At 41.9% G+C, this 57,671-nt stretch carries 43 protein-coding genes and 3 pseudogenes (2 of these 46 running past the window's edge); 37 read left to right on the top strand and 9 right to left on the bottom strand.

Translation table 11 applies throughout. The features are described from left to right. From NXX38_RS13015 to NXX38_RS12970, 10 genes and pseudogenes are all read left to right on the top strand, one after another. Window positions 1-136, top strand: the 3' portion of a protein-coding gene (locus NXX38_RS13015; protein ID WP_195648444.1) for a FecR family protein. It extends 1,025 nt beyond the left edge of the window; the window shows 136 of its 1,161 coding nt (coding positions 1,026-1,161); its start codon lies off the left edge, out of view; the stop codon is at window positions 134-136. Between the two features lie 29 nt (window positions 137-165). Further along, a complete protein-coding gene (locus tag NXX38_RS13010) occupies window positions 166-3,732 on the top strand; it encodes a SusC/RagA family TonB-linked outer membrane protein (protein WP_258979645.1) in 3,567 nt (1,188 codons plus the stop codon). Between the two features lie 18 nt (window positions 3,733-3,750). Beyond that, window positions 3,751-5,292, top strand: coding sequence for a RagB/SusD family nutrient uptake outer membrane protein (locus NXX38_RS13005; protein ID WP_195648446.1), 1,542 nt, complete (start codon window positions 3,751-3,753; stop codon window positions 5,290-5,292). Window positions 5,293-5,323: 31 nt separating this feature from the next. Beyond that, the gene (locus tag NXX38_RS13000; protein WP_195648447.1) at window positions 5,324-6,334 is read left to right on the top strand and encodes a hypothetical protein; all 1,011 of its coding nucleotides are present in this window, start codon (window positions 5,324-5,326) and stop codon (window positions 6,332-6,334) included. 32 nt (window positions 6,335-6,366) lie between these two features. After that, a complete protein-coding gene (locus NXX38_RS12995; RefSeq protein WP_195648448.1) occupies window positions 6,367-7,371 on the top strand; it encodes a peroxiredoxin in 1,005 nt (334 codons plus the stop codon). A gap of 31 nt (window positions 7,372-7,402) precedes the next feature. Next, window positions 7,403-9,109, top strand: a complete 1,707-nt coding sequence (locus tag NXX38_RS12990) for a S8 family serine peptidase (protein WP_148364358.1) — start codon at window positions 7,403-7,405, stop codon at window positions 9,107-9,109. A 10-nt stretch (window positions 9,110-9,119) separates the two neighbouring features. Further along, entirely contained in the window at window positions 9,120-10,259 is a 1,140-nt protein-coding gene (locus NXX38_RS12985) for a hypothetical protein (RefSeq protein ID WP_234131898.1), read from the top strand. After that, window positions 10,246-11,422 (top strand): annotated as a pseudogene (locus NXX38_RS12980) (hypothetical protein). The gene NXX38_RS12985 and the pseudogene NXX38_RS12980 overlap by 14 nt, the downstream one beginning before the upstream one ends. A gap of 42 nt (window positions 11,423-11,464) precedes the next feature. Further along, entirely contained in the window at window positions 11,465-12,733 is a 1,269-nt protein-coding gene (locus tag NXX38_RS12975; protein WP_258979643.1) for a thioredoxin domain-containing protein, read from the top strand. Window positions 12,734-12,890: 157 nt separating this feature from the next. Further along, window positions 12,891-15,320 carry a beta-N-acetylhexosaminidase gene (locus NXX38_RS12970; RefSeq protein WP_234131897.1) on the top strand — a complete coding sequence of 810 codons (2,430 nt, stop codon included), beginning with the start codon at window positions 12,891-12,893 and terminating at the stop codon, window positions 15,318-15,320. Window positions 15,321-15,442: 122 nt separating this feature from the next. Here the strand turns inward: NXX38_RS12970 and trxB are convergent, their stop codons facing one another. The 3 genes from trxB to NXX38_RS12955 are packed head-to-tail and all read right to left on the bottom strand — an operon-like array spanning window position 15,443 to window position 19,589. Further along, complete coding sequence (trxB, locus tag NXX38_RS12965; RefSeq protein ID WP_004309849.1) at window positions 15,443-16,393, bottom strand: thioredoxin-disulfide reductase; 951 nt, start codon at window positions 16,391-16,393, stop codon at window positions 15,443-15,445. Between the two features lie 36 nt (window positions 16,394-16,429). Next, window positions 16,430-17,077: a LolA-like putative outer membrane lipoprotein chaperone gene (locus tag NXX38_RS12960; protein ID WP_258979641.1), complete on the bottom strand. Its 648-nt coding sequence runs from the start codon at window positions 17,075-17,077 to the stop codon at window positions 16,430-16,432. Window positions 17,078-17,096: 19 nt separating this feature from the next. Further along, complete coding sequence (locus tag NXX38_RS12955) at window positions 17,097-19,589, bottom strand: DNA translocase FtsK (RefSeq protein WP_234131896.1); 2,493 nt, start codon at window positions 19,587-19,589, stop codon at window positions 17,097-17,099. A gap of 125 nt (window positions 19,590-19,714) precedes the next feature. Between NXX38_RS12955 and NXX38_RS12950 the strand changes: the two genes are divergently transcribed. The 23 genes and pseudogenes from NXX38_RS12950 (at window position 19,715) to NXX38_RS12840 (ending at window position 46,772) form a co-directional block, all read left to right on the top strand. Continuing rightward, window positions 19,715-20,365, top strand: coding sequence for a DUF5063 domain-containing protein (locus tag NXX38_RS12950; protein ID WP_217721582.1), 651 nt, complete (start codon window positions 19,715-19,717; stop codon window positions 20,363-20,365). 2 nt (window positions 20,366-20,367) lie between these two features. After that, window positions 20,368-21,027, top strand: coding sequence for a 3'-5' exonuclease (locus NXX38_RS12945; RefSeq protein WP_148364351.1), 660 nt, complete (start codon window positions 20,368-20,370; stop codon window positions 21,025-21,027). Between the two features lie 67 nt (window positions 21,028-21,094). Then, window positions 21,095-22,273, top strand: a complete 1,179-nt coding sequence (locus tag NXX38_RS12940; RefSeq protein ID WP_148364350.1) for a class I SAM-dependent rRNA methyltransferase — start codon at window positions 21,095-21,097, stop codon at window positions 22,271-22,273. Between the two features lie 407 nt (window positions 22,274-22,680). Continuing rightward, window positions 22,681-23,919, top strand: coding sequence for a nucleoside permease (locus NXX38_RS12935; RefSeq protein WP_074558503.1), 1,239 nt, complete (start codon window positions 22,681-22,683; stop codon window positions 23,917-23,919). Between the two features lie 23 nt (window positions 23,920-23,942). Further along, a complete protein-coding gene (locus tag NXX38_RS12930; protein WP_074558501.1) occupies window positions 23,943-24,536 on the top strand; it encodes a bifunctional nuclease family protein in 594 nt (197 codons plus the stop codon). 8 nt (window positions 24,537-24,544) lie between these two features. Next, window positions 24,545-25,243, top strand: a complete 699-nt coding sequence (locus tag NXX38_RS12925) for a 16S rRNA (uracil(1498)-N(3))-methyltransferase (RefSeq protein WP_074558500.1) — start codon at window positions 24,545-24,547, stop codon at window positions 25,241-25,243. Between the two features lie 51 nt (window positions 25,244-25,294). After that, window positions 25,295-26,842, top strand: a complete 1,548-nt coding sequence (locus NXX38_RS12920; protein ID WP_258979638.1) for a DUF4836 family protein — start codon at window positions 25,295-25,297, stop codon at window positions 26,840-26,842. A gap of 20 nt (window positions 26,843-26,862) precedes the next feature. Further along, window positions 26,863-27,507 carry an ATP-binding cassette domain-containing protein gene (locus tag NXX38_RS12915; RefSeq protein WP_148364346.1) on the top strand — a complete coding sequence of 215 codons (645 nt, stop codon included), beginning with the start codon at window positions 26,863-26,865 and terminating at the stop codon, window positions 27,505-27,507. Window positions 27,508-27,594: 87 nt separating this feature from the next. Further along, the gene (locus NXX38_RS12910) at window positions 27,595-28,800 is read left to right on the top strand and encodes an ABC transporter permease (RefSeq protein ID WP_217721578.1); all 1,206 of its coding nucleotides are present in this window, start codon (window positions 27,595-27,597) and stop codon (window positions 28,798-28,800) included. Between the two features lie 47 nt (window positions 28,801-28,847). Beyond that, entirely contained in the window at window positions 28,848-31,499 is a 2,652-nt protein-coding gene (locus tag NXX38_RS12905) for a TonB-dependent receptor plug domain-containing protein (RefSeq protein WP_258979637.1), read from the top strand. A gap of 243 nt (window positions 31,500-31,742) precedes the next feature. Further along, a complete protein-coding gene (miaA, locus tag NXX38_RS12900; protein WP_148364343.1) occupies window positions 31,743-32,663 on the top strand; it encodes a tRNA (adenosine(37)-N6)-dimethylallyltransferase MiaA in 921 nt (306 codons plus the stop codon). Between the two features lie 58 nt (window positions 32,664-32,721). After that, entirely contained in the window at window positions 32,722-33,648 is a 927-nt protein-coding gene (locus NXX38_RS12895; RefSeq protein ID WP_004301802.1) for a diacylglycerol kinase family protein, read from the top strand. A gap of 144 nt (window positions 33,649-33,792) precedes the next feature. Then, a complete protein-coding gene (gene kdsA, locus NXX38_RS12890; protein WP_148364342.1) occupies window positions 33,793-34,593 on the top strand; it encodes a 3-deoxy-8-phosphooctulonate synthase in 801 nt (266 codons plus the stop codon). Window positions 34,594-34,674: 81 nt separating this feature from the next. Further along, window positions 34,675-37,513, top strand: a pseudogene (locus NXX38_RS12885) (M16 family metallopeptidase). Window positions 37,514-37,536: 23 nt separating this feature from the next. Next, a complete protein-coding gene (locus NXX38_RS12880) occupies window positions 37,537-39,030 on the top strand; it encodes a DUF5687 family protein (RefSeq protein ID WP_258979636.1) in 1,494 nt (497 codons plus the stop codon). Window positions 39,031-39,068: 38 nt separating this feature from the next. Beyond that, window positions 39,069-39,776 (top strand): ABC transporter ATP-binding protein, encoded by a 708-nt coding sequence (locus NXX38_RS12875; protein ID WP_004301798.1) that lies wholly within the window; start codon window positions 39,069-39,071, stop codon window positions 39,774-39,776. Between the two features lie 25 nt (window positions 39,777-39,801). Further along, the gene (locus tag NXX38_RS12870) at window positions 39,802-40,425 is read left to right on the top strand and encodes a C40 family peptidase (RefSeq protein WP_258979635.1); all 624 of its coding nucleotides are present in this window, start codon (window positions 39,802-39,804) and stop codon (window positions 40,423-40,425) included. A gap of 26 nt (window positions 40,426-40,451) precedes the next feature. Beyond that, entirely contained in the window at window positions 40,452-41,336 is an 885-nt protein-coding gene (locus NXX38_RS12865; protein ID WP_258979634.1) for a TraB/GumN family protein, read from the top strand. Between the two features lie 38 nt (window positions 41,337-41,374). Further along, complete coding sequence (locus NXX38_RS12860; RefSeq protein WP_074558486.1) at window positions 41,375-42,013, top strand: HAD-IA family hydrolase; 639 nt, start codon at window positions 41,375-41,377, stop codon at window positions 42,011-42,013. Window positions 42,014-42,207: 194 nt separating this feature from the next. Then, window positions 42,208-42,525, top strand: coding sequence for a 50S ribosomal protein L21 (gene rplU, locus NXX38_RS12855; protein WP_004316691.1), 318 nt, complete (start codon window positions 42,208-42,210; stop codon window positions 42,523-42,525). Window positions 42,526-42,546: 21 nt separating this feature from the next. Continuing rightward, window positions 42,547-42,810 (top strand): 50S ribosomal protein L27, encoded by a 264-nt coding sequence (gene rpmA / locus NXX38_RS12850; protein ID WP_004301792.1) that lies wholly within the window; start codon window positions 42,547-42,549, stop codon window positions 42,808-42,810. Between the two features lie 229 nt (window positions 42,811-43,039). Continuing rightward, window positions 43,040-44,314 (top strand): serine--tRNA ligase, encoded by a 1,275-nt coding sequence (gene serS / locus NXX38_RS12845; RefSeq protein WP_074558484.1) that lies wholly within the window; start codon window positions 43,040-43,042, stop codon window positions 44,312-44,314. A 157-nt stretch (window positions 44,315-44,471) separates the two neighbouring features. Beyond that, window positions 44,472-46,772 (top strand): bifunctional dihydroorotate dehydrogenase B NAD binding subunit/NADPH-dependent glutamate synthase, encoded by a 2,301-nt coding sequence (locus NXX38_RS12840; protein ID WP_074637927.1) that lies wholly within the window; start codon window positions 44,472-44,474, stop codon window positions 46,770-46,772. Window positions 46,773-46,982: 210 nt separating this feature from the next. Here NXX38_RS12840 and panD read toward each other — a convergent pair whose 3' ends face one another. Together panD and panC are read right to left on the bottom strand one after the other, a co-directional pair. Continuing rightward, entirely contained in the window at window positions 46,983-47,336 is a 354-nt protein-coding gene (panD, locus tag NXX38_RS12835; protein WP_004301789.1) for an aspartate 1-decarboxylase, read from the bottom strand. An 18-nt stretch (window positions 47,337-47,354) separates the two neighbouring features. Beyond that, window positions 47,355-48,200 carry a pantoate--beta-alanine ligase gene (gene panC / locus NXX38_RS12830; RefSeq protein ID WP_074558481.1) on the bottom strand — a complete coding sequence of 282 codons (846 nt, stop codon included), beginning with the start codon at window positions 48,198-48,200 and terminating at the stop codon, window positions 47,355-47,357. A 142-nt stretch (window positions 48,201-48,342) separates the two neighbouring features. On the opposite strand from panC, the gene NXX38_RS12825 reads away from it, so the two are divergent. Next, window positions 48,343-49,176, top strand: coding sequence for a glycogen/starch synthase (locus tag NXX38_RS12825; RefSeq protein ID WP_074637926.1), 834 nt, complete (start codon window positions 48,343-48,345; stop codon window positions 49,174-49,176). 20 nt (window positions 49,177-49,196) lie between these two features. Then, window positions 49,197-50,881, top strand: a pseudogene (locus tag NXX38_RS12820) (DUF4270 domain-containing protein). A gap of 298 nt (window positions 50,882-51,179) precedes the next feature. Here the strand turns inward: NXX38_RS12820 and NXX38_RS12815 are convergent. The 3 genes from NXX38_RS12815 to NXX38_RS12805 are packed head-to-tail and all read right to left on the bottom strand — an operon-like array spanning window position 51,180 to window position 55,868. After that, a complete protein-coding gene (locus NXX38_RS12815; protein ID WP_258979633.1) occupies window positions 51,180-52,631 on the bottom strand; it encodes a glycoside hydrolase family 57 protein in 1,452 nt (483 codons plus the stop codon). Window positions 52,632-52,648: 17 nt separating this feature from the next. Then, window positions 52,649-53,914, bottom strand: a complete 1,266-nt coding sequence (locus NXX38_RS12810) for a glycosyltransferase family 4 protein (RefSeq protein ID WP_164727216.1) — start codon at window positions 53,912-53,914, stop codon at window positions 52,649-52,651. A gap of 16 nt (window positions 53,915-53,930) precedes the next feature. Next, window positions 53,931-55,868 (bottom strand): glycogen debranching enzyme N-terminal domain-containing protein, encoded by a 1,938-nt coding sequence (locus NXX38_RS12805; RefSeq protein WP_148364336.1) that lies wholly within the window; start codon window positions 55,866-55,868, stop codon window positions 53,931-53,933. A 214-nt stretch (window positions 55,869-56,082) separates the two neighbouring features. On the opposite strand from NXX38_RS12805, the gene NXX38_RS12800 reads away from it, so the two are divergent. Next, entirely contained in the window at window positions 56,083-56,751 is a 669-nt protein-coding gene (locus tag NXX38_RS12800) for a rhomboid family intramembrane serine protease (RefSeq protein ID WP_258979632.1), read from the top strand. A gap of 140 nt (window positions 56,752-56,891) precedes the next feature. Here the strand turns inward: NXX38_RS12800 and NXX38_RS12795 are convergent, their stop codons facing one another. Next, a complete protein-coding gene (locus tag NXX38_RS12795) occupies window positions 56,892-57,491 on the bottom strand; it encodes a MarC family protein (RefSeq protein ID WP_004301781.1) in 600 nt (199 codons plus the stop codon). A 137-nt stretch (window positions 57,492-57,628) separates the two neighbouring features. Between NXX38_RS12795 and NXX38_RS12790 the strand changes: the two genes are divergently transcribed. Next, a protein-coding gene (locus NXX38_RS12790; RefSeq protein WP_148364334.1) for a Crp/Fnr family transcriptional regulator crosses the window boundary here: on the top strand, window positions 57,629-57,671 show its 5' end (the start). 626 nt of this gene lie beyond the right edge of the window; 43 of the gene's 669 nt are visible here — the first part of the coding sequence; it begins with the start codon at window positions 57,629-57,631; the stop codon falls past the right edge of the window.

Raw genomic sequence — 57,671 nt, 5'->3', positions numbered from 1 at the left:
AGCCAAGCAGGTAAAAATCGGAGCTTATCTCAACCGCTATGCAAACATGAACCCTATTATCGACATGATAATGGAACTGAATATGGTAGACATCAAACAAAGGGAAGGGGTACTGCACATTGCTTATAAACAATAACTATTAATACATATTATAACTAACGCATTATGAAAAAACGAGCACAGTCCTTATCAAAGGGAGTATCTTGTGTAAGCAGACATTTCATTAAATCCTGTCTTTTATGCATATTCTCCCTTTCTTCACTTATGATTCAAGCACAAGACAATCAGCGAATCTCCGTTGATTTGAGAGGCGAAAGCCTGGAATCCACGCTTTGGTATTTGCAAAACCGCACAAAGTTCATCTTTATGTATGCAACAGAAGATATCGCTAACATAACCGATATCAGCGTAAGGGCAAAAAACAAAACGATCACCGAGATTCTGGATGAATGCTTGGAGGGCACCAACCTGACTTACGAAGTGTCAGGCAATGCCATCGTTATCAAGAAAAGAAAAACGAACAAAATCACTATCAGCGGATGGATACGTGACGCTAGTGGTGAAGCCCTTCCCGGGGCCACGGTTACCGTACGGGGTTCAAAGCACGGAGCCATCGCCGGGCTGGACGGAAACTACACTTTTAACATTCCGGCACAGGAAGGACTGATATTGACTTACTCATTCATTGGAATGGAGAAAAAAACCGTAAGATATACAGGAAAGAAAACGATTAATGTCACTTTAAACAGTTCCAGCACGGAAATCGACGAAGTAGTTGTGACCGGTTACCAGAATATTCAGCGCCGTGACTTGGTAGGTTCCATTACTACAGTAAAAGCAAAAGATATTATAATGCCTTCGTATACCACTATCGACCAAATGCTGCAAGGACGTGTAGCAGGTATGATTGTCACTAATACAAGTAGCCGTGTAGGTACTGCCCCGAAAATTCAAATCCGCGGTACAAGTACCTTACTGGGTAATCAAGATCCACTTTGGGTAGTTGACGGCATTATTCAGGAAGACCCACTGGAGCTGAATGCATCTTCTTTAATGACAGAGGACTTAAAAAACATCATCGGTAATCAGATTTCCTGGTTGAATCCTGCTGATATCGAAAGCATCAGTATTCTGAAAGATGCTTCCGCAACCGCTATCTACGGTTCGAAAGCATCTAATGGTGTTATTGAAATCACAACCAAAAAGAATACGACTGACCGCCTAAGCGTCAATTACACATCTAATTTTGTAATAGGTACGCGTCCTAACTACGGACAGTTCAACTACATGAACTCCAAAGAAAGAGTACAGTTTTCACAAGAAGCTTTTAACTGGGGAACTCCTTATGGCGCAGAACCAATCAAACAAATATATACTTATGAAGGATTATTGAATATGTATCTGTCGCATGATATATCTTCTGAAGATTTTTTGGCACAACGCAATGTTTTGGAAACACAAAACACGGATTGGTTCAAACTGCTAACCCGCCGCTCTTTCAGTCATAACCATAATATAAGTGTTTCCGGTGGAACAAATAAATACAGTTATGCAGCTTCTATGGGATATTCCAATAGTGAAGGACAGGAAATTGGAAACGACAGTGAACGTATGACCGGACGCGTTGCCATCACTATACGCCCGGTACAAAAACTGACAATTAATGCAACGATTAACGGTAGCGTAACGACGAATAATGGCTTTGCCGGGGGAGTCAACCCTATGGGGTATGCTACTACTACCAATCGCTCAATAGATCCCGATGCCTACTATCAAAAGAACGCCACATATACATACAATAGCGGAGTAAAATCATTATCATACAATTTCGTAAATGAACGGAACAATAGTGGGTCAAAATCCAAATCAAGCTTTATGTCAGCTTCATTGGACTTGAAATGGAATATTCTGGACTGGTTGACTTACCAATTCACCGGAGGATATTCTGATAATAACAGTACGAACGAAGCCTGGGAAACCGAACAAACGTTCTATATTGCTGAAACATATCGCGGCTATGATTTCAACTCTGTCTCACCAAACAGTAAAGAGTTTGGAGCAGCCTTACTCCCATTTGGAGGTGAATTATTCACAAACAACGCACAGCAGTACTCTTACAACATTCAGAATAAACTGCAATTCAGTAAAGCCTTCAATAACGAGAACCGAATTAATGCCTTAGTAGGTATGGAATTACGTTCTTCCACCAATAAAGGTGTCAGCAATACTGTATGGGGATATGCCCCGGATAGAGGAGAAGTAATAACATTGCCAACCACTCCACAAGCTTTTACACCTATTACAGGTTCTAAAGACGAAGGATGGGGGCTTTTAAAAAGGATATATGACGGTGGATGGAGAAAAGTCAATACTACAGACAATTACCTTTCCGTATTCGCCACATTGGCATATTCACTCAAAAACCGATATGTCGTTAATGCAAACATACGTAATGATGCCTCCAACCGTTTCGGTCAGGATGCTAATCACCGTATTGATCCTACCTATTCATTCGGTTTCTCCTGGAGAGCTTCAGAAGAGGACTTCATGAAGAAATATGTAAAATGGATAACAACCTTAAATTTCCGCGGCACCTATGGTATTCAAGGAAATGCAGTAACGCGGATTAGTCCGGATTTGATTTTAAATCAAGGGAAAGTAGCTAATCTATACAACAGATATCAGTCTACCATCTCCCAAATCCCAAATCCGAATCTATCATGGGAACGTACCAAATCATGGAATTTCGGTGTAGACCTGGAGTTATTCAGTATGTTTTATATGAATCTGGAATATTATACACGACGTTCCAATGCGATTGTTGAGTTGGAATTACCTTATGAATATGGAATAACATCCATGAAACGCAACGGTGGTATTATCCACAACAGAGGTATCGAATATACATTAACTTTCACCCCGATACAAAAACGAGACTACGCATTAAGTGTCAGCCTGAATGCTTCCAAGAACTGGAATGAAGGAGGACATACAGACATTGATGTCAATGCAGCTTCTTTTTTAAGCGGGCGTTCAGATATTGTACTAAAAGAAGGATATCCGCTCAGCAGTTTCTGGTCATACTCTTTTGCCGGATTAGACGGGAAAACCGGTGAAGCTTTATTCAATCTTTTGGATATTCCGGAAGAAGAACGTAGCAGACAAATCGATCCGACTACTTATCTGGTATATTCTGGTCAGAAAGAGCCTTATTTCACCGGTGGATTGAGCTTAAGTTTCCGCTATAAATCATTGACTTTAAACACAAGTTTTTCACTTCTACTTGGTAACAAGAAACGTCTGCCATCGCCATATGAACAGTTCGCAAGTTCGTATTATATGCCAGATCCGTATACAAATATAAACCGTGATTTACTGAACCGTTGGAAAGAACCGGGAGACGAAGCACATACAATTATTCCTTCTTTACCCAGAGCAGGTATGGCCTATGTGGAATTGCCCAATAATGAGAATGTTTATAGAATTCCATTATGGGAACAATCTGATGCTATGGTGGTCAGCGGCTCTTTCTTACGCTGTCGCAACATCGGTTTATCCTGGCAAATGAAACGCGAGTGGTGCGAAAAGATATATATGAAAAATCTATCACTCAACTTTAACATGGATAACATCTTCGTTATCGCCAGCAAACGTTTCAACGGTTTCGACCCGGAAGTTAGTAACAGTGTACTTCCACGGAATTATTCATTAGGTATTAACATTGGTTTCTAAAAAATAAAAAGATAAACAATGAAAAGAATTATATATATACTAACAGGAATAGCCTTACTATCGCTATCCTCTTGCTCAGATTTTCTAGAGCCTAAATCTCAAAGTGAGTATGTTCCTAAAGATGCAAATGCTTTGCAGGAAATGCTGATAGGCTCCGCTTATCCCAAACAAGACAAAGGTAATAGCCTGCTAGCCTTTCTTAGTTTCTTCGACGATGATATTCAGTTTCATAAAACCGATTATGAATTTAGTATTAACTCTCTAAAAGAAGTAGAGGCCAAGCAAGCTGTTTATACATGGCAACCGGATATGTTTTTCATTATGGAAAGAAATGGTTACAATATTCAAAATGTCTGGGAGGGATACTATAACTATATTTTAGGTGCCAATGCCGCTCTCGATTATATCGGTGACGTAAGTGGTACGGAAGCTGAAAAAAATTATGTAATAGCTCAATCTCTCGGATTAAGAGCTTTCTATTATTTTATGTTGGTTAATCATTTTGGAGCACCATACAACTATAACAAACAAGCTTTAGGAGTTCCGCTCAAACTAGACAGCAACCTGCTCCCTGAAGACCAACTGTTAATGACACGAAACACCGTTGAGGAAGTATACAACCAAATTGTGGACGATCTGAATGAAGCTGAACGTTTATTCCTTACTTTGAGCAAAGATAAACAATATGAGCCCAATTATCTGGTCAACCTTCCAATGATACAATTACTGAAATCCCGTGTTTTTCTTTATATGGAAAACTGGAAAGATGCAGCTATATACGCCAATAAAGTAATAAATGACTGGTCTTTCTCTTTAATAGACTTAAACGCCCTCCCTTCTCCAACAGTGGCAGAGCCTTATTATAATTTTACATCTTTAAAATCATCTGAAGTTATTTGGTTATACGGAAGCGTTTCAGACCTTACCGTGTTCAATGATCAGTCGGTAGAGTATGAGGAAGAAGGTTACTTCGGTAATACCACCTACTACAGAGAAGCTTTTATCGCTTCTGATAACCTGATTGAAAGCTTTGAAGATGGAGATTTAAGAAAAGAAAAGTATATAGCGAAAGAGTACAATAAAGATGATTACGTTTTCTATGAAGACTCTTACACAACTTTTGGCAAGTACAAACTTTCGGCTACAGGTGAGCCTAGTGGATCGGAAAACTTTGCTTTATCCTTCAGACTAGGCGAAGCCTATTTAAATCTAGCAGAAGCAGCTGCTCATAATAATGACGAAGGTACAGCACTCTCTGCTTTAAAAACCTTACTGGCTAAACGTTATGCCCCCGACAAATTTGTTGAACCTACCGGATTAACCGGCGATGCGCTCAAAACTTTCATCAAAAGTGAAAGAAGAAAAGAACTTTGTTTTGAAGGGCAACGATGGTTTGACCTCCGACGCTACGGAATGCCACAAATTATTCATAGATGGGGAGAACAGGTATATACATTAAAACAGAATGACCCTTCCTATACTATGCCTATACCAGACGCTGTCTTGATTAAAAATAAGAAACTGGAACAGAATCCTTTAGCTCCAAAACGGGAAAGTTAATAGTATATATCTGATGAATTAAACAAAGGAAATGAATATGAGAAATATATATATTTTATGGGGATTACTTGCTTGTATGGCATTCACCTCATGTTATGAAGAAGATACACTGACTCCTACAGAAGGAGGCGTTGAATTACGCTTCAAAGTACCTCAAGGAAATAATAGCTGGGACGATGACATTGCTCAAATATACGAAGACTATAATGTATATCTGATTTATAAAGATTTGCAAAAGGAAGATTTTAACCGGAGCTGGACAGGTACAACATATGGTAGTGGCTACGAAGGCCAAGGCTGTGTAAATGATGAAATGACCAATTACTATGTCGAATTTATGAAAAAGCAAATCTTTGCATACTTGAATCCGCCGATCACTTCTAAAGTTCTGCCTATGTATTGGTATTTGGGATACAATGTCCATAGTAAAAGCGTATTAGAAATTGGAGGCGTGATCCTAGCGAGTTGGATTGTGCCCATACACGAGAATCGCGATGGGTTGGATTATTGGTGCACTTGTATGTTCGGAGAAGATAATCCCGGAGATCCTTATTTAATACCTACAGACAGGGCAGTGCTTGACAGACGCCGGAAAATGATATTGGGTCCCATATTGGAAAAAGCTGTAAAAGCCGGAAACATTGTTATACCTGAAGAATTTGAGGCAGGATTCGACCATGTCACCAATCTGGTAAGAGGTTTGGGAATGGAAGATGACCCAAACTATTATCTTACCAGAGGATATCCGGGAAGTGTCAACACATATGTATTCAATAGTATCAGCACACCGGACAATAACTCTTATCCTCCAACCAATGAAGAGACTTTTATAGGATATATGCATCTTTCCATGTTCTATAACCAAGCTCAATTAGCAGAGGAATATCCGGCTGATAAATATCCTTTTCTTGCCGAAAAGTTCGCTTTCGTACAAAAATATTTGAAAGATAAATATCAGATTGATCTGGAAGCAATAGCCAACGGACCGGAAAATTGGGATTTACCTTTACCTCCAATACCGGAAACGCCCGATGAAGAATAACAACTCTGACAATTAACTATAAACTTATAATAATGACAAAAGTAAGAAATTCATTGCTAACCATATTACTCTTATGCAGTGCCACTGTATGGGGAAATAACGGACTGAAAATATCAGGAAGAATAAAGGTATTAAAGCCAACGACTTTGCAAATAAAAGACATGAACGAAAGCGTTGTATTAAGCTGTCTCATCGGCACGAATGGCACATTCAGTACCGACGAGACAGACATCCTCCCTGATGTCTATAAACTTTATTTAGGAGAAACCGAGCAGGATATTTATCTAGAGAATACTCCGGTAACAATCAATGGTTACTTTGATGAAAAGAACCCCGAACAAAGTTCGCTTTCATTCACCGGCATCGATTCGTTTCTGACTTTACAAAACTATATGCCTACAGAAAGAGATCCGGATATAGCAACGATTTCTGCTTCTGTCAAAGGGAAACTGACTCCCGGCATGGCAGCCGCACTAGCCTATCTGGCAAATATAAATGATTACCAATCCAACAAAATGTTGTTGGATATGATACCGGAACAAGACAGAAAGTCTTTATCTGCCAAATGGCTGGTAAATCGGGTAGAGGTCCTCTCCCATCAAATTATCAGCGCGGAATGTCCCGACTTTACATTCATAGATGCCAACGGAAAAAATGTAAGTCTGAAAGATTTCCGTGGGAAAATTGTCGTACTGGATTTCTGTGCTTCCTGGTGTGGTCCCTGTCGCAAAGAAATGCGTAGCATGCTGACAATATACAATGAACTGAAAGCTGACGATCTGGAATTTATCAGCGTCTCATTAGATGACAGCGAAGCTAAATGGAGAAAAATGCTGGACGAAGAAAAACTCCCGTGGGTGATGCTGTGGGACAAGACAGGCTTCCCTAAAAACAGTAAAACTCCAAGTGCTATCCAGAATGCTTATGGCTTCTACTCTATCCCCTTCCTTGTAGTCATTGACAAAGAAGGCAAACTCGCAGCACGCAACGTCCGGGGCGAACAGGTGCGCGAAGCCATTTTAAAAATAAGAAAATAACTAAACTGTATAAATTATAACTCATCCAACAATGAAGAAACTTATATTTCCTATCGTATGCTGTTTTGTCAGCATGGCAGTATCGGCCCAGTTAGTCAAACAAAAGGTAGAAACACAAAAGAAACAATCCGAACTGGACTGGTTTAACTGTTCTTTCGACCAAGACAGTGTGTACGGGGCTGAAGTAAACAAGGCCTATGATTACCTGAAAGCCAACAAAAAGAAAGCTAAAAAAAGACCGGTCGTCGCATTGATCGGAACAGGAATGGACGTAGAACACGAAGATCTGAAACAAGCTATCTGGGTCAATCCCAAAGAAAAGCTGAACCAGAAAGACGATGACAAGAATGGTTTGATAGACGACATCAATGGATGGAATTTCATCGGCGGTAAAGATGGTCAGGTCATGGAAGCCCTGACACGTGAAGGAGAACGTGAATTCTTCCGCCTCAAAGATAAATACGCTGATTATGTCTTTGATGGAAAGAAATATTATAAAATCGTTAACGGAAAACGTCAGGAGGTTCCCGCACCGGAAAATATGGAAGAATACAATTATTATCGTTTTAAGGTTATGCCGGAATCCAGAATTGGCGGTTCATACGGTGGCTTGCAACTTTCCTATGTAATTGAGGAATATATCGAAAAGTTCGACAAGGACATGAAAAAACGTTTTCCCGGAAAAGAACTGACTGTTGAAGAATTCCAGAGTTGTTATAATCCTAAAGCGGAAAGAGACAGTCTTTCTGAAGTTGCTTTTGTTTTTACAGCTTACTCATTCAGCATCTATAATACAGACAAGTGGGAAACTGTATATCAGAGAATGGGAAAGAAAAGCGCAGAAACTGCCAAAGCATCCTACGAAGATGCATTGAAGAAATATGGTACAGACAACCGGAGAGAAATTGTAGGTGACAATCCTTTGGATATTAATGACACGCATTACGGCAATAATGTACTGTTGACATCGGATGCAGCAACCGGTGTAATGAAAGCTGGTGTCATCGCAGCCAAACGTGACAATGGTATCGGAAGTAACGGTATTGCCGATAATGCCGAAATCATGACCTTGCGCATCCATCCGGGAGAAGGGGAACCTTACCTGAAAGATATGGCATTGGCCATCCGCTATGCAGTAAATCACGGAGCAGACGTTATCTTACTGCCGGAACAAAACTCCTTATATCCTGAAGAACAGAAACAATGGGTAACAGATGCGCTGAAAGAGGCAGAAAAGAAAGGAGCATTAGTTATCGTTCCTGTTTGGGATCTGTCGATAGACATGGATAAAAGTGAATTCTTCCCGAACCGGAAGATGGGCAAGGATGGCGAGCTTACCAATTTCATGGTGGTTGCTTCATCCGACAAGAAAGGTAATCCGGTACTGAACACGAACTACGGCGCAACGACTCTTGACATCTATGCTCCGGGAACGGATATTTATTCTTCTTATATGGGCGATACTTACCAGAAAGGAACCGGTGAAGGAATGGCCTCGGCTACCGTGGCCGGTGTAGCTGCCCTTGTAAAATCTTATTTCCCCAAACTGACCGGCTCTCAAATCCGTGATATATTACTGAAAAGCGTCACCTCACGCAAAGGAGTGGAGGTAGAAAAAGGAATCCGTGTGAACGATAGTCCTTCACAAGATTTGTTTCTTTTTGACGATTTATGTATTTCCGGAGGTATCGTAAATGCTTATCAGGCAATTTTGGAAGCGGAAAAAGTCAGCAAATAAAGATTAGTCTATGAAGTATACTCGTATAACAGGAACCGTCATCGCCTTTTGCATGGCGGTCTCTTTATTCGCCCAACAATATAAAGCAACCATACCTTATCAAATGGTAGGCGGAAAAATGGTTATCGAAATGAAAGTGAACGGCACCGCACGTCCTTTTATCTTTGATACCGGGGGACGTACCGCACTCACAACCAAAGCCTGCCAAGTACTACAGATAGTGGCTACGGACTCGATGAAGGTGACGGATGTAAACAACGTGGAAAGCTATTACAAAACTGCGCGGATAGAAAATCTGACAACTCCCGATAATATTATCAACTTTAAAAATGCACCGTCGCTGGTTATCGATGAGGTAAAAGGTTGGGAATGTTTTGGAGTAGACGGTATTATCGGCAGCGATTTGTTTGCCAGTACCATTGTCAGCATAGATTCACAGACAAAAAATATCATAGTCACATCTGCAGAAAAGCCTTCTACGGTATCTTTACGGAAAATGCTGAATTTCACGAAAGATGGTGGTATGCCGATTATCAATATACAGATAGCCCCGGTGAGCAACATAACTGTATTATTTGATACAGGTAGTCCCAGTCTGTTATCTCTTATTGAAAGCGATTTTGAAAAAATCAAACCCGAAGCCTCTATGGAAGTGGTTTCCGAAGGATATGGAGAAGGGAGTATCGGAGTATCCGGTCAGGCGAACAAGGCATCTTCTTACAGGGTTCGTATTCCATTGTTATCAGTCGGAGCCACCAAATTCCGTAACGTAACAACCAGCACCAACAATCACCCATACACATTATTGGGTGTCAAGCTGTTGCAATACGGTAAAGTGACCATTGACTATCCACGCGGAAGATTCTATTTTGAAGCATTTCAACCGGACAATGAAATAAACAATCAAGGTAATAATTTTGACTTGACGGTCAAAGACGGAGACTTATATGTATCTACTGTATGGAGCAGTACGAAAGGTAAGATAGCAGTCGGAGACAAGGTGATTAAAATCAATGGCAAACCTGCTAAGAAATATGACTTCTGCGAAAGTATTCTGAACGGAATACCGGAGTTGAAAGAGAAGAAGAAAACGAAACTGACGATCAAGACAGCTTCTGGAGTAAAGGATATTATCTATGAAAAAGAATAATATGAAAAGAATAGGGAATACTGACCGGCTTATGGTTGCTGTTATTTCTAAACTGCGGACAAAGAATGGCAGCGCAAATCCGGAATAAGGTTTGCGACACCATTCCTTATGAATTTATACAAGAGAAAATCATTATCCCCGTCACCGTTAACGGTATAAAAGTGAAATATATCGTCGACACGGGAGGAAGAACCGGAACTATGTATGATGCTGCGACGGAAATGAAAGCTACTGCCGCAGGATATATGCGTATTTCCGATGTGAATGCACAAGGCTCCAATTATCAGGAAGCACATGTACAGAATGTATCTATCGGGGAAAACTATAAAATCAAGCAGTTGAAGACAATGGTACTGCCAAAGAATCCATTCTTCACCGGACTAGGGGTTGTCGGTATTCTTGGAGGAGACGCTTTCGCACAGTCGGTAGTTACATTCGATTCCCGTTCTAAAATAATGGTTATCAATTATCCGTATCGTCCTGAAGGACTAAAAGTAACGGATGGGATTCCACTGTTGGATGAGACGGAGCATCATTCCATCGTCAACGTCCGCTTAGGGGATAATGATTTCAAGGTTCTGTTCGATACGGGTGCAGATGGATTTCTGCTTTATTCTACAGAAGATTATGAGAGACTGTCTGACATTTCAAAAGTTACTAATCACGGATATGGTATCGTAGCTGCCGGAATAACAGGTCTGGGCAAGCCGGTAGATATAAAGAAGGTGACTGTTCCCCCCATCAACATCATGGGGAAAGAATTCACAAATGTGGGTAGTACGACCACGGTGATGAATGGAAGCATCATCGGAGTGGATTTACTGGAATACGGTAAAGTAATTATCGATTACATGCGCAGACGGTTCTACTTTTTTCCGTTTGAAGAAGGAAAAACCGACATGGGCGGTGCTCCAGCTCTCTGGAACGTAAGTATACTGCCACGCAATGAGAGATTTGAAATCACAACGATCTGGGACAGCATGAAAGATAAAGTAGCTTTCGGTGACCAGGTGATTAACATCAACGGTACTTCTCTGGAAGATTGTCCCATGAGCCAGATGGCTGTAGAAGATATCATGAATGCCATCCCCGGTGATACCGGTTATATTATTGTCAAGAAAGACAATCAAGAGAAAAGAATTGAAATCAGGAAAGAGAAATGAACTTTAAACAGAAAAAAGATATGGAAGCGAATAATAACAAAGATGTATCTCTGTCTACTTGCATTTTGTATTGCCGGAGGAATCAGTGCACAGACACAGAACAGTATGACAGAGGTCATTCCATTCAAAACCATTGATGGAAAGATAATCGTAGAAGCCGCCATAAATGGCGAAGTGGCAGACTTTGTCCTCGATCTGTCAGGACATAACGCCCTGCTTCCTGAGGCCATCAAGAAGTTACGCATCGACACGGGGAAGAACGGAACTTTTAGTGCTTATCAGGATTTTGTATTCAAACAAGTACCTGTTGGAAAAGTATATGAAATGGCAACTGTTGCTATTGGCAACAATACGTTTAGCAACGATCTTCCAGCTTTCGTTCTGGAAGACGAACCGTATCTACGCAAGCTGGGAGTGATGGGTGTATTAAGCGGTGCCATTTTCCGCACTTCTGTTCTGACCATTGATATGCAACGGAAAAAGCTCACAATTACGCAGCCCTATCGTCCCTCTTATATGAAATTAAACTACCGGGAGAACTTTGATCTGATTACAGGATTAGGAATCGTATGTCCGATATCCATTCAAGGGAAACCTGTTTCTCTTGTTCTGGATACGTGGAGCGAAGGACTGGTAAATCTTACCGAAAAAGATTTCAATACATGGAGCGCACAATACACCAAAGGAACCAACCAAAAAGTTTCCAATGGATATAAAGAAGCCACTCAAGAAGAGGAAAGCCTCATCTTACCGGAAACCATGTTCGTAAAAACAAAGATTGAAGATGCCATGGCAGTGAAGAACCCGTACTTGAAACGCTCTGTATTAGGCAAAAAAATACTGGACTACGGAATCATATCCATTGACTATATTCATCAGAAAATTTATTTCCAGCCATTTGACATGGTTCCCATACCGGAAGCGGAAGCTAAAGTAACGGAAACTAAAATTGAAGACGGTAAACTGAATCCGATTACCCGCCAATTCTTCCTCGAACACATCTTCGACTACAGAAAAGGGAATGATTTCGTTTATAACGGCGACAAACCGGTTGTGATTGATTTCTGGGCAACTTGGTGCGGACCTTGCATGCGCTTACTTCCGGAAATGGAAAAGCTGGCCGAAAAGTATAAAGGTAAAGTTGTATTCTACAAGGTTAATGCGGACAAAGAAAAGGATTTATGCAATCACTTCGGTGTACAGGCATTGCCTACCTTATTCTTCATACCTGCAGGCGGCAAACCGATTATTGAAGTCGGAGCCACTCCGGAGAAGTACGTACAAATCATCGAAGAACAACTACTGAAATAAAAACTCTCTCTTAATTATATAACTAAATTAATCTGAAACTTTAGCTAAAAGCCGGACATCGTTCCGGCTTTTTTATTTCCATATTATTGGAACTTATCATATAAACAAGTACATTTGCCCTGTCAAACCTATTTATAACTTAACACACATTTTGACCATGAAGAAAAGTATTTCTCTTCTTCTTTTGTCCTTATTAATGATTACCCCCAGTTGTCAGAAGACAAAAGAAGCGGTGAACGAGTACAACATCGTTCCCAACCCCAACCAGATTCTTCCACAGGAAGGACGCTTTGAACTAAACAACAAAGTCTGCCTCGTAGTTCCTTCGGATGCTCCGGAAGTAAAAAGCATTGCCGACAGCTTAGCCGGACAACTAAAACTGACAGCAGGAATTTCCTTGAAAGAAGCTGAAAGTGCAGACGGAAAAACAGCAATCTCTTTTGTTGTACAGGAAGGTATGCCGAAAGAAGGTTATAAATTGTCGGTTACTCCCAGTCTCATTACACTCACCGCTTCCCAACCGAACGGATTCTTTTATGGAGTGCAGACTCTTTATCAGTTACTCCCTCCGGCAATTTACGGAAAGCAGTTGGATAAGAAAGCTGACTGGTCGGTTCCTGCCGTAGAAATTGAAGATTCACCCCGTTTTGTTCATCGCGGACTCATGTTGGATGTTTGCCGCCATTATGTACCGATTGACTACATTTACAAGTTTATCGACTTACTGGCTATGAACAAGATGAATGTCTTCCACTGGCATTTGACAGACGATCAGGGATGGAGAATTGAGATCAAGAAATATCCCAAATTGACGGAAATCGGTTCCAAGCGTGAAAAGACATTGGTAGACTATTACTATGTGAACTATCCGCAAGTATTCGACGGAAAAGAACATGGAGGTTATTATACACAGGAGCAAATCAAAGAGGTAGTGGCTTATGCTGCAAGCAAATATATCAATGTCGTTCCCGAAATAGAAATGCCGGGACATGCATTGGCTGCACTTGCTGCCTATCCGGAATTGTCATGCGACTCGACACAGACTTACAAGGTATCTCCTACCTGGGGAGTATTCGAGCAGGTATTCTGTCCAAGTGAAACGACTTTCAAATTCTTTGAAGGAGTGATGGATGAAGTGATAGAATTATTCCCCAGCGAATACATTCACATCGGTGGCGACGAATGTCCCAAGACAGCATGGAAGAACAGTGCTTTCTGCCAGCAGTTAATCCGTCAGTTAGGATTGAAAGATGATACGACTCCCAGTAAGATAGACGGAATAAAACACAGCAAAGAAGATAAGTTGCAGAGCTATTTCGTTACCCGCATGGAGAAATACCTGAATAGTAAAGGCAAAAACATCATCGGCTGGGATGAGATTCTCGAAGGTGGTCTGGCTCCCAATGCGACTGTTATGTCATGGCGCGGTGTAGAAGGAGGTATGAATGCAGCCAAAGCTGGGCATAATGCCATCATGACTCCGAATCCTTATGTATATTTGGACTACTATCAAGAAGAGCCGGAAATTGCTCCGACTACTATCGGCGGATACAATACCTTGAAGAAAACATATAGCTACAACCCTGTTCCGGACGACGCTGACGAGCTTGCCAAGAAACATATCATCGGAATACAAGGAAATATCTGGAGAGAGTATATGCAAACTTCAGAACGTACAGACTATCAAGCTTTCCCGCGTGCAATGGCTATCGCCGAAACGGCCTGGACACAAAACGCAAACAAAGACTGGAAGAATTTCTGCGAACGGATGGTGACTGAATTTGAACGTTTGAAAGTTATGAACACCCAGCCTTGTCTCAATTTCTTTGACGTAAATATAAATACGCACGCAGATGAGAACGGTCCTTTAATGGTATTGCTGGAAAGTTTTTACCCGGATGCGGAAATCCGGTATACAACGGACGGCAGCGAACCGTCCAAAGCGTCCGCTTTATATGAAAAGCCTTTTGTTCTTGAAGGCAATATCGACCTGAAAGCTGCTGCTTTCAAAGACGGAAAGATATTGGGCAAAGTAGCCCACAAGCCACTGTATGGCAATTTATTGACAGGAAAGCCCTATACGGTTAATTATACGATGGGATGGACAGGCGATATATTCGATGAAAACGATGTATTAGGAGCCGACCAGACTACTTTCGGACTGACCAATGGTAAACGAGGTAACAACGCTTCGTATACTCCATGGTGTAGCTTCGGTATCGTTGAAGGTAAGGATTTGGAATTTATCGTTCACTTGGATAAGCCGACACAAGTCAGCAAAGTTATTTTCGGTTCTTTATTTAATCCTGCCATGAGAATTCTTCCTGCAGGAGGAGTTGCCGTAGAAGTATCAGCAGACGGTAAGCAATACACACCGATAGCCGAAAAAGCTTTGAAACACGATTATCCGGAAACAGGAAGAATTGCATTCACCGATTCCATTGAATTTGAACCGACACAGGCTACGTTCCTGAAAGTCAAAATCAAGAATGGCGGCACACTGCGTAATGGTGTCAACTTTGAAAAGAATAACGGTCCGGAAGTCATTCCTGCCGAATTATGGATAGATGAAATAGAAGCATATTGACCAAAGACAATCGGCAAATGCTGTTCAACAAAATCACCCATACTACAGATTAAACTCTAGCATGGGTGATTTTTATATTTATAAGGGTTTTAATCCCCTTCTATGATCGGATATAAACCGGATTAAATAAGTCCTTTGGCAGAAAGATAACGTTCAGCTTCCAAAGCAGCTTTGCAACCACTTCCAGCAGCCGTAATAGCCTGACGATAATGCGGATCGGCAACGTCTCCTGCTGCAAAAACTCCGGGGACTTTTGTACGGGGACTATCACCTTCCGTGATGATATAACCCACTTCGTCCGTATCAACGTATTCTTTAAATATTTCAGTATTCGGCTGATGTCCGATAGCCAGGAAGAAACCGTCGATAGGCAAGCTATAACGTTCTTCATCCGGTTCCCCCCAACGTTTCACCAGGTTTACACCTTCTACCCCATTATCGCCAAACAAACCAACCGCATTGTGTTCAAAAAGAACTTCAATCTTCTCGTGGTTCATTACTCGCTCCTGCATAATCTTCGATGCACGCAGAAAAGGTTTGCGGACAATCAGATATACTTTGGATGCAAGTCCGGCAAGATAAACAGCTTCTTCACACGCTGTATCACCGCCACCGACTACAGCTACAACTTTCTTACGATAGAAAAATCCGTCACAAGTAGCGCAAGCACTTACCCCCATTCCGGCATATTTCTTCTCATCCTCCAGTCCCAGATATTTAGCAGTAGCTCCGGTAGCAATAATCAATGATTCTGTTTCAATAACCTTATCACCGTCGATTGTTATTTTATAAGGAGCTTTGCTCAAATCGGCCGCTGTAGCAATACCGAAACGAATGTCTGTTCCGAAACGGCTTGCTTGTGCACGCAAGTCTTCCATCAACTGCGGACCACTGATTCCTTCCGGATAACCGGGGAAGTTCTCCACATCCGTAGTAGTAGTCAACTGGCCACCCGGTTGCAATCCTTCATAAAGTACCGGACATAAATTTGCACGTCCTGCATAAATCGCTGCCGTATATCCGGCAGGTCCTGAACCTATAATCAGGCATTTTACTTTTTCTATTTCTGCCATTTTAATTTATCTTTTTCGTTTTGTTATAAACGTATATTATCTCAAATCTATCACCTCCGCATTGGGATATTGCTTTTTATCAAACGTAAAAACCTGATCCGCATAATTCTGCTTTGTCTGATAACTTGTAATGGTTATCTCATTACGTGTCTGTTGACCACGCTGTTGAAGCAAAATATACAAAGGTTCATAAGTATCCTTCGTCACAAAAAGAGTGATACGTTCCAACTCCTGTTTCTTATCTCTGGCAGTCAAAACGACTTCCCAAACAGCTTTTCCACGATACATCTTAGTTGCTCCCAACTTATAAGAGAATCCTTTCCGATACATATATAGAAATGTATACGGATTAATCTGCTGCAACTCTTCCTGTGTCGGATTGCTGACGTTCACTTCATCATTCTTTGTCACATAACTCCACTGCGTTTTTCCATCAAACCAAGTGATGATATCCGACGTTTTCAGTACGAATTTCTCTCCTTTCAACTGAATCGTTCCATTTTCAGCACCTTCTACCAGACCGTTCGTCACAGCCTTTACAGTAAAATCGGCCTTTACACCACCTGCTTTACGAAACGCCTCTGCCGTCTTATCAAGAATGACTTTAGCCTGCGACTGCTGTTGTTGGGCAATCACAGGCAAAGACAGTAAAGCTATTAAAACACTAAAAATGTATTTTCTCATTTGATTAATAAACGAACGGTTACTGTAAATTGTTCAATCGCATTTCAAGATCATTATCATCCATGCACAAGACATCGCGTGCCTTGCTTCCCTGGGTAGGGCCTACGATTCCCGCTTTTTCGAGTTGGTCCATAATACGTCCGGCACGGTTGTAACCGATAGCGAATTTACGCTGAATTAACGAAGTGGAACCTTGCTGATGAATCACTACCAATCGGGCTGCATCTTCGAACAACGGATCGAGACGTCCCATATCAATATCTCCTACTTCACTACCACCATCTTCGCTCACGAATTCAGGCAGGAAGAACGGAGTAGGATAACTTTGCTGACGAGCGATGAACTTCGTAATTTCTTCCACTTCCGGCGTATCGATAAAGGCACATTGCACACGCACCGGATCGGCTCCCTGCAAGAAGAGCATATCCCCCTTACCAATCAGGCGGTTAGCACCCGGACGGTCGAGAATGGTACGGGAGTCCATCATGGCGGATACACGGAATGCGATACGCGCCGGGAAGTTGGCTTTGATCGTACCCGTAATAATATTAGTAGTCGGACGCTGTGTAGCAATAATCATGTGAATACCGACAGCACGCGCCAACTGTGCAATACGGGCAATCGGAAGTTCCACTTCCTTACCGGCAGTCATAATCAAATCTCCGAACTCATCAATCACCACTACGATATACGGCATAAACTTGTGTCCCTTTTCCGGATTCAAACGACGGTTGACAAATTTTTCGTTATATTCTTTGATATTACGCACATGCGCCATCTTCAAAAGATCATAACGGGTATCCATCTCCACACAAACAGAGTTCAAGGTTTGCACTACTTTCGTTACGTCCGTAATAATAGGTTCGCCTCCATCAGGAAGTTTGGCAAGGAAGTGATTTTCAATCACCGAATAGATACTGAATTCCACTTTCTTCGGGTCGACCAGTACAAACTTCAATTCTGCCGGATGTTTCTTATATAATAAAGAAGTGATAATAGCATTCAAACCGACAGATTTACCCTGACCGGTTGCACCTGCCACCAATACGTGCGGCATCTTGCAAAGGTCGAACATAAAAACTTCGTTCGTGATCGTCTTACCCAATACAATAGGCAAGTCATATTTGGATTCCTGAAATTTCTTGCTTCCGATCACACTTTGTCCGGAAACAATCTTCGGATTCTTGTTCGGTACTTCAATACCGATGGTTCCTTTACCCGGTATCGGAGCAATAATACGGATACCATCAGCGGAAAGGCTCAATGCGATATCATCTTCCAACCCACGGATTTTAGAAATACGCACTCCCTGTTCCGGAGTAATTTCATATAAAGTTACCGTAGGTCCTACGGTTGCTTTAATCGTACTGATTTCGATTCCGAAGCTACGTAATGTATTGATGATGCGGTCTTTATTTGCATTCTGCTCGTCCATGTCAATCGTCGGATCATCATTTTCGAAATGCTTCATCAGGTCGATAGTCGGGAAACGGTAGTTCTCCAGATCTTTAGTAGGATTATAAGGTTCAAGTTCAGGTCCCTGATATTCTTCTTCCGAAGCTGCCGGTTCTACCTCAAACCCAGGTTCCGCCTCTTCCAAAGAGTCTTCCTGCACAATAGGAGCAGGATTGGAAACTGTCGATTCAAATACCATAGTCACTCCTTCACTTTCGTCAGATACAGAAGTATCTTCCTTTTCCGGTTTATTAATAGGGAGGTTTTCTTCAGGTTCTTCAGCCTGAATATCCATCACTGGTACCGGAGGAGGTGTCTGTTTATACGTCCGTTTCAAATTGAACTCCACTTCTTGCGGTTGGGAAGTTGTAAATTCCGGATCGTCTTCTCCTTCCGGAACGTTCTCTTTTTCTTCTTTCTTTTCGCGTTTCAGGAAACTCAATGCAAAAAGTTTACGCAACCAGATAACGGTACGTGCACTTATATATATAAAGAAACAGATAGCAGTTATCAACAGGATCATCCACACACCGGGTACTCCTACTTGCGAAATCAGCCAACGACTGACATTATATCCGTGCATACCTCCCAAATAAATGAAAGAATCCTGATAATGATCCATAAAGGCAAATCCGAAGAATACGGAGAACCAGACCAACAAGAGTGTGCAGCCGATAAACCACTTCCACAGACGTACAACACGTACACGCATCAACTTCAATCCTGCCACTGCCAGGAAAACAAGTATAAAAAAAGAGGAAACGCCGAAACAGTCATTAATCAAATAACTGGCCAATTGCGCTCCGCGTGAACCTGCATAATTCTTCACCTGATTATTAACGGCTGCCAAGTCTGCCGAACTGCCACTATCGATAATACTTTGGTCGGCAGCCCCCGTGAAGAAGAAGGAAGAAAAAGCCAACAACAGGTAAACGGAAAAGATGACCAGCATCAATCCGATTACAAAATGAATGGTTTCATTCTTACATACAGCCACAATTTTACTGGGGGAAGAGGGAGTACGTTCCGCCTCCTTATCTAATTTCTTCTTTGCCATGAGTCTTTAATTCTTTTTTATAAAACTGGAATGAGATTCTAAGCTGCAAAAATAATAAAAAAATAACGAGCACTACGCTCATTCAATCCTTTTTCTTACCTTTGCGTTTCAAATCAATATAGATCATGGAAAAAGAAAGCCAAACGATATTTGATAAAAACGTAATTGAGTTCGTAACGGTAGCTGCCGAATTTTGTGCATTTCTCGAACGTGCCGAACGCATGAAGCGTAGCACTTTCGTTGATACATCATTAAAAATACTTCCCCTGCTCTATCTCAAAGCATCTATGCTGCCCAAATGTGAGACTATCGGGGACGAAGCGCTCGAAACGTATGTCACAGAAGAGATTTACGAAATTCTGCGCATCAACCTTTCCGGATTGATGGCCGACAAGGATGATTATCTGGACGTATTCGTACAAGATATGGTGTATAGCGACCAGCCTATCAAGAAGTCTATATCGGAAGACCTGGCCGACATTTATCAGGATATTAAAGATTTCATATTTGTCTTCCAACTGGGACTGAACGAAACGATGAATGATTCATTGGCTATCTGCCAGGAGAACTTCGGTACACTGTGGGGACAGAAACTGGTAAACACGCTCCGTGCCCTTCATGATGTGAAATACAACCAGGAGGAAGAAGAGGAAGAAGGATTTTACGAACCAAGCGACGACAACGATTGTTGTGAAGAAGATGGCTGTCATTGCCACGATGACGATTGCCACTGCCACGAAGACGGTTGCCATTGCCATGATGATGAATTAAAATAGAAATGATTGTAAGAAGAACCATAGATAAAGATGAACTAAAAGAACTCCCGAAAACTGTCTTTCCGGGACGTATTTATGTTATCCAGTCGGAAGCTGAAACGGAAAGAGCAGTAGCTTACCTCCAATCCAGACCTGTGATAGGTATCGACAGCGAAACTCGTCCTTCCTTTACCAAAGGACAATCGCACAAAGTAGCACTTCTCCAGATTTCTTCCGAAGAATGCTGTTTCTTATTCCGTCTCAATATGACGGGATTGACCCAGCCATTGGTTGACTTGTTAGAAAACCCGGCTGTTATCAAAGTGGGACTTTCACTGAAAGACGACTTTATGATGCTGCATAAACGCGCACCTTTTACCCAACAAAGCTGTATCGAGTTGCAGGACTATGTGCGTCAATTCGGAATACAAGACAAAAGTCTGCAAAAGATTTACGCCATCTTATTCAAAGAAAAAATATCCAAATCACAACGCTTGTCCAACTGGGAAGCTGATGTATTAAGTGACGGACAGAAACAATACGCTGCTACCGATGCATGGGCGTGCCTCAATATCTATAATCTGCTGCAAGAGCTGAAACAGACAGGAGATTGGGAGGTTTCTCCGCTAACAGCTACAGTCTCTCCCACGGAGGAAGTGATAGGTAATAAAATAAGTGATTAATAACCAATAATAAAACCATCTAAAGCCCTTTCCCCGTTGGGAAAGAGGGTTGAGGAAAGACTACATTATGCATAAAGTATATCTCAAACCTGGTAAAGAAGATTCTCTTAAGAGATTCCACCCGTGGATTTTTTCCGGTGCTATCGCTCGTTTTGACGGAGAGCCCGATGAAGGTGAAGTTGTAGAAGTATATACCTCAAAAAAAGAATTTATCGCCGAAGGACATTTCCAGATCGGAAGTATTGCTGTGCGCGTACTGTCTTTCCGCCAGGAACCTATCGATCACGATTTTTGGAAACGCAAACTGGAAATAGCATATGCTATGCGTTGCAGTATCGGCATCGCCACCAATCCGGTCAACAATACTTACCGGCTTGTTCACGGTGAAGGAGACAATCTCCCCGGACTGGTGATTGACGTGTATGCCAAAACCGCTGTTATGCAGGCACACTCTGCAGGAATGCACGTAGACCGCATGACAATTGCCGAAGCTTTATCCGAAGTAATGGGTGACAAGATCGAAAATATCTACTATAAATCAGAAACAACTCTTCCTTTTAAAGCAGACCTTTTCCCTGAAAACGGTTTTCTGAAAGGAGGAAGCAATGACAATATCGCACAAGAATATGGATTGAAGTTCCATGTGGACTGGCTGAAAGGTCAAAAGACCGGGTTCTTTGTAGATCAGCGTGAAAACCGCTCTTTGCTGGAACGTTATGCCAAAGACCGTTCGGTACTGAATATGTTCTGCTACACTGGCGGATTCTCATTTTACGCCATGCGCGGAGGTGCGAAACTCGTCCACTCTGTCGACAGTTCAGCCAAAGCGATTGATCTGACTAACAAAAATGTGGAACTAAACTTTCCCGGTGATTCCCGTCACGAAGCGTTTGCCGAGGATGCTTTCAAATATCTCGACCGCATGGGCGACCAGTATGATTTAATCATCCTTGATCCGCCTGCATTCGCCAAACATAAAGATGCATTGCGGAATGCTTTGCAAGGCTACCGTAAGCTGAATGCCAAAGCATTCGAGAAAATCAAACCGGGCGGTATCCTGTTCACCTTCTCTTGTTCGCAAGTGGTAAGCAAAGATAATTTCCGTACTGCCGTATTTACCGCTGCAGCCATGTCAGGGCGTAGTGTACGCATCCTACACCAGCTGACTCAACCGGCTGACCATCCGGTAAACATCTATCATCCCGAAGGAGAATATTTAAAAGGGTTGGTACTCTACGTAGAATAATCGGTAAGGTGCCGGAGTCAAGTTTCCATTCGGATATCAGGCATTTCTCCGGAAGTATAACTGATCAGAGAGGGCAGTAACAGAAAAACGGAAGATTCAAAGTTAATTATAGTTAACAAATAGAAGATTTCCGAGAAAACATTATGTTGTATAACACAAACCCCATATCTTTGCACTGTGTTTTTCATGGTATTAGATTTAAGGTTAACAAAGATTGGCTGTCTGGGATAGATAGCCTTCTTTTTTTATACCCTCTTCATTTGTTTTTTCACACCCAAATCTCATCTATTCTTCGCATTTATACCATTTTTATCCCCTTTTTATCAAATTACTTATCCACCTATTCAACGAAAATATTATATTTGCAAGGTTTATGAACGTGAAGAGAAACACAAATTAAAAAAGTCATGAGTATAAAAGTTCGTTTGATTATTATGAACTTCCTGCAATTCTTTGTATGGGGGTCATGGTTAATATCACTAGGTGGTTATATGGGAAGAGAACTTCATTTTGAAGGAGGACAGATCGGAGCCATTTTCGCCACCATGGGGATTGCCTCTTTGGTAATGCCGGGTATTATCGGTATTATCGCTGATAAATGGTTTAATGCAGAACGTTTATACGGACTTTGCCATATTGCAGGGGCAGGATGTCTCTTCTACGCTTCTACCGCAACGGGATACGACCAGATGTATTGGGCCATGTTGCTCAACTTGTTAGTATATATGCCTACTTTATCCCTCGCTAACACAGTATCGTACAATGCACTGGAACAATACAAATGTGACCTGATTAAAGACTTCCCTCCTATCCGTGTATGGGGAACAATCGGTTTTATCTGTGCCATGTGGGCTGTCGACCTTACCGGATTCAAGAATTCAAGTGCGCAACTTTATGTAGGCGGTGCTTCCGCATTGCTACTCGGACTTTATTCATTTACCCTCCCGGCCTGTCGACCGGCTAAATCTGAAAACAAATCATGGCTCTCCGCTTTCGGACTGGATGCGCTGGTATTATTCAAGAAAAAGAAAATGGCTATTTTCTTCCTTTTCTCCATGCTTCTAGGTGCAGCATTGCAGATTACGAATACTTACGGCGACCTTTTCTTAAGCAGTTTTGCCAGCATCCCTGAATATGCAGATTCTTTCGGAGTGAAACATTCAGTCATCCTGTTATCCATTTCACAGATGTCCGAAACATTGTTTATTCTTGCCATACCTTTCTTCCTGCGTCATTTCGGAATCAAACAAGTCATGCTAATCAGTATGTTCGCTTGGGTGTTCCGGTTCGGGCTGTTCGGTTTTGGAGATCCGGGATCGGGACTATGGATGCTGATCCTTTCCATGATCGTTTATGGTATGGCCTTTGATTTCTTCAACATTTCCGGTTCGTTGTTTGTTGAACAAGAAGCCAATTCTTCTATCCGTGCCAGTGCACAAGGATTGTTCTTCATGATGACTAACGGATTGGGAGCCATCATGGGGGGATATGCCAGCGGTGCGGTAGTTGATGCATTCTCGGTGTATGCTGACGGTAGACTGGTGAGCCGCGAATGGATGGATATCTGGCTGATCTTTGCCGCTTATGCGCTGGTGATCGGTATTCTGTTTGCCCTGATATTCAAGTACAAACACCAGCGAAAGTAAAACAAATTAAGTAAAAGAGAACGATGGACAAAAAGATAGAATTACAAGTTATAAATATCACAAACAGCCAGGCGCAAGTAGGCGCGTTTGCTATGCTATTAGGCGAAGTGAACGGTGAGAGGCAACTGCCTATCATCATCGGCCCTGCGGAAGCCCAGGCTACAGCTTTATATCTGAAAGGAGTAAAAACTCCCCGTCCGTTGACACATGATTTATTTATAACAAGCCTTACTATACTGGGAGCCAGCCTGATACGTGTATTGATTTACAAAGCAAAGGATGGTATTTTCTACTCCTATATTTACCTCAAAAAAGACGAAGAGATTATACGTATCGACGCACGGACTTCAGACGCAATTGCCCTGGCAGTGCGCGCCGACTGCCCGATTCTTATTTATGAATCTATTCTTGAACAAGAATGTCTTCATATGTCATCAGAAGAAAGAACCCGTTCTGGAAAAACGGACAACGACGAAGAGGCTGAAGAAGAACATGATTTGCCCGGTGCTACTTCCAGAACACTTGAAGAAGCACTGGAACAGGCTATCAAAGATGAGAATTATGAATTAGCCGCCCAGATACGTGACCAAATCAATTCAAGAAATAAAAATCAGTAAGTAATATTATGCACGTATTTTATACTCCCGATATACAGAAAAGCAACGAGCTTCCCGAAGAGGAAGCACAACACTGTATCCGTGTTCTGCGGTTAAGTATCGGAGACGAAATCACTCTTACCGACGGTAAAGGTAACTTTTACAAAGCTGAAATCACTGTTGCAACCAACAAACGTTGTTTCGTAAACATCAAAGAATCCATTTTCCAGGAGCCTTTATGGCCATGCCATTTACACATTGCCATGGCACCGACGAAAAATATGGACCGTAACGAATGGTTTGCAGAGAAAGCCACCGAAATAGGTTTTGACGAACTGACTTTCCTCAACTGCCGTTTCTCGGAACGTAAAGTTATCAAGACCGAACGGATTGAAAAGATTCTGGTATCAGCCATTAAACAATCTCTCAAGGCACGACTGCCAAAGTTGAACGACATGATCGAGTTTGACCGGTTCATCGGACAGGAGTTTAAAGGACAGAAATTTATCGCACACTGTTACGAAGGGGAGAAACCTCTATTGAAGAATATCCTGAAACCCGGAGAAGATGCTCTTGTCCTGATAGGTCCCGAAGGGGATTTCAGTGAAGAGGAAGTGAAGAAGGCCATCGAACGGGGATTCGTTCCGATCAGTCTCGGCAAATCACGGCTCCGTACAGAAACAGCAGCACTAGTGGCCTGCCACACGCTGAATCTGCAAAATCAATAACAGCAGTAAATATCTGAATCAATGATTATACAACTTTTAAATAACATAAGTATGGCAAAGAAAACGATTTCACGACTCTCGGTACTGGCAGTACTGATTGTTTTCCTGGCAGCATGTTCCAAGACATCGGAATATACAAATGTGATACCGGCTGACGCTTCGGTAGTTGCCTCTATCAACCTCAAATCCCTCGCAAGCAAAGCAGGATTGGATGATAAAGAGAATGAAGCTGCTAAACAAAAAGTACTGGAAGCACTGAAAAGTGGAATGAATGCCGCCACATTCCAACAACTGGAAAAGGTTATGAAGAATCCGGGCGAATCGGGAATCGATGTTGAATCTCCATTCTATGTATTCTCTTCATCTTCTTTCCCTTATCCCACCGTTATAGGTAAAGTGAACAATGAAGATAAGTTGCATGCTTCACTCGACGTGATGGCAAAAGAACAAATCTGCCAACCGGTAGGTGAAGCTGACGGTTACAGTTTTACAACGATGAACGGCGGTTTGCTCGCTTTCAATAATTCTACTGTACTGGTAGTTAACGTAAGCGGAACGACTCAAACTGATAAAGCCAAAGAAGCCATTACTAATTTGTTGAAACAGACAGCAAGCAATAGTATCGTGAAATCAGGAGCTTTCCTGAAAATGGAAAAACAGAAAAGTGATATTAACTTCTTCGCTTCCATGACAGCTATCCCTTCAACCTACCGCGATCAGATAACCATGGGATTACCTACCGAAGTGAAAGCGGAAGACATCACTCTGATAGGAGGACTGAACTTTGAAAAAGGCAAGATTGCCCTCAAAACAGAAAACTATACTGAAAACGAAGCAGTGAAAGCTCTCCTGAAAAAACAAATGGAATCTGTTGGAAAAGCGAACAATACTTTCGTTAAATACTTCCCGGCTTCTACCCTGATGTTCTTCAACGTAGGTGTAAAAGGAGGCGAACTGTATAACCTGTTGAGTGAAAACAAGGAATTCCGCAACACTGTATCTATCGCTAAGGCAGACGAAGTAAAAGAGTTGTTCAGCTCGTTCAATGGTGATATTTCAGCAGGGTTAATCAATGTTACCATGAGCAGTGCCCCTACTTTCATGATGTATGCTGACGTCAAGAACGGCAATGCACTTGAAACTATTTACAAGAACAAGCAATCATTGGGACTAAAAAAAGGAGAAGACATCATACAACTTGGCAAAGACGAATACGTCTACAAGACAAGAGGCATGAATATATTCTTCGGCATCAAGGATAAACAAATGTATGCAACCAATGATGAGTTACTTTACAAAAACGTAGGTAAAGCTGCCGACAAATCAGTCAAAGATACTCCTTATGCATCGGATATGAAAGGAAAGAGCTTATTTATAGCAATCAATGCCGAAGCAATTCTTGATTTGCCTATAGTTAAAATGGTGGCAGGTTTCGGAGGACAGGAAGCTAAGACATATATCGAACTGGCCAACAAGGTTTCTTACCTGTCTATGAGTTCGGAAGGAGAAATCAGCGAGATCGACCTTTGCCTGAAAGACAAGGATGTAAATGCCCTCAAACAAATTGTAGACTTTGCCAAGCAATTTGCCGGCATGTAATAAATGTATAAACAAACGGTATGAATAGTATTCACCTACAGCAAACACTTCCCCAAGTGTTTGCTGACCGTAATTCGGTGACTTCGGACGTATGGCATCAGGATCTTTTCTTCCGGAAAGGAGAGATGTATCTGATTGAAGCGGCTTCCGGCACCGGCAAATCTTCGTTGTGCAGCTACATCTATGGTTACCGCAACGACTATCAGGGGATTATTAATTTCGATGAAACCAATATCAAAGCATACTCCGTGAAGCAATGGGTCGACCTGCGAAAGCATTCACTAAGTATGCTTTTTCAGGATTTACGCATCTTCACCGAACTGACCGCTCTTGAAAATGTACAATTGAAGAATAACCTCACCGGATGCAAAAAGAAAAAAGAAATCTTATCATTCTTCGAACAACTGGGGATCGCAGATAAAATAAATGTGAAAGCCGGTAAGCTATCTTTCGGACAGCAACAGCGCGTCGCCTTTATCCGGGCGCTCTGCCAGCCGTTCGACTTTTTATTTCTGGATGAACCGATCAGCCACCTGGATGATGATAACAGCCGCATCATGGGTGAACTTATCATTGCCGAAGCAAAGGCACAAGGAGCCGGAGTGATCGCCACTTCCATCGGTAAACATATCGAGTTGCCTTACAACCATACACTTCAACTGTAATAAGCTGGTTAATAATAGGTAGCAGGTAATAAACAATCTCTTTTCACAGCATCATTTCAAATCGTAAATTGTAAAATCGTAAATAAAATGCCAACTCTTGTCTGGAAACTCCTTCGCCAACATATCAGTATCGGTCAATTAGCCGGTTTCTTTTTAGCCAACCTATTCGGCATGATGATTGTATTGCTTAGCGTACAGTTTTATAAAGATGTCATTCCGGTATTCACCGAAGGAGACAGCTTTATGAAAAAGGATTTCATCATAGCTACAAAGAAAATCAGCGCTCTCGGTTCTTTTGCGGGAAAGAGTAATACATTCTCTGCCGAAGAAATTGCGGATCTGAAAAAGCAACCGTTTACCAAAACAATAGGAGCTTTCACTCCTTCCCAATTCAAAGTTTCGGCAGGATTAGGAATGAAGGAAGCCGGTATCCATCTTTCCACAGATATGTTTTTTGAGTCTGTTCCCGATGAGTTTGTCGACATCAAACTCGATAAATGGCATTTCGATGAATCTACACATACCATACCCATTATCATTCCCCGCAACTATCTGAATCTTTACAACTTCGGTTTTGCGCAAAGCCGAAGCCTTCCCAAACTATCGGAAGGATTGATGAGTCTGATTCAAATGGATATTATGATGCGTGGCAACGGACGGGTGGAACAGTACAAAGGCAACATTGTCGGCTTCTCCAATCGCCTGAATACGATTCTTGTCCCCCAGTCTTTTATGAAATGGGCTAATGAGAATTTTGCACCGAATGCAGAAGCCCAACCGGCACGATTGATTATCGAGGTCAGTAATCCGGCAGATTCCGCCATCGCCAGTTATTTTCAGAAGAAAGGATATGAAACGGAAGACGGCAAGCTGGATGCCGGAAAAACAACTTATTTCCTTCGTCTTATCGTAGGTATTGTATTGGGAGTGGGTCTATTTATCAGTATCCTTTCATTCTATATACTGATGTTGAGCATCTTCCTGCTCTTACAAAAGAATACGACCAAGCTGGAAAGTCTATTACTAATCGGATACAGTCCCAACAAGGTAGCATTGCCTTATCAGTTGCTCACGGTAGGATTGAACGTTATCGTGCTTGTATTATCCATCGGATTAGTCTCCTGGTTACGCAGTTATTATATAGACAGCATCCGCTTGCTATTCCCACAACTGGAAACCGGATCATTATGGGCAGCAATCAGCATGGGCATTGTATTATTCATTGCCGTATCGGTTATCAATATAGTGGCAGTGAAAAGAAAAGTGCTTTCCATATGGATGCATAAGGCGTAGATGGAAAAGACTCGCTAAAACAAAGTTTTCACAAAGACGTATAATATATGAAAAGCATAACTACATTTTCGATTAATAGGGTTTCAATAGCTTTCTTTTTCGGAATGCTGTTCTGTTTTGCTCCATTGTCGGGGCAAAACGGACAAGATACAATCATTGCGTATTTTAATCTGCTGGAAAAGGTCCCACAGGAAAAGCTGTACCTGCATCTGGACAAGCCATTTTATGGGGCAGGAGAAAAAATATGGTTCAAGGGATATCTGGTAAACTCTGTTACACATCAAGATAATACACAAAGCAACTTCATCATTACAGAGCTTGTCAACCGTTCCGACTCTATCGTAGAACGTAAGAAGATTCGTAGAGATTCATTGGGTTTTCATAATGCTTTCACCCTCCCTCCCACTCTCCCGGCAGGTGATTATTATTTGCGGGGATATAGTAACTGGATGCTTAATCAGGAACCGGAATTCTTTTATTCACGCAATCTGAAAATCGGTAACTCGATTGATAACACGATTGTCTCGAATATTGAGTATCAGCAAGAAGACGAATCACATTATACAGCCAAGGTAAGATTTACCAGCAATGTCCAAGAGGCTTTCGGAAATACTGCTATCCGCTACCACTACTTTGAAAATGGAAAGATAAAAGATAAAGGTAAAAGAAAGACAGACGAGAATGGGATGATTTCTATTTCCCTGCCGGATCTGAAGCCTATTGCCACACGCCACATTGAAGTAGAATTCGATGATCCCCAATATATCTATAAAAAGACTTTCTATCTGCCTTCGTTTACAAAAGACTTTGACGTTAAGTTCTTCCCGGAAGGGGGAGCTCTCCTGGCCGTTGCTCATCAGAATATAGCTTTCAAGGCTCAAGGATCGGACGGCTTTTCCACAGAAATAGAAGGCTGCCTGTTCGATGCCAACGGAGACACATTAACAGTCTTCCGCTCAGAGCATGACGGCATGGGAGTTTTCACACTGAATCCGACTATAGGGAACTCTTATTATGTGATTGCCAAATCCGGTGACGGTATCAGTAAACGATTCGACCTCCCAGCTGTAGAAGAAAAAGGAATCACACTTTCCATGACACATTATAAAAAGGAAATCCGTTACGAAATCCAGAAAACAGAAGCTACCCAGTGGCCTCAAAAGTTATTCTTGATTGCACATACTCGCGGAAAGCTGATCATCCTGCAGCCAGTCAGTGTCGACAGGACTTTTGGAAGAATGAACGACAGTTTATTCAACGCAGGCATCACCCATTTCATGCTGATCGACCAACAGGGCAACGCACTTAGCGAACGCCTGGTTTTCGTACCCGACCGGAATCCGCATCAATGGCAAATTCTTGCAGATAAGCCGACATACGGAAAAAGAGAAAAGGTATCCCTGCAAATTTCAGCAAAAGATGATAACGGTACTCCGGTAGAAGGTAGTTTCTCCGTCAGCATTACCGACAGAAAGAGTATCCGTCCGGATTCGCTTGCTGACAATATCGTATCGAATCTTCTATTAACCTCCGACTTAAAAGGATATGTAGAAAATCCCGGATATTATTTTATGCAGCAAGACCTCCGGACTCTCCGCACGGTAGACTTCCTGATGATGACGCACGGATGGCGCAGACACCATATCCGGAATGTACTGACTGCACCTTCAATGAACCTCACCAACTATATGGAAAAGGGGCAAACTATCAGCGGACGTATCAAAGGCTTCTTTGGGGGTAACGTTAAGAAAGGACCTATTTGTATTCTGGCTCCCAAACAGAACATCATCGCCACTACCACCACAGACGAAAAAGGAGAGTTTATCGTGAACACATCTTTCAGAGATAGCACGACTTTCCTTGTTCAGGCACGTACCAAAAGAGGATTTGCCGGAGTAGACATTGTGATTGACACTCCTCAATACCCGGCAACTTCACACAAGTCTCCTTTCCATGATGGAACAGCAACGTTTATGGAAGATTATTTGCTCAATACCCGCGACCAATATTACATGGAAGGTGGAATGAGAGTGTACAATCTGAAAGAAGTGGTAGTCACTGGAAGTCGTAAAAAGGCCAGTTCAGAAAGTATTTACACAGGAGGTATCAACACCTACACGATCGAAGGGGACAGATTGGAAGGATTCGGTGCACAAACAGCTTTCGATGCAGTCACCAGACTTCCGGGCATTAGCGTGACAAATGGAAATGAAATACATATCCGCAACAATCCCGAGCAACCTGTCATTGTCGTTGACGACGTGGTATATGAAGACGATAACGATATCTTGACCATGATACAAACCAGTGATATGTCGAGTTTGAGCCTTCTCCGCGGTGCCGATGCAGCAATCTTAGGCTCCCGCGGTTCGGCAGGTGCTATCGTTATTACGCTGAAAGACGGTAAAGATATCCCGGCAAGACCGGCACAGGGCATTATCACGTGTACTCCACTGGGGTACAGCGACTCGGTCGAGTTCTATCATCCTACTTATGATACGCCCGAAAAGAAGAATGACCAACGCTCGGATTTACGAAGTACAATCTATTGGAATCCTACCCTACAACTGGATGCTAATGGAAAAGCAATCATCGAATACTATACTCCGGACAGCACTGCACCGGAAGATATAACCATAGAAGGTGTGGATAAAAATGGAAAGGCATGCCGGATCATACAGGCAATAAGCAACAGATAAATGTGAAAATGATTTTGAACTAAAGGCACTTTAGCTGAACAATGCCAGTATCTTCAAGCTACTTTACCCGTATCTATGCGTTATTCTCACACGCTTCATCATCATTAGATTGAATACCAGCAATTAGAGGTTAAAATACAAATTAACCTTCCCTACTCTCTTATTTATCTTGATAAAAAAGCGATTGAATACCAAACAGGTTAAAAATATTTCGTAATTTTGCAGATATAAAAGAATGAAGCTATGCCGGACTATGATTTAATCGCCATACTCGGACCTACAGCCTCGGGTAAAACTCCCTTTGCCGCTGCCTTGGCCTATGAACTCAACACAGAAATTATCAGTGCCGATTCCCGTCAGATATATAGAGGAATGGATCTCGGTACAGGAAAAGATTTGGCCGACTATACCGTAAACGGACGTACAATCCCCTATCATCTGATTGACATTGCAGACCCCGGATACAAATACAATGTGTTTGAATATCAACGTGATTTCCTGAATTCTTACGAAAGCATCAAACAAAAAGGCTGTCTTCCCGTTTTATGTGGAGGGACAGGTATGTATCTGGAATCCGTGTTGAAAGGATATAAACTGATGCCCGTACCGGAAAATCCGGAATTACGCAACCGTTTGGCAAATCATTCGCTGGAAGAGTTGACGGAAATATTAAGTCAATACAAGGCTTTGCATAACTCCACCGACGTGGATACCGTGAAACGGGCGATACGTGCAATAGAAATTGAAGAGTATTATGCAGCCCATCCGGTTCCCGAAAGGGAATTTCCGGAACTGAACAGCCTCATCATCGGAGTGGATATTGACCGGGAACTGCGCCGTGAAAAGATCACCCGCCGATTAAAACAACGATTGGATGAAGGAATGGTGGACGAGGTAAGACGATTGATCGAACAGGGAATTGCACCGGACGATCTCATCTACTATGGACTGGAATACAAATACCTGACATTGTACGTCATAGGCAAACTGACTTATGAAGAAATGTTCAACGGTTTGGAGATAGCCATCCATCAGTTTGCCAAGCGACAAATGACCTGGTTCCGTGGCATGGAAAGAAGAGGATTTACGATCCATTGGATGAATGCAGAGTTACCAATGGAAGAAAAGATAGCTTTTGTAAAAGAGAAACTGCAAGGGAATTAGTATCTTTGGCAGTTATTATAGTGCGATTTTTAATACACAATAGGATAGATATACAAATATGAGTGTAGAACCGAAGAAATGGGGAGTGATTTACAACCCAAAAGCTGGTACCCGAAAGGTAAAGAAGCGCTGGAAAGAAATTAAGGAGTACATGGACAGTAAAGGTGTAGACTATGACTATGTACAATCCGAAGGTTTCGGTTCGGTAGAGCGTCTCGCTAAAATTTTGGCCAACAATGGTTATCGCACGATTGTCATTGTGGGAGGTGATGGGGCATTGAATGATGCCATCAATGGCATTATGCTATCCGATGCCGAAGATAAAGAGAACATTGCCCTCGGTATGATTCCGAACGGTATCGGAAATGACTTCGCCAAATATTGGGGACTTAGCACCGAATACAAGCCGGCTGTCGACTGTATCATCAATCATCGGTTGAAGAAAATAGACGTAGGCTACTGCAACTTCTACGACGGAAACGAACACCAGCGTCGCTATTTCCTCAATGCCGTTAATATCGGACTGGGAGCACGAATCGTCAAAATCACCGATCAGACCAAGCGTTTCTGGGGAGTGAAGTTCCTTTCATACGTTGCCGCCCTGTTTTCTCTTATATTTGAACGGAAGCTTTACAGAATGCATCTCCGTATCAATGACGAACATATCCGCGGACGCATCATGACCGTATGTATAGGCAGTGCCTGGGGATGGGGACAAACACCCAGTGCCGTTCCATACAACGGATGGCTGGATGTATCCGTAATCTACCGCCCGGAATTCCTGCAAATTATTTCCGGACTATGGATGCTGATTCAGGGAAGAATCCTGAATCACAAAGTGGTGAAAAGCTACCGGACGAGAAAAGTAAAGGTACTCCGGGCACAGAATGCAGCGGTGGATTTGGACGGGCGTTTGTTGCCTAAACATTTTCCTTTAGAAGTAGGCGTGCTCCCGGAAAAGACAACGCTTATTATTCCAAATTAAATATAATTAGGCACGGATTACGCGGATTACACGGTTTTCTTAATATAACCGAATTGGCAAGAACAGTGTAATTTACAGTATCTGCAAGAACCGTGTAATCCGCGTAATCCGTGCCTGAAAATAAACTTATAATAGTAGTTAAGTATGATAGAACTTAAGAACAACCCCACCGGCAACTTTTTCCTGTTGGCCGGTCCGTGTGTGATAGAAGGTGAAGAAATGGCAATGCGCATTGCCGAACGAGTAGTAAAGATCACCGAAGCACTGCAAATTCCTTATGTATTCAAAGGTTCTTACCGCAAGGCAAACCGCTCACGTCTGGATTCGTTTACCGGCATTGGCGATGAGAAAGCACTCAAAGTATTGAAAAAAGTACATGAGACTTTCGGAGTCCCTACCGTAACCGATATCCATACCGCAGATGAAGCTGCAATGGCAGCCGAATACGTGGACATACTTCAAATCCCGGCTTTTCTTTGTCGCCAGACCGACTTGTTGGTTGCCGCAGCCAAAACCGGAAAAACGATTAACATCAAGAAAGGACAGTTCCTTTCACCGCTGGCAATGCAGTTTGCTGCCGACAAAGTGGTGGAAGCCGGAAACAAGAATGTGATGCTTACCGAACGCGGAACAACTTTCGGCTATCAGGATCTTGTTGTGGACTATCGTGGTATCCCCGAAATGCAATCATTCGGCTATCCGGTGATTCTGGATGTCACTCACTCCTTGCAGCAACCCAACCAGACCAGTGGGGTAACGGGAGGAATGCCGCAGTTGATAGAAACTGTCGCCAAAGCAGGTATCGCCGTAGGTGCCGACGGAATATTCATCGAAACGCATGAAAACCCTGCCGTGGCAAAAAGCGATGGTGCCAATATGCTAAAGTTAGACCTCCTGGAAGGACTGTTAACTAAGCTAGTCAAGATACGGGAAGCTATAAAATAACTCTTTTCCCTGTCTATTTGTGATTTACAACCAAACACAACGACAAATAACACAGAAATATTTATTTAAACTAAATAGAACATGAAACATTTATTACGTGGATTATTTATTGCAGTCCTTTTTATATGCTGCAATTTCCAGCTCGTACTTGCACAACCCATGCAAGAGTTACCTGTAGACAAGAATGTCCGCATCGGTAAACTAGACAACGGGCTTACCTATTACATTCGCCACAATGCCCTTCCCGAAAAACGAGTTGAATTCTACATCGCCCAGAAAGTAGGTTCTATTCTTGAGGAACCGCAACAACGTGGTCTGGCTCACTTTCTGGAGCACATGGCTTTTAATGGCACAAAGCACTTCCCGGGTGATGAAACCGGACTTGGCATCGTGCCCTGGTGCGAAACGAAAGGTATCAAATTCGGCACGAACCTGAATGCATATACCAGCGTCGACCAGACGGTGTACAACATCAGCAACGTACCGACTGAAAATATAAACGTGGTAGACTCTTGTCTGCTGATCCTTCATGACTGGTCGAATGCTATCAACCTTGCCGACAAGGAAATTGACAAAGAACGTGGTGTTATCCGCGAAGAATGGAGAAGCCGCAACAGTGGTATGCTTCGCATCATGACTGATGCACAGTCTACTCTATATCCGGATTCTAAATATTCAGACTGTATGCCTATCGGAAGCATTGATGTTATCAACAACTTCCCTTATCAGGATATCCGCGATTATTATGCGAAATGGTATCGTCCGGACTTGCAAGGAATCGTTATTGTAGGTGATATCAATGTAGATGAAATTGAAGCCAAACTGAAAAAGGTATTCGCAGATGTAAAAGCTCCTGTAAACCCGGCCAAACGTATCTACTATCCAGTGGCAGATAATCAGGAACCGCTTATCTATATCGGCACAGACAAGGAAGTGAAGAATCCTTATGTAAACATCTTCTTCAAACAAGACGCTACACCGGATTCTTTGAAAAATACCATTGCTTATTATGCTACCCAGTATATGGTCAGCATGGCTATGAATATGCTGAACAACCGTTTGAACGAACTCCGCCAAACTGCTAATCCTCCTTTCACTAGTGCAAGCGCAGAATATGGAAACTATTTCCTTGCCAAGACTAAAGAAGCACTCGCACTTGATGCAAGCAGCAAAATAGACGGCATCGATTTAGCAATGAAAACAGTTTTGGAAGAAGCTGAACGTGCACGCCGCTTCGGATTTACCGCATCAGAATATGAACGCGCACGCGCCAACTATCTGCAAGCCGTAGAATCTGCTTACAACGAACGTGAAAAGACTAAAAGTAGTTCTTACGTCAACGAATACGTTAACAATTTCCTTGAAAAAGAACCGATTCCGGGAATCGAAGTTGAATATACACTGGTAAACAAACTGGCTCCGAATATCCCTGTAGAAGCTGTCAATCAGGTGATGCAACAACTAATCACTGACAACAATCAGGTGGTTTTACTGGCCGGTCCGGAAAAAGAAGGCGCTAAATATCCTACTAAAGAAGAAATTGCTGCTTTATTGAAACAAATGAAGTCATTCGATCTGAAACCTTATGAAGATAAAGTTTCTAACGAACCGCTGATCTCTGAAGATATTAAAGGTGGCAAGATTGTTTCTGAAAAAGCTGGTGATATTTATGATACGACTAAGTTGGTGCTTTCCAACGGCGTAACTGTATATGTGAAGCCTACTGATTTCAAGGCTGACCAGATTGTAATGAAAGGTGTAAGCTTCGGTGGTACCAGCGTATTCCCGAACGAAGAAATTATCAATATCTCTCAATTAAACGGAGTAGCTCTGGTAGGTGGAATCGGTAATTTCAGCAAAGTGGATCTGGGTAAAGCTTTAGCCGGCAAACGTGCAAACGTAGGTGCGGGTATCGGCAACACTACGGAAACTGTTTCCGGTAGTTGTGCTCCGAAAGACTTTGAGACAATGATGCAGCTTACTTATCTGACTTTCACATCTCCGCGTAAGGATAATGGAAGCATTCGAATCTTACAAGAACCGTCTGAAAGCCGAACTTCAAAATGCGGACGCTAATCCGATGACTGCTTTCAGTGACACAGTTACAAGTGTACTATACGGTCACCATCCGCGTGCCATCAGAATGAAGGAAAACATGGTAGACCAGATCGACTATGACCGTATTCTTGAAATGTACAAAGACCGCTACAAAGATGCTAGTGATTTCACTTTCTTTCTGGTAGGAAACGTAGACTTGGCTACAATGAAACCGTTAATCGCCAAATATCTGGGAGGTCTGCCATCTATCAACCGTAAAGAGACTTTCAAAGATAACAAGATGGATATCCGCAAGGGAGAGATCAAAAATGTATTTGCAAAGGCACAGGAAACTCCAATGGCTACCATCATGTTCCTTTATAGCGGCACTTGCAAATATGACTTGCGCAACAATGTCCTGCTTAGCTTCTTAGATCAGGCTCTGGATTTGGTTTACACTGCTGAAATCCGTGAAAAAGAAGGAGGTACATACGGTGTAAGCTGTAACGGAAGCCTTGGTAAATACCCGAAAGAGGAGCTTGTTCTTCAGATTGTATTCCAAACTGACCCTGCCAAGAAAGATAAACTGTCTGCTGTTGTTGTAGAACAACTTCACAAAATGGCAAAAGAAGGTCCGTCTGCCGAGCACATGCAGAAGATCAAAGAATATATGCTGAAGAAGTATAAAGACGCCCAGAAAGAAAACGGCTACTGGCTTAATAATATGGACGAATACCTCTACACGGGTGTGGATAATACCAAAGACTATGAAAAGTTGGTCAACAGCATCACAGCGAAAGAAGTGCAAGACTTCCTCGCCAATTTGCTGAAACAGAACAACGAAATTCAAGTCATCATGACCGTGCCGGAAGAAAACAAATAAAAATTCTCTAGTATATCTACTGAATGATGATATTCAACGAATTACGCAAACATGGAAGGCTTGCCGCCAAACGGCATCCGATGTATGAAAAGAACAAAGTTGCTAAAATACTCGGTTATGTCATGGGCGCATTCTGGGCCGGTTACCTGATATTCTTCGGTACGACGTTCGCGTTCGGATTTTCTGATATGGTTCCCAACCGGGAACCATATCATGTGATGAACGCAGTGGTTCTGATCTTTATCCTGGCACTGGACTTTCTGTTGCGTGTTCCGTTTCAAAAAACACCGACACAGGAGGTAAAACCTTACCTCCTGCTGCCGGTTAAACGAATTCGTGTCATCGACTTTTTACTAATCCGCTCGGGACTAAGTCTGTTCAACCTGTTCTGGTTGTTTCTGTTTGTCCCTTTTTCCTTCATCACTATTACCAAGTTTTTCGGTATCTCCGGTGTCATCACCTATCTTATCGGTATCTTGCTATTGATTATTGCCAATAATTACTGGTACTTGCTTTGCCGCACTCTTATCAACGAACGTATTTGGTGGATTCTATTACCTATCGCTTTCTACGGTGGAATAGGCTGCCTTCTTTTCATTCCCGAAGATAGCCCCCTCTTCTATTTTTTCATGGATCTGGGAGACGGATATATACAGGGCAACATTCTATATTTTCTCGGCACCATACTTATGATTGCCATTTTATGGCTGGTTAACCGCAAGATCATGTCCGGACTTATCTATGCAGAGCTGGCAAAAGTAGAAGATAGTCAGATTAAGCATGTCTCCGAATATAAATTCTTCGAACGCTACGGGGAAGTTGGCGAATATATGAGATTGGAACTGAAAATGCTTTTACGCAACCGCCGCTGTAAAGGTGCATTACGCAATATCGCTATTGTAGTGGTGGCTTTCTCCGTTGCACTTAGCTTTTCCAGTGTCTACGACGGCAATTTCATGACTTCCTTCATCTGTGTATACAACTTTGCCGTATTCGGAATGATTATCCTTTCACAGATTATGTCCTTCGAAGGCAATTACATTGATGGCCTGATGTCTCGTAAAGAATCAATTATGAGTCTGCTGAAAGCCAAATATTACACATACAGTATTGGTGAAATCATACCTTTCATACTCATGATTCCCGCCATCATCATGAATAAACTCACTTTACTGGGCGCCTTCGCCTGGTTTTTCTATACCATCGGCTTTATTTATTTCTGTTTTTTCCAACTGGCTGTCTACAACAAACAGACGGTACCCTTAAACGAGAAAGTGGCAAGCCGACAAACGAATAGTGCTATACAGATGGTGGTTAATTTCGCGGCTTTTGGTGTGCCTCTCATCTTATACAGTCTATTAAATGCATTTTTAGGTGAAACAATCACTTACATAATTCTGTTAGTTGTCGGTCTCGGATTTACCCTGACTTCTCCTTTATGGATTAAAAATGTATATCATCGTTTCATGAAACGGCGATACGAAAACATGGAAGGCTTCAGAGACAGCCGCCAATAAACGCTCATGAATCATTAACCATATAAACATTGAAGATCATGATTATCATTGACAAACTTAAAAAGAATTTCGGTGAGAAGATTGCCGTAGACATAGAACACTACGAAATCAATCAAGGCGATATGCTCGGATTGGTGGGAAACAACGGTGCCGGTAAAACAACTCTCTTCCGAATCATGCTGGATCTGCTAAAAGCAGACGATGGTAAGGTGATTATTAATGATATTGATGTCAGCCAAAGCGAAGACTGGAAAAGCATTACCGGTGCTTTCATTGACGATGGTTTTCTGATTGATTATCTCACTCCGGAAGAATATTTCTATTTCATCGGAAAGATGTACGGACTAAAGAAAGAAGAAGTGGACGAACGTCTGATTCCTTTCGAACGTTTTATGAGTGGAGAAGTGATCGGGCACAAGAAGCTAATCCGCAACTACTCCGCAGGTAATAAGCAAAAGATCGGAATTATTTCTGCCATGCTTCATTACCCGCAATTACTGATACTGGACGAACCGTTCAACTTCCTCGATCCAAGTTCTCAGTCTATCATCAAACATCTGCTCAAGAAATATAATGAGGAGCATCAAGCTACGGTTATTATATCCAGTCACAACCTCAATCATACCGTAGATGTATGTCCGAGGATCGCTTTATTGGAACACGGTGTCATCATCCGGGATATTATCAACGAGGACAACTCCGCAGAGAAAGAACTGGAGGATTATTTTAATGTAGAAGAAGAGTAAACGGTAAATAGGGAATGATAAAATAATGAATAGTAAGTATTCATCCTTACCAAAATTATTGCATAAACTAATTATGATGAGATATATAACAGAAAAGTCTGATACCCATAAGTCTAGTATAAAGAAACCTGATAGAAAGAAAAGATACTTCCTGCAATTCGTCCTTTTATTAGGACTGGTTGCCAGCCTTAGTTCCTGCCGCACTTCCGCGCCCCGGCTGGATTATCAAGCATTGGCGCGGGCTTCTATATTGTTGGGGGTAGATATCAATATGGAGGATAACCATAAGCTCTATCTGGAAGCAGCCGACTGGATAGGGGTTCCCTATCGTGGTGGAGGTGATTCGAAACGAGGAGCCGACTGTTCGGGATTAGTTTATCAAGTGTATCGTAAGGTATACCGCACCCAAGTGCCGCGTAACACGGAAGATCTGAAAAAAGAAAGTAATAAAGTCGCCAAGCGGAATCTCCGGGAAGGAGACTTGGTATTCTTCACCAGCAGCCGTTCAAAAAATAAAGTAGCTCATGTAGGCATTTACCTCAAAAACGGAAAGTTTATCCATTCCAGCACCAGTAAAGGAGTGATCGTCAGCAACTTGAACGAGAACTATTATAGCAAACACTGGATAAGCGGCGGCAGGATACGTTAATTATCAACTTCTAATGATATAAAATTATGAAATCATTCATCGGAGCAGTTCTATTTATTTGCGTGGCATTCAGCGCCAATGCACAGCTTTTATGGAAAGTGTCCGGCAACGGACTGAACCAACCGTCCTACATCATAGGCACTCACCATCTGGCACCGTTCAGCATCATGGACAGCATTGCCGGACTTAAAAAGGCTATGAATGAAACCCAACAAGTATATGGAGAGATGAAAATGTCGGAAATGAAATCGCCCGCCACCATGGGAAAGATGCAAAAGGCAATGATGATTGAAAGTGATACCACGCTGAACTCTCTCCTTTCTCCGAAAGACTTTGAGACTGCTAATAAATTCTGCAAAGAAAACCTGATGGTAGATTTAAATATGGCTCCGAAGCTAAAGCCTGCCTTCTTATTAAATAATGTAGTGGTGATGGCTTACGTAAAACATATAGGGAAATTCAACCCGCAAGAGCAACTCGACACATTCTTTCAGAGCCAAGCCATCCAAAACGGAAAAAAGGTGGACGGACTGGAAACTGCAGAATTCCAATTCAACCTGCTTTTCAATGGCAGTTCACTACAACGGCAAGCACAACTATTGATGTGCACTCTTAACCATATAGAGACTGAAGTAGAAAATCTGAAAAGGCTCACAAACGCCTACATGAAACAAGATCTGAACACCATGCTCAAAATCAGCGAAGAGCGTAAAGGTGATCAATGTGACGCACTTCCCGGCGAAGAAGATGCTATGATTTACAACCGTAATAAAGCGTGGGCTGAAAAACTACCGGCAATCATGAAGGCTGCCCCGACTTTTGTCGCAGTAGGCGCCCTGCACCTCCCCGGAGAAAAAGGATTATTAAACTTACTAAAAAGACAAGGATACACAGTAGAAGCTGTGAAATAAGAAAAGTATTTAGTACTTTTGCGGAAAAGTTTTCCCCAATGAACTACAAAACCTATTTATTCGATTTCGACTACACACTAGCCGATTCGTCGCGTGGTATCGTTAAGTGTTTCAGAATTGTGCTTACCCGGCATCAGTATTTAACCGTTACTGATGAAGCTATCAAGCGTACAATCGGCAAAACATTAGAAGAATCATTCAGTATCCTTACCGGAATTACCGACCCGGCACAGCTGGAGGCCTTCCGGCAGGAGTACAGACTGGAAGCTGATGTACACATGAATGTAAATACCCGTCTTTTCCCCGACACATTGTCTACGCTGAAAGAATTGAAGAAACGGGGTGCCCGTGTCGGAATTATCTCTACCAAGTATCGTTTCCGGATATTGAGTTATCTGGAAGAATATCTGCCTGAAAATTTTCTTGATATAGTAGTGGGAGGAGAAGATGTAAAAGCACCGAAACCTTCGCCGGAAGGAGTTAAATTTGCATTGGAACATCTAGGAAGTAGCCCCGAAGAAACATTATATATTGGAGATAGCACCGTAGATGCCGAAACAGCGCAGAATGCAGGAGTCGATTTTGCAGGTGTGCTGAACGGAATGACAACAGCAGAAGAACTTCGTGTTTATCCACACAAAATCATTATGCAGAATTTAGGAGAATTAGTCCAATAGGCTACAATGAGAGCTAAAACGCTCATTTATTTGCCGTAATCATTTTATCTCCTATAAAAAATAAAAGAAATATTTGTCGGGAACGAATAAAAATAGTACTTTTGTGCCCGATTATTCCGCAACGGGTTCGATAAAGAGTTCTTTAAGTGATTAAAGACCACCCGCCGGAGCTAACTTATACATTTATATATAAGATGTACGCAATTGTAGAGATTAACGGTCAGCAATTTAAAGCAGAAGCTGGTCAAAAGTTGTTCGTTCACCACATCGAAGGTGCAGAAAACGGTTCAACAGTAGAATTTGAAAAAGTTCTTTTGGTAGACAAAGACGGAAACGTAACAGTAGGTGCTCCTACCGTAGAAGGCGCTAAAGTTGTTTGCCAGGTTGTTTCAAACTTGGTTAAAGGCGACAAAGTTCTTGTTTTCCACAAGAAAAGAAGAAAAGGACACAGAAAACTGAACGGTCACCGTCAACAGTTCACTGAATTAACAATTACAGAAGTAGTAGCTTAATCAATTAAAAAGTAAGAAGAAATGGCACATAAGAAAGGTGTCGGTAGTTCTAAGAACGGCCGCGAATCACAAAGTAAAAGATTAGGCGTTAAGATATTTGGTGGCGAAGCTTGCAAAGCAGGTAACATCATCGTTCGTCAAAGAGGTACTGAATTCCACCCGGGTGAAAACATCGGAATGGGTAAAGACCACACTCTTTTCGCTTTAGTAGATGGTACAGTTAGCTTCAAAGTTGGCAAAGAAGACAGAAGATATGTTTCTGTTGTTCCTGCTACCGAGGCATAATTGCACAACTGAAAATATTTAAGAGAAGGAGATGTAATCCAATGGATTACATCTCCTTTCTTTTTATATCTAATTCACTTCATTGTATCAGCACCTAACTAAGATTTCCCTCATAAAATGTGTATTTGATATGCATATATGTATCAGATAATACACATATACTTGCTTGATTATTCGTTTTTCTTTATCTTTGTAGCCTTAAATAAGAAAGTTCATAAAAAGTATAGATATGCTTACCATTAAACAAATTACAGAAAACACAGAGGCGGTACTCCGCGGACTGGAAAAGAAGCATTTCAAAAATGCAAAGGAAACGATCGATCAAGTGATCGCTCTTAACGACAAGAGACGTAGCACACAAAATGAATTAGATAAAAATCTGGCAGAGGTTAACTCGCTTTCACGCACCATCGGTCAACTGATGAAAGAGGGCAAGAAAGAGGAAGCTGAAACTGCACGTGCCCGCGTTGCCGAACTAAAAGAAGGTAACAAAGTATTAGACGCCACCATGACACAGGCTGCAACAGATATGCAGAATGTACTTTATACCATTCCTAACATTCCTTACGACAGTGTGCCCGAAGGTGTAGGCGCTGAAGATAACGTAGTAGAAAAAATGGGAGGTATGGAAACTGAACTTCCTAAAGATGCACTTCCTCACTGGGAACTGGCTAAGAAATATGATTTAATAGACTTCGACCTGGGTGTAAAAATCACAGGTGCAGGTTTCCCTGTATATAAAGGTAAAGGCGCACAACTCCAACGCGCTCTTATCAACTTCTTCCTGGACGAGGCACGCAAATCCGGATATACTGAAATCATGCCACCGACAGTAGTTAACGCTGCTTCCGGTTATGGTACAGGACAGCTTCCTGACAAAGAAGGACAAATGTATCATTGCGAAGTAGATGATTTATATCTGATCCCGACAGCAGAAGTGCCTGTAACCAACATCTACCGTGATGTGATTTTGGAAGAAAAACAGTTGCCAATCATGAATTGCGCCTATACACAATGTTTCCGTCGTGAAGCTGGTTCCTATGGTAAAGATGTACGCGGACTGAATCGTCTGCACGAATTCTCCAAAGTAGAATTGGTTCGTATTGATAAACCGGAACACTCCAAACAATCTCATCAGGAAATGCTCGACCACGTAGAAGGTCTGTTGCAAAAACTGGAACTTCCGTATCGTATCCTCCGCCTCTGTGGTGGTGATATGAGCTTCACCGCTGCCCTTTGCTTCGACTTCGAAGTATATTCAGAGGCACAGAAACGTTGGTTGGAAGTAAGTTCCGTATCCAATTTCGATACCTACCAAGCCAATCGTCTGAAATGCCGTTACCGTAATGCAGAAAAGAAAACCGAGCTCTGCCATACATTAAACGGTTCAGCATTAGCATTGCCACGTATCGTTGCCGCCCTACTTGAAAACAACCAAACTCCGGAAGGTATCAGAATACCGAAAGCATTGGTTCCGTATTGCGGTTTTGACATGATAGACTAATATTTGACATGACAGACTAATAAAAGTACCGTATATAAAAAGCCACTCATCAAAAGAGTGGCTTTTCTTTTATATTTCGTAAATTAGCTGTATCTTTGCCAAAATTTATATCATTCTGATAGCAGTTACGTAATAAAAACAACAAATTAATTAGATAATGAACAAAATCATTAGCAAGGAACGCTTTTCTGAAAAAGTATTCAAATTTGAAATTGAAGCTCCTTTAATTGCTAAATCTCGTAAGGCCGGACACTTCGTCATCGTACGTGTAGGCGAAAAAGGAGAACGTATGCCATTGACTATCGCAGGTTCCGACCTGAAAAAGGGCACCATTACTCTGGTAGTACAGGAAGTCGGGCTTTCTTCTACCCGTCTCTGCGAGCTGAATGAAGGCGAATCTATTACTGACGTAGTAGGCCCACTCGGACAAGCTACCCATATAGAGAAATTCGGAACAGTAGTCTGCGCTGGTGGTGGTGTAGGTGTGGCTCCGATGCTTCCTATCGTACAGGCTTTGAAGGCTGCCGGCAACCGTGTTATCACCGTATTGGCTGGACGCAATAAAGACCTTATCATCTTGGAAAAAGAAATGCGTGAAAGCTCTGACGAAGTAATTATCATGACGGACGACGGTTCTTACGGTCGTAAAGGTCTGGTGACAGAAGGTGTAGAAGAAGTTATCAAACGTGAGAAAGTAGACAAATGTTTCGCTATCGGCCCTGCCATCATGATGAAATTTGTTTGCTTGCTGACTAAAAAATATGAAATTCCGACAGATGTTTCGCTAAATACGATCATGGTGGACGGAACAGGTATGTGCGGTGCTTGCCGTATCACTGTGGGAGGAAAAACAAAGTTCGTTTGTGTAGACGGTCCGGAATTCGACGGTCACCAGGTGAATTTCGACGAAATGCTGAAACGTATGGGTGCGTTCAAGAATATCGAACGCGAAGAAATGCATAAGCTGGAATCGGAATGTGAAGCAACCAAAGAAATCGATGAAAAAAGTCGTAATGCTGCTTGGAGGCAGGAGTTACGTAAATCCATGAAACCCAAAGAACGTACAGCCATTCCTCGTGTAGAGATGAATGAACTCGATGCTGAATACCGTTCACATAGCCGTAAAGAGGAAGTTAATCAAGGATTAACAGCAGAACAGGCTGTTACAGAAGCCAAACGTTGTCTCGATTGTGCTAATCCGGGATGTATGGAAGGCTGCCCGGTAGGCATTGATATTCCCCGCTTCATTAAGAATATCGAACGCGGCGAATTCCTCGAAGCTGCCAAAACATTGAAAGAAACAAGTGCGCTTCCGGCTGTTTGCGGTCGTGTGTGCCCGCAAGAGAAACAGTGCGAATCAAAATGTATTCATCTGAAAATGAATGAAAAGCCGGTAGCTATCGGTTATCTGGAACGTTTTGCAGCTGATTATGAACGCGAAAGCGGACAAATCTCCGTACCTGTCATTGCAGAGAAAAATGGTATCAAAATAGCAGTTATCGGTTCAGGACCTGCAGGATTGGCATTTGCCGGAGACATGGCTAAATATGGATATGATGTAACTGTATTCGAAGCGTTGCATGAAATTGGAGGTGTATTGAAATACGGTATTCCCGAATTCCGTTTGCCAAACAAGATTGTAGATGTAGAAATCGACAATCTTGGCAAGATGGGCGTTAACTTCATCAAAGACTGTATTGTAGGAAAGACTATCGGTGTAGAAGACTTGAAAGCGGAAGGTTTCAAAGGAATATTCGTGGCTTCCGGTGCCGGACTGCCAAACTTTATGAATATCCCGGGAGAGAACTCCATCAATATCATGTCTTCAAATGAATACCTCACCCGTGTCAATTTAATGGATGCCGCCAGCGAAGATTCGGACACTCCGGTAGCTTTCGGTAAGAATGTGGCAGTAATCGGTGGTGGTAACACAGCTATGGACTCTGTCCGTACAGCAAAACGTCTTGGCGCTGAACGTGCTATTATTATCTATCGTCGTTCGGAAGAAGAAATGCCGGCACGTATCGAAGAAGTAAAACATGCCAAAGAAGAAGGAGTTGAATTCCTCACTCTGCATAATCCTATCGAATATATTGCTGATGAACAAGGTTGCGTAAAACAGGTTATTCTGCAAAAGATGGAATTAGGAGAACCGGATGCTTCCGGACGTCGTAGCCCTATAGCTATCCCGGGAGCAACAGAAACAATCGATATAGACCTGGCCATTGTCAGCGTTGGGGTATCTCCTAACCCGATTGTTCCAAGCTCTATCAAAGGACTGGAATTAGGACGAAAAGGAACTATCGCAGTAAATGACAATATGGAATCTTCTATCCCGATGATTTACGCAGGTGGCGACATCGTTCGCGGCGGAGCTACTGTAATTCTGGCGATGGGTGATGGCCGTAAAGCTGCCACTGCCATGAATGAACAACTGAAAACAAACGCCGGCAACTAACTGCCGCTTATTAACACCCGGGCTAAACTTCCCTAACACGTGGGATAACTACATCTGACACGTGGGCGGAAGTTTATCGAGAGGTGGGCTAAAGCCAACTCATATGTGGGTAGAACACCGATCATCCCCGGCATAAAAAACAGAATAAGAAAAGCCCCGTTTACGAAATGTAAAACGGGGCTTTTCTTATTCAAATATCAAAGATACTTTCTACTTTACCACTTTGTTCGTCGCAGGATCAGGGAAAATTACAGCCGGTTTAAACGACTTGGCTTCCTCAAAATCCATCAATGCATAAGACATGATTATCACAATATCATCCGGTTGCACCTTGCGGGCAGCAGCACCATTCAGACAAATTTTGCCCGAACCGCGTTCACCTTTGATAATGTAGGTTTCAAAGCGTTCACCGTTGTTATTATCAGCAATATACACTTTCTCTCCCGGAATCATGTTTGCAGCATCCAGCAGGTCTTCATCAATCGTGATACTACCCATGTAGTTCAGATTTGCCTCTGTGACACGTGCACAATGAATTTTCGACTTCAACACTTCAATCATCATAAGGTTTCGTCTTTTTAGTTATTCTTTATATTTAATGTTATCAATCAGCCGGACTTCTCCACAGAACACTGTGATGCATCCCACCGCATAGGAAGTATCTTCCCAATTACTAATTTTCTGCAATGTGTTTCCGTCTACGATCTCAAAATACTCCATACGCAAACCCGGAGCAGCTTCAATCGCATCTTCAACCATCTTTTGCGTCTCGCTCACTGTATGAGTGGCTGCAAAGTTACGACTTTTAAATAAGGTGCGAGAAATATTTAAAGCATTTTCACGTTCTTCTGCAGATAAACGTTTGTTCCGGCTACTCAATGCCAGTCCGTCTTCCTCACGTACAATTGAACAACCTACAATTTCAAGATTATATTTCAATTGCCGAACCATTTCACGAATAATCGCTAACTGCTGGAAGTCTTTCTCTCCGAAATATGCCCGATCCGGCAGTACAGCATCAAACAGTTTGCTGACAATTTGGCAAACACCGTTAAAATGTCCCGGACGGAAAGCTCCTTCCATCACCGTATCCAATGGTGCATAGCTAAATTGACGAGTATCCGGTTCCGGATACATTTCGCTAACTGAAGGAACAAAAGCGAAATCCGCCCCGCATTCTTCCAACAAACGACAATCTGCATCCAATGTACGCGGATATTTCTCCAAGTCATTTTTATCGTTAAACTGTGTGGGATTCACAAAAACACTCACAACAGTTACACCATTCTCACTTACGCTGCGCTTTACCAGAGATGCATGTCCCGCATGTAAAGCACCCATTGTAGGAACCAGTCCCACCTTTTTACCTTGGGCTCTTAGGGCAGTCAATTCTGCCTGTAAGTCCTTGATAGTGTGCACTACTTTCATTTTCGTCAATTGGTTTATGTTTTACTCGTTTGCAAAAACTCTGCAAAATAAACTAATATTTGCCACATAAAGAAAGAATATCTTATTTAATATGTCTTTTTTTTCGTATCTTTGCAGAATATTATAGTGAACTATTGTTATTATGACAAAGGCGAATAAAGTTTTATTTATTACTCAAGAGATTACACCTTACGTTTCAGAATCCGAAATGGCCAATATAGGTAGAAACCTTCCACAGGCGATACAAGAAAAAGGCCGTGAAATCAGAACCTTTATGCCTAAATGGGGAAATATCAATGAGCGCAGAAATCAACTGCACGAAGTGATCCGCCTCTCTGGTATGAACCTGATTATCGATGATACTGACCACCCCTTGATTATAAAAGTTGCTTCTATCCAATCCGCACGCATGCAGGTATATTTCATCGATAACGATGACTATTTCCAGAATCGGATGCAGACAACGGATGAAAATGGTATAGAATATGATGATAATGATAGCCGTGCCATTTTCTATGCACGCGGTGTATTGGAAACAGTGAAAAAGCTCCGCTGGTGTCCTGATGTCATTCACTGTCATGGCTGGATGACAGCTTTAGCTCCTCTTTATATTAAGAAAGCCTATAAAGACGAACCTTCTTTCCGCGACGCTAAAGTGGTATTCTCTGTTTATGAAGATGATTTCAAGAGTACACTTAGCGACGATTTCGCAACAAAACTGATGCTGAAAGGTATTACCAAGAAAGATTTAGGTGATTTGAAGGAACCGGTAGACTACGCCGCTCTTTGCAAACTCGCTGTTGACTATTCGGACGGAGTAATACAAAACAGTGAAAAGGTAGACGAGTCTATTATTGAATATGCCCGCCAATCTGGCAAATTGGTACTTGACTACCAGAACCCGGAAAACTATGCGGATGCCTGCAACGAGTTCTACGATAAAGTATGGGAAGCCACTGCAAACGAAGAAGAATAAAAAATCAAGATACGACGATCATGAAAGCAAAATACGCCTTAATAGCTTTACTGGCAATCACCTTTTGGGGTTGTGATGACAACACTGCCGGACTGGGATTGGGAATGTTTCCGGGAAGCGACCAAAATATCAATGGAAAGCTATCTACATTTGATGTAACTACCGAATCCGTTCATGCCGGTAAGATATATGCAATGACCAATGTGGGGTATGTAGGAAAGTTCACTGATGAAACATTCGGAACTTATCAGGCAGGTTTCTTGGCGCAACTTAACTGTCCCGAAGGAATGACTTTCCCCGCAGCTTTTTCTGGAACCACTGAAAGTGGTACTGGAAAGATGATGACAAATTTCGAGAATGTGGCAGAAGGTGTATCTGGTAACTACACCATCATTAAAGATGATAATGGAAATCCTATTGGTAATTGCCAAATCAATATTTATCTTTGGTATGACAGTTATTTTGGAGATTCATTAACAGCTTGCCGACTAAGTATGTATGTATTAGATAAGAAAAAGGAAACAAATATTGGTACGAAGATCCAGATGCTTATTATACCAATATCAACCCTACAGAATATTATGATAATACGACAAGTTTATTAGGGAGTAAATCTTATACAGCAGTTGATTTATCTATTAGTGATTCTATACGTAATCTTTCAACATATACTCCTTATATTAAAATTACATTGGATCAGACTAGAACACAGGATTTGGGACTGAAACTTTTAGAAGGAGGACGTACAGAAGATCTATATAAGAAATTTCAAAGTATATTTCCCGGAGTGTATGTAAAAAGCGACTATGGAGACGGTACTATCCTCTACACTAGTTCCATGCAAATGGATGTAGCATTTTTGGAGCATGCAAGAGATAGCATAACAGGTGGTCTACTACACACATCTGCCGGAAAAGACTCTGTTATATACAGCGGACGTTCATTCACATCTACCCGCGAAGTTATTCAAGCCAACCGATTGGAGAATGATACAGAAAAAATTCAGGAATGTATAAATGAGCCTAAATGGACTTACTTAAAAAGCCCGGCTGGCATCTTTACACAGTTAACTCTTCCTGTTAGCCAAATAGCAGAAAAGCTCCAAGGAGACACTTTAAATGCGGTTAAATTAGGAATTCCTATCTATAATGAAACCAGTGACAAGAAGTTTGGCATGTCTACTCCTAAGAATGTTCTATTAATACGTAAAAAATATAAAGATAGTTTCTTTAAAGATAATCAACTTAGTGATGGTATAACTTCATCTCTATTTAATCCTACTACTAGCTTTACTCAATATACATTCAACAACATTACTCAAATGATTAATGATTGTTTAGCAGATGGAGAACGAGAAGAAGCAGAAAAGAAACTCAAGAGTGGGACGATAACTCTCCCAATAACTAACTCCGAAGGTGAAACAGACACTCAAGAGGTTAATACTATTGAAGAATGGGAAAAATATAGTGATTGGAACAAATTCATACTTATTCCAGTACTTGTAACCACAGATGCTTCCTCAAGTAATAGCTATTATGGTTCTTCGAGCAATGTTATTAGCATACAACATGACCTGAAACCTGGCTATGCGCGCTTAAAGGGAGGTACAAATGCCACAAATACTTCTTTACCTAAAGAAGAACAAGATAAATACAAATTGAAACTTGAAGTTGTTTCTACAAACTTTGGAACAAAATCAAAATAAGAAATAGTTGAAATCTTATAAAACAACAGCGCAGGTTACATTGAGTAATCTGCGCTGTTGTTTTATAAGATATTTATAGAAAAGTCAGATAGAATAATTTCATAATAATAACGGTATATGCTTGGGGTATTAACGGTATCGTTATCAAATAGCGTTACTATTTTATCGGATGGTGTTACTATCTTGCAGAAGAATATCTGCCAACAAAGGTTTCGACTTAATCCACACAAAAAACCGTGAGTTTGATTTTATCTCACTCACGGTCCCAATATAATAAACATAATAATTTCTTATTCTTCTACTTAGCAGCAGCCTTTTTAGCTTTACCTGTAGCCTTCTTCGGCTCCGCAACTGCTTTCTTAGCTTCAGCTTTCTTTGCAGCAGGCTTTGATTTAGCAACAGCTTTCTCTTTTACTGCCGGTTCTTTAGCATCAGCAGCCTTTTTGACTGTCGTTTTCTTTGCCGCTTCTGCTTTTGCCTGCCATTTAGCCACTTCTTTTTCCAACTCGGTAATCTCATCTCCCTGGTTCTTAATTGTAGTCAACAAAGAATTTAATTCTTCACTGTCTACATCAGCAGGATATAGTGCATCTACCCGTTTGATAAAGTCACCCAGAATATTCATATAGTTGGTGAAAGCATCATAAGGAGAATCATAGATCCCACGATTCAGCCACATACCATTATTCTTCGTTGTCATGAAACGGAAGTTATTGCTAGCCTGCAAATAATCCCAATCCTGTTTGATACGACGGTCGTCACACAAATGCACACGTTCAGCTACACTATACAATTTATTGAAAGCCTCGCGTTGCATAACATTACCTAGCCAACAACTAGTATCTCTTTCTTCATCTACCCATGACATCGGATATGCAACATCAAGCTGTGACACTGATTTCAACTTCGTTACAATTTCTGTCGGTGTAGAGAAAGTGATTCCCTTAGCCTTTGCGCATTCCGGCAACGCTTTCAAGAATTCAAGAATATTAGAAGATAACGGTTGAGCCATACCAAGTGCACTCAATTCCATGAAGATATTAATTACTTGTTCTTCTTGCGGTAATGCATCGATCCAATTAATATATTTATCAGCGAACAAAGGATATTCCGCCCAATCCGAATTGGAAAAACGCAAGCTGATATCGTCAGAAAGTTTGAAATCTCTCAACAAAAGCTTAAGACTGGGAGCTTGATTACAGTGATAGACATAATGCGGACTCTTCCATCCCAACACATGTTTAGCACCTTCCGTTAACATCCCCTTAAAACCCATAGAAGCTACCAAGCCACCAATTTCATCAGAATAAATCAGACTAGAATTGCGGAACACTTTCGGTTCTTTACCAAACATCTGTTTCATCTTATCACGTTGACGAAGCACTTCTTCGCGGAAGCAATCCTCGTTGGCAAGTGAAGACAAACCATGTGAATAAGGTTCACACAAGAACTCACAACATCCTGTTTCATTCAACTGATGCAATAAATCAATGACTGCCGGAGCATGAATTTCCAATTGTTCCAAGGCTACCCCCGAGATAGAAAGCGCTACTTTAAAGCCCCCCGAGTTCTTCACCATCTCAATTAAAGTATTGAGAGCAGGAATATATGAACGTTCAGCGACCTCATTCATACCCGTTTCATTCGCATAATCATCGTAATAATAATGATCATTACCAATATCGAAGAAACGATAGCGTTTCAAATGGATAATTTGATGTATTTCAAAATAAAGACAGATAGTTCTCATTTTTATTTATTGTTTTGTTATTTACCATAGTTTCTTAACACAGCATCATAGAGAGCACGGATTCTCAAGCCGACTTTTTCCCAAGTAATCCCATCTACTTCTTTCTTACCTTCTTCCTTGAGGTATTCGAAAAGAGACGGATTAGTACAAAGAGAGTGGATAGCGTCAGCCATTGCATGAATATCCCAGTAGTCAGTTTTTATCACCTTATCAAGAATCTCGCCACACCCTGACTGCTTAGAAATGATGGAAGGCGTTCCACACTGCATCGCCTCCAATGGAGCAATACCGAAAGGTTCAGAGACAGACGGCATGACAAACACATCACTGTTCTTATAAACTTCATATACCTGCTTACCTTTCATAAAACCCGGGAAATGAAACCGGTCAGCAATACCACGCTCGGCCACCAGATTGATCATGGCATTCAACATATCACCCGAGCCAGCCATAACGAAACGAATATTACGAGTACGACGCAACACAAGAGCAGCAGCTTCTACAAAATATTCCGGCCCTTTCTGCATCGTAATACGTCCGAGGAAAGTGACCACCTTTTCTTTTGAATGATCGGGACGTGGAATGTCCAGCAGCTCCTGCGACAATGGATAAACAGCATTATGCACTGCAAATACTTTTCTAGGGTCCTGATGATACTCGTTAATAACAGTGCGGCGAGTCAACTCGGACACGCACATGATACAATCGGCATGATCCATACCATTCTTCTCAATCGAATAAACAGTAGGATTGACTTTGCCACGAGAACGGTCAAAATCAGTGGCATGCACATGGATACAAAGCGGCTTTCCACTTACCATCTTGGCATGTACACCGGCAGGGTAAGTGAGCCAGTCGTGAGCATGAATAATATCAAACTCCTGCTGACGGGCTACTACTCCGGCAATGATCGAGAAATTATTAATTTCTTCGTGCAAGTTCCCGGGATAGCCACCTGCAAATTCCATACATCCCAAATCATTCACATGCATATAAGAAAAATCGGCATAGATATGATCACGGAAAGAATAATACTCCTCCGGTGTCATTTCCAACAAACGGGACTTCAAGTAATCGTAGTGGACATCACGCCATACGATGGGTACTTGATTCATACCGATTATTTTCAAGAACTTTTCTTCTTCGCCGCTAGGCTTAGGCATACAGAAAATCGTCTCCATATCACCTTGCAGACTCAATCCTTTAGTTATTCCATAAGAAGCAACCGCAAGACCACCATATATTTTGGGAGGGAATTCCCATCCAAACATTAAAACTTTCATCTTCGTTCCTCCTTTTTTAATAATACTTAGACAGTAGCTTTAAGACACGCAGTATTTCTGCTACATTCATCGCGAACGACACCGCGCCACGTCCTTTGAAAGGCGGGTTCCCATCGAACAACTCGGGAATGGAACCAACACAATGGCTTGTCATCTCGTCATCATAACTAATAAGCTGGCGTTCAACAAATGACAATCCGCTCATCTTATAAATTCGAAGATAAGCTTCCAGATAGAATCCCATCAACCAAGGCCAAGCAGTTCCCTGATGATAAGCATAATCCCGTTGTATCTGCGGACCCACATAGTTAGGATTATATCCACCACTCTTCGGACTCAATGAACGAATTCCTTTCGGAGTGAGCAGCTCTTTGGTCACAATATCAAGCACCTGTTTCTTTTGTGCACGATCCAAAGGAGAATAATCAAACGCTACGGCAAATATCATGTTAGGACGTACACTCCAATCCATCATATTACCGTCAACATAATCAAGCAGATAACCATATTCGTTACGGAATACCTCGACAAAAGACTTTCCGGTTACTTCCGCCTGCGCATCGAGTTCATCCGCCAAGTATACGTCTCCCCCTTCGCGCACCAAATCAGCGATGAAACGCAACGCATTATACCACAACGCATTAAATTCAACAATATATCCTGTACGAGGAATCACCGGATGTCCGTTCACAGTAGAGTTCATCCATGTAATCGCCTTATCCGTACCGTTAGCAAAAAGTAATCCATTGTCATGCAAAAAGAGATTCTCATGTTTCCGCTGACGGATAAACTCCATCATATCTTTCAGGAGTTCTCCATATTTCTGACGACATTGCTCACGGGAAGTCTCTTTTGCATATTGCTGCAAAGCCCAGACAGCCCAAAGCAAAACGTCCGGATGCTCCATTTCATAAATCTTGTATCCGACAGGTTCTTCATTAATAAAGTTGCGAATCGCTTTTTCCGCCGTTTTCATCACATCCTCAAACTGGTCGACCTCATCGAGCGCAAGCGTCAGCCCCGGCAGTGCAATGAACATATCACGCGCACGACACTTAAACCACGGATAACCGGCAAGAATATAATGTTCGTCTTCCTGTTGGTTATGGAACTGATGAGCGGAATTCTTCAGGCAGTGATAAAAGCTATCACGCGGGGTACGATCAGCCACTTCAGCCTCAAATGTCTGTTTCAATCTACGGGGAGTCACTTCTGAAGTTCCGGCAGAGAATACGATACTCTCCCCTTTCTTTATATCCACCTCAAAATAACCGGGAACATAAAGGTCTTCATTGAAGTCATACCCTCGTTCTTGCTCTTTCGGGTATTCAATCCCCCGATACCAGTCAGGCATGAAATGGAACTCACACTTTTTATTCAACTGCATATAAAGTTCCGGATAGCCGGGATACATACAGGTTTTAATACCATTTTCCACAAGTTGATACTCGCGGCTTGCCTGCCCATTTTCATGTGTGTACTCGCGTACACTCCTGAAAGCGAGGAACGGGCGAAAGCGCAAGGTTGTGGCCGAATGCGCATCAAGTAACGTATAACGAATCAGGATTCTATTTTCATGATGTACAAAGATTTTTTCTTTGCGGAGGATAACACCTCCGACACGGTAAGTTGTTGCCGGGATATGCTCACAGTCAAACTCACGGATATACTTGTGTCCGTTAGGACTAAAGTTGTTTCCTTGATATTTGTGCAACCCCAAGTTAAACTCCGCACCGTGTTGAATTACCGTTTCATCAAGAGAAGATAGCAGCACATGATTTTCATCGTCGAGATTGGGAACTGGAATCACCAACAGGCCGTGATATTTGCGTGTGTTACAATCAACAATCGTCGTACAATGATAAGCTCCTGCTTTGTTCGTCCGGAGGATTTCTCTTTGAAGAGATTCTTCCAGATTCGTCATGAGGGTCTTGTCAAATCGTAAATAACTCATAGTTGTGCATTATTAAAGGTTAATTATTGGTCATTATATCGTATATCTATTTATTGTTACATACCGTATATATTGGCTGTAGCATCATATACAACGGGTATAACGCCCAAATGTACAAATTATAGATAAAAACAAAAATAAAAAAGGCTTTTTATTTTCAGATTTTGTGCAAATATTCGTAGTATTGCGTAAAATATCTAAAGAAAAGAATGTCATGAAGCAAGATATTCAGCGTATCATGCTGGCTGCAGCAAAGCCTTTGTTCCTTATTTTTATCCTCTATTTACTCAAGATTATGGAAGTCGGAATGGACTGGGACTTCTCTCGCTTGGGGGTATATCCTATGGAGAAACGGGGACTGGTAGGTATTTTAACTCACCCGCTGATACACAGCGGATTCAGTCATTTACTGGCAAACACAATCCCTTTATTTTTCTTGTCATGGTGTCTTTTTTACTTTTACCGGGGGATAGCAAATAAAATTTTCATCCTAATCTGGCTAGGAGGCGGACTACTAACTTTCCTGATCGGAAAACCGGGATGGCACATCGGTGCCAGCGGATTGATTTACGGACTTGCCTTCTTTCTCTTTTTCAGTGGTATTCTCCGCAAATATGTTCCACTCATTGCCATTTCTCTACTCGTCACCTTTTTGTATGGAGGAATTATATGGCATATGTTTCCTTATTTCTCCCCCACCAATATGTCGTGGGAAGGTCATCTCAGCGGTGGAGTTATAGGAACATTCTGTGCTTTCGTTTTCGTCAATCACGGTCCACAACGACCGGAACCTTTTGCAGACGAAGCGGAAGAAGAAGAGAATATAGAAGAAGCAACGACAGCAACGGCAGAAGAGGAAAAAGAAGAGAAAGAACCATTATAAATGCCAACTCATGTCACCGTACTGTCACAACTGTGCCATCGTATTGGCACAATTATGACATAGGCGTGGCACAACTGTGCCACCATGGTGGCACAGTTAATATAATAGCTTTCCAGTTCAATAAGATAATCTGAATTCAATCAAGACCGATGCAACGCCTCAATCAATAACGTTATATTTGCCGTAAACAATCTTACAGATATAGCCAATAAGATGATGCCGAAGAACTTACGAATAATATAAATACCTCCTTTTCCCAGGAAACGTTCTACACGACCGGTCATACTCACTACAAAGTAAACCCAGATCATGTTCAAGACTAAAGCTATAATAATATTAACACTGGCATATTCCGCCCGGAGAGAAAGCAAAGTGGTGAAAGCTCCGGCACCTGCCAACAGAGGAAAGACGAGCGGTACCAAAGTTGCTTCTTTGATAGGACCTTGGTTCTTGAAAATCTCAATATCCAGAATCATCTCCAAAGACATGAGGAAAATGACAAATGCGCCGGCTACTGCAAACGACTCAATATCTACATGGAAGAGTTTCAGCATCATATCTCCCGCATAGAAAAATCCGATCAGCAAAGCAAAAGAGATGACAGTAGCTTTCATTGCATTCACATCTTTCCCTTTTTCTTTCAGGTTAATTATAATAGGTATAGAGCCGATAATGTCTATCACGGCAAAAAGTACGATAAACGCACTGATCATCTGTTGCCAATTGAAGCCTGCGAACATAATTTCCTCCTTTTTTTCTGCAAATATACTCTATTTTTATGCATTCAAACAATAAAAAAAACAAAAAGAACGCTCAGATATTGACAGCAGTATTGTATTATGAGTAAATTTGTACGATTAACAAGAGATTACAACATATGGAAACAATGTTCGACACTTTGCTCCAATTGCCTTTATTTC

The organism is Bacteroides sp. BFG-637 (genome assembly GCF_024793605.1).
Taxonomy (GTDB): Bacteria; Bacteroidota; Bacteroidia; order Bacteroidales; family Bacteroidaceae; genus Bacteroides; species Bacteroides vicugnae.
This window is presented reverse-complemented; position numbering and strand designations above follow the sequence as displayed.

What these genes read in the sequence shown, in the direction of transcription:
- rpmA (WP_004301792.1), top strand. Translation starts at nt 42,547, where the DNA reads ATGGCACATAAGAAAGGTGTCGGTAGTTCTAAGAACGGCCGCGAATCA.
- panD (WP_004301789.1), bottom strand. Translation starts at nt 47,336, where the DNA reads ATGATGATTGAAGTGTTGAAGTCGAAAATTCATTGTGCACGTGTCACA.
- NXX38_RS12985 (WP_234131898.1), top strand. Translation starts at nt 9,120, where the DNA reads ATGAAGTATACTCGTATAACAGGAACCGTCATCGCCTTTTGCATGGCG.
- NXX38_RS12920 (WP_258979638.1), top strand. Translation starts at nt 25,295, where the DNA reads ATGGCAAAGAAAACGATTTCACGACTCTCGGTACTGGCAGTACTGATT.
- NXX38_RS12825 (WP_074637926.1), top strand. Translation starts at nt 48,343, where the DNA reads ATGACAAAGGCGAATAAAGTTTTATTTATTACTCAAGAGATTACACCT.
- NXX38_RS12970 (WP_234131897.1), top strand. Translation starts at nt 12,891, where the DNA reads ATGAAGAAAAGTATTTCTCTTCTTCTTTTGTCCTTATTAATGATTACC.
- NXX38_RS12800 (WP_258979632.1), top strand. Translation starts at nt 56,083, where the DNA reads ATGAAGCAAGATATTCAGCGTATCATGCTGGCTGCAGCAAAGCCTTTG.
- NXX38_RS12930 (WP_074558501.1), top strand. Translation starts at nt 23,943, where the DNA reads ATGGACAAAAAGATAGAATTACAAGTTATAAATATCACAAACAGCCAG.
- NXX38_RS12880 (WP_258979636.1), top strand. Translation starts at nt 37,537, where the DNA reads ATGATGATATTCAACGAATTACGCAAACATGGAAGGCTTGCCGCCAAA.
- NXX38_RS12865 (WP_258979634.1), top strand. Translation starts at nt 40,452, where the DNA reads ATGAAATCATTCATCGGAGCAGTTCTATTTATTTGCGTGGCATTCAGC.
- NXX38_RS12990 (WP_148364358.1), top strand. Translation starts at nt 7,403, where the DNA reads ATGAAGAAACTTATATTTCCTATCGTATGCTGTTTTGTCAGCATGGCA.
- panC (WP_074558481.1), bottom strand. Translation starts at nt 48,200, where the DNA reads ATGAAAGTAGTGCACACTATCAAGGACTTACAGGCAGAATTGACTGCC.
- NXX38_RS12815 (WP_258979633.1), bottom strand. Translation starts at nt 52,631, where the DNA reads ATGAGAACTATCTGTCTTTATTTTGAAATACATCAAATTATCCATTTG.
- NXX38_RS12910 (WP_217721578.1), top strand. Translation starts at nt 27,595, where the DNA reads ATGCCAACTCTTGTCTGGAAACTCCTTCGCCAACATATCAGTATCGGT.
- rplU (WP_004316691.1), top strand. Translation starts at nt 42,208, where the DNA reads ATGTACGCAATTGTAGAGATTAACGGTCAGCAATTTAAAGCAGAAGCT.
- NXX38_RS12925 (WP_074558500.1), top strand. Translation starts at nt 24,545, where the DNA reads ATGCACGTATTTTATACTCCCGATATACAGAAAAGCAACGAGCTTCCC.
- NXX38_RS12975 (WP_258979643.1), top strand. Translation starts at nt 11,465, where the DNA reads ATGTATCTCTGTCTACTTGCATTTTGTATTGCCGGAGGAATCAGTGCA.
- NXX38_RS12795 (WP_004301781.1), bottom strand. Translation starts at nt 57,491, where the DNA reads ATGTTCGCAGGCTTCAATTGGCAACAGATGATCAGTGCGTTTATCGTA.
- NXX38_RS12860 (WP_074558486.1), top strand. Translation starts at nt 41,375, where the DNA reads ATGAACTACAAAACCTATTTATTCGATTTCGACTACACACTAGCCGAT.
- NXX38_RS12875 (WP_004301798.1), top strand. Translation starts at nt 39,069, where the DNA reads ATGATTATCATTGACAAACTTAAAAAGAATTTCGGTGAGAAGATTGCC.
- trxB (WP_004309849.1), bottom strand. Translation starts at nt 16,393, where the DNA reads ATGGCAGAAATAGAAAAAGTAAAATGCCTGATTATAGGTTCAGGACCT.
- NXX38_RS12915 (WP_148364346.1), top strand. Translation starts at nt 26,863, where the DNA reads ATGAATAGTATTCACCTACAGCAAACACTTCCCCAAGTGTTTGCTGAC.
- NXX38_RS12840 (WP_074637927.1), top strand. Translation starts at nt 44,472, where the DNA reads ATGAACAAAATCATTAGCAAGGAACGCTTTTCTGAAAAAGTATTCAAA.
- NXX38_RS12945 (WP_148364351.1), top strand. Translation starts at nt 20,368, where the DNA reads ATGATTGTAAGAAGAACCATAGATAAAGATGAACTAAAAGAACTCCCG.
- NXX38_RS12955 (WP_234131896.1), bottom strand. Translation starts at nt 19,589, where the DNA reads ATGGCAAAGAAGAAATTAGATAAGGAGGCGGAACGTACTCCCTCTTCC.
- NXX38_RS12905 (WP_258979637.1), top strand. Translation starts at nt 28,848, where the DNA reads ATGAAAAGCATAACTACATTTTCGATTAATAGGGTTTCAATAGCTTTC.
- NXX38_RS13005 (WP_195648446.1), top strand. Translation starts at nt 3,751, where the DNA reads ATGAAAAGAATTATATATATACTAACAGGAATAGCCTTACTATCGCTA.
- NXX38_RS12895 (WP_004301802.1), top strand. Translation starts at nt 32,722, where the DNA reads ATGAGTGTAGAACCGAAGAAATGGGGAGTGATTTACAACCCAAAAGCT.
- NXX38_RS12805 (WP_148364336.1), bottom strand. Translation starts at nt 55,868, where the DNA reads ATGAGTTATTTACGATTTGACAAGACCCTCATGACGAATCTGGAAGAA.
- NXX38_RS12950 (WP_217721582.1), top strand. Translation starts at nt 19,715, where the DNA reads ATGGAAAAAGAAAGCCAAACGATATTTGATAAAAACGTAATTGAGTTC.
- NXX38_RS12810 (WP_164727216.1), bottom strand. Translation starts at nt 53,914, where the DNA reads ATGAAAGTTTTAATGTTTGGATGGGAATTCCCTCCCAAAATATATGGT.
- kdsA (WP_148364342.1), top strand. Translation starts at nt 33,793, where the DNA reads ATGATAGAACTTAAGAACAACCCCACCGGCAACTTTTTCCTGTTGGCC.
- serS (WP_074558484.1), top strand. Translation starts at nt 43,040, where the DNA reads ATGCTTACCATTAAACAAATTACAGAAAACACAGAGGCGGTACTCCGC.
- NXX38_RS12940 (WP_148364350.1), top strand. Translation starts at nt 21,095, where the DNA reads ATGCATAAAGTATATCTCAAACCTGGTAAAGAAGATTCTCTTAAGAGA.
- miaA (WP_148364343.1), top strand. Translation starts at nt 31,743, where the DNA reads ATGCCGGACTATGATTTAATCGCCATACTCGGACCTACAGCCTCGGGT.
- NXX38_RS12995 (WP_195648448.1), top strand. Translation starts at nt 6,367, where the DNA reads ATGACAAAAGTAAGAAATTCATTGCTAACCATATTACTCTTATGCAGT.
- NXX38_RS13000 (WP_195648447.1), top strand. Translation starts at nt 5,324, where the DNA reads ATGAATATGAGAAATATATATATTTTATGGGGATTACTTGCTTGTATG.
- NXX38_RS12935 (WP_074558503.1), top strand. Translation starts at nt 22,681, where the DNA reads ATGAGTATAAAAGTTCGTTTGATTATTATGAACTTCCTGCAATTCTTT.
- NXX38_RS13010 (WP_258979645.1), top strand. Translation starts at nt 166, where the DNA reads ATGAAAAAACGAGCACAGTCCTTATCAAAGGGAGTATCTTGTGTAAGC.
- NXX38_RS12870 (WP_258979635.1), top strand. Translation starts at nt 39,802, where the DNA reads ATGAATAGTAAGTATTCATCCTTACCAAAATTATTGCATAAACTAATT.
- NXX38_RS12960 (WP_258979641.1), bottom strand. Translation starts at nt 17,077, where the DNA reads ATGAGAAAATACATTTTTAGTGTTTTAATAGCTTTACTGTCTTTGCCT.